Source organism: Mycobacterium sp. NGS11, from assembly GCF_059813315.1.
On record NZ_JCALEJ010000003.1, the window covers coordinates 338,521 to 381,448 of the forward strand.

At 67.8% G+C, this 42,928-nt stretch carries 39 protein-coding genes and 1 riboswitch (1 of these 40 cut by a window edge); of the genes, 14 read left to right on the forward strand and 25 right to left on the reverse strand.

Annotation, left to right across the window (positions count from 1 at the left end; all coding sequences use genetic code 11):
- From AC5Y4T_RS06600 to modA, 4 genes are all read right to left on the reverse strand, one after another.
- Positions 1-69, reverse strand: partial view of an alanine and proline-rich secreted protein Apa gene (locus AC5Y4T_RS06600; RefSeq protein WP_499916572.1) — the start only. The gene continues 1,044 nt to the left of window position 1, outside the view; only the first 69 of its 1,113 coding nucleotides appear in the window; its start codon is at positions 67-69; its stop codon lies beyond the left edge, outside the window.
- A gap of 121 nt (positions 70-190) precedes the next feature.
- Entirely contained in the window at positions 191-1,291 is a 1,101-nt protein-coding gene (locus tag AC5Y4T_RS06605; RefSeq protein WP_499949483.1) for a sulfate/molybdate ABC transporter ATP-binding protein, read from the reverse strand.
- 2 nt (positions 1,292-1,293) lie between these two features.
- The gene (locus AC5Y4T_RS06610) at positions 1,294-2,088 is read right to left on the reverse strand and encodes an ABC transporter permease (RefSeq protein WP_499916576.1); all 795 of its coding nucleotides are present in this window, start codon (positions 2,086-2,088) and stop codon (positions 1,294-1,296) included.
- Positions 2,089-2,096: 8 nt separating this feature from the next.
- Entirely contained in the window at positions 2,097-2,861 is a 765-nt protein-coding gene (gene modA, locus AC5Y4T_RS06615) for a molybdate ABC transporter substrate-binding protein (protein ID WP_499916578.1), read from the reverse strand.
- A gap of 183 nt (positions 2,862-3,044) precedes the next feature.
- On the opposite strand from modA, the gene AC5Y4T_RS06620 reads away from it, so the two are divergent.
- The 4 genes from AC5Y4T_RS06620 to AC5Y4T_RS06635 all read left to right on the forward strand — a co-directional run bounded on the left by AC5Y4T_RS06620 (position 3,045) and on the right by AC5Y4T_RS06635 (position 6,758).
- The gene (locus tag AC5Y4T_RS06620) at positions 3,045-3,716 is read left to right on the forward strand and encodes an SDR family oxidoreductase (RefSeq protein ID WP_499916580.1); all 672 of its coding nucleotides are present in this window, start codon (positions 3,045-3,047) and stop codon (positions 3,714-3,716) included.
- A gap of 52 nt (positions 3,717-3,768) precedes the next feature.
- A complete protein-coding gene (locus tag AC5Y4T_RS06625) occupies positions 3,769-4,686 on the forward strand; it encodes an LLM class F420-dependent oxidoreductase (RefSeq protein ID WP_499916581.1) in 918 nt (305 codons plus the stop codon).
- Positions 4,687-4,799: 113 nt separating this feature from the next.
- On the forward strand, positions 4,800-5,180 hold the full coding sequence (locus tag AC5Y4T_RS06630) for a DUF4189 domain-containing protein (RefSeq protein ID WP_499916583.1): 381 nt from the start codon (positions 4,800-4,802) through the stop codon (positions 5,178-5,180).
- 192 nt (positions 5,181-5,372) lie between these two features.
- Positions 5,373-6,758 carry an NAD(P)/FAD-dependent oxidoreductase gene (locus tag AC5Y4T_RS06635; protein ID WP_499916585.1) on the forward strand — a complete coding sequence of 462 codons (1,386 nt, stop codon included), beginning with the start codon at positions 5,373-5,375 and terminating at the stop codon, positions 6,756-6,758.
- Between the two features lie 71 nt (positions 6,759-6,829).
- Here AC5Y4T_RS06635 and AC5Y4T_RS06640 read toward each other — a convergent pair whose 3' ends face one another.
- A complete protein-coding gene (locus AC5Y4T_RS06640) occupies positions 6,830-7,258 on the reverse strand; it encodes a PaaI family thioesterase (protein WP_499916587.1) in 429 nt (142 codons plus the stop codon).
- Positions 7,259-7,577: 319 nt separating this feature from the next.
- On the opposite strand from AC5Y4T_RS06640, the gene AC5Y4T_RS06645 reads away from it, so the two are divergent.
- The 8 genes from AC5Y4T_RS06645 (at position 7,578) to AC5Y4T_RS06680 (ending at position 19,405) form a co-directional block, all read left to right on the forward strand.
- Entirely contained in the window at positions 7,578-7,997 is a 420-nt protein-coding gene (locus tag AC5Y4T_RS06645) for a BlaI/MecI/CopY family transcriptional regulator (protein ID WP_499916589.1), read from the forward strand.
- Between the two features lie 14 nt (positions 7,998-8,011).
- Positions 8,012-8,962, forward strand: coding sequence for a M56 family metallopeptidase (locus AC5Y4T_RS06650; protein WP_499916591.1), 951 nt, complete (start codon positions 8,012-8,014; stop codon positions 8,960-8,962).
- Positions 8,963-9,063: 101 nt separating this feature from the next.
- Positions 9,064-10,533: an NADP-dependent phosphogluconate dehydrogenase gene (gnd, locus tag AC5Y4T_RS06655; RefSeq protein ID WP_499916592.1), complete on the forward strand. Its 1,470-nt coding sequence runs from the start codon at positions 9,064-9,066 to the stop codon at positions 10,531-10,533.
- 53 nt (positions 10,534-10,586) lie between these two features.
- Complete coding sequence (locus tag AC5Y4T_RS06660) at positions 10,587-12,023, forward strand: GuaB1 family IMP dehydrogenase-related protein (protein ID WP_499916594.1); 1,437 nt, start codon at positions 10,587-10,589, stop codon at positions 12,021-12,023.
- Between the two features lie 260 nt (positions 12,024-12,283).
- Complete coding sequence (locus AC5Y4T_RS06665; protein WP_499949482.1) at positions 12,284-13,654, forward strand: hemolysin family protein; 1,371 nt, start codon at positions 12,284-12,286, stop codon at positions 13,652-13,654.
- Positions 13,651-14,691 carry a hemolysin family protein gene (locus tag AC5Y4T_RS06670; protein WP_499916598.1) on the forward strand — a complete coding sequence of 347 codons (1,041 nt, stop codon included), beginning with the start codon at positions 13,651-13,653 and terminating at the stop codon, positions 14,689-14,691. Before AC5Y4T_RS06665 ends, AC5Y4T_RS06670 begins: the two co-directional genes overlap by 4 nt.
- A gap of 291 nt (positions 14,692-14,982) precedes the next feature.
- A complete protein-coding gene (locus AC5Y4T_RS06675; RefSeq protein WP_499949481.1) occupies positions 14,983-17,187 on the forward strand; it encodes a malate synthase G in 2,205 nt (734 codons plus the stop codon).
- Between the two features lie 100 nt (positions 17,188-17,287).
- Positions 17,288-19,405 (forward strand): substrate-binding domain-containing protein, encoded by a 2,118-nt coding sequence (locus tag AC5Y4T_RS06680; protein WP_499949480.1) that lies wholly within the window; start codon positions 17,288-17,290, stop codon positions 19,403-19,405.
- Between the two features lie 30 nt (positions 19,406-19,435).
- On the opposite strand, the gene gcvP is transcribed toward AC5Y4T_RS06680, so the two are convergent.
- From gcvP to AC5Y4T_RS06740, 12 genes are all read right to left on the reverse strand, one after another.
- Positions 19,436-22,261: an aminomethyl-transferring glycine dehydrogenase gene (gene gcvP, locus AC5Y4T_RS06685; RefSeq protein ID WP_499949478.1), complete on the reverse strand. Its 2,826-nt coding sequence runs from the start codon at positions 22,259-22,261 to the stop codon at positions 19,436-19,438.
- Between the two features lie 174 nt (positions 22,262-22,435).
- A riboswitch (glycine riboswitch) is annotated at positions 22,436-22,533 on the reverse strand.
- Between the two features lie 45 nt (positions 22,534-22,578).
- Complete coding sequence (locus tag AC5Y4T_RS06690; protein WP_499916605.1) at positions 22,579-23,208, reverse strand: MerR family transcriptional regulator; 630 nt, start codon at positions 23,206-23,208, stop codon at positions 22,579-22,581.
- 278 nt (positions 23,209-23,486) lie between these two features.
- Positions 23,487-23,981 carry a bifunctional nuclease family protein gene (locus AC5Y4T_RS06695; RefSeq protein WP_007771374.1) on the reverse strand — a complete coding sequence of 165 codons (495 nt, stop codon included), beginning with the start codon at positions 23,979-23,981 and terminating at the stop codon, positions 23,487-23,489.
- Positions 23,982-24,092: 111 nt separating this feature from the next.
- The gene (gene ftsR, locus AC5Y4T_RS06700; protein ID WP_499916608.1) at positions 24,093-24,845 is read right to left on the reverse strand and encodes a transcriptional regulator FtsR; all 753 of its coding nucleotides are present in this window, start codon (positions 24,843-24,845) and stop codon (positions 24,093-24,095) included.
- On the reverse strand, positions 24,845-25,306 hold the full coding sequence (garA, locus tag AC5Y4T_RS06705; protein ID WP_007771376.1) for a glycogen accumulation regulator GarA: 462 nt from the start codon (positions 25,304-25,306) through the stop codon (positions 24,845-24,847). Before garA ends, ftsR begins: the two co-directional genes overlap by 1 nt.
- Positions 25,307-25,600: 294 nt before the next feature.
- The gene (gene gcvH / locus AC5Y4T_RS06710) at positions 25,601-25,999 is read right to left on the reverse strand and encodes a glycine cleavage system protein GcvH (protein ID WP_499916610.1); all 399 of its coding nucleotides are present in this window, start codon (positions 25,997-25,999) and stop codon (positions 25,601-25,603) included.
- 28 nt (positions 26,000-26,027) lie between these two features.
- Entirely contained in the window at positions 26,028-26,792 is a 765-nt protein-coding gene (locus AC5Y4T_RS06715) for a DUF881 domain-containing protein (RefSeq protein WP_499916793.1), read from the reverse strand.
- Between the two features lie 253 nt (positions 26,793-27,045).
- Positions 27,046-27,378: a small basic family protein gene (locus AC5Y4T_RS06720; RefSeq protein WP_499916612.1), complete on the reverse strand. Its 333-nt coding sequence runs from the start codon at positions 27,376-27,378 to the stop codon at positions 27,046-27,048.
- 55 nt (positions 27,379-27,433) lie between these two features.
- The gene (locus tag AC5Y4T_RS06725; protein WP_499916614.1) at positions 27,434-28,360 is read right to left on the reverse strand and encodes a DUF881 domain-containing protein; all 927 of its coding nucleotides are present in this window, start codon (positions 28,358-28,360) and stop codon (positions 27,434-27,436) included.
- A complete protein-coding gene (locus AC5Y4T_RS06730; protein ID WP_499916616.1) occupies positions 28,353-28,982 on the reverse strand; it encodes a CDP-alcohol phosphatidyltransferase family protein in 630 nt (209 codons plus the stop codon). The genes AC5Y4T_RS06725 and AC5Y4T_RS06730 overlap by 8 nt, the downstream gene beginning before the upstream one ends.
- A gap of 52 nt (positions 28,983-29,034) precedes the next feature.
- Positions 29,035-31,365 carry an accessory Sec system translocase SecA2 gene (gene secA2, locus AC5Y4T_RS06735; protein ID WP_499952479.1) on the reverse strand — a complete coding sequence of 777 codons (2,331 nt, stop codon included), beginning with the start codon at positions 31,363-31,365 and terminating at the stop codon, positions 29,035-29,037.
- Positions 31,366-31,402: 37 nt separating this feature from the next.
- Positions 31,403-33,046: an acetolactate synthase gene (locus AC5Y4T_RS06740; protein ID WP_499916620.1), complete on the reverse strand. Its 1,644-nt coding sequence runs from the start codon at positions 33,044-33,046 to the stop codon at positions 31,403-31,405.
- Between the two features lie 71 nt (positions 33,047-33,117).
- Between AC5Y4T_RS06740 and bacA the strand changes: the two genes are divergently transcribed.
- Positions 33,118-35,037 (forward strand): vitamin B12 ABC transporter pemease/ATP-binding protein BacA, encoded by a 1,920-nt coding sequence (gene bacA, locus AC5Y4T_RS06745; RefSeq protein WP_499949476.1) that lies wholly within the window; start codon positions 33,118-33,120, stop codon positions 35,035-35,037.
- A 117-nt stretch (positions 35,038-35,154) separates the two neighbouring features.
- Here the strand turns inward: bacA and AC5Y4T_RS06750 are convergent, their stop codons facing one another.
- The 3 genes from AC5Y4T_RS06750 to AC5Y4T_RS06760 all read right to left on the reverse strand — a co-directional run bounded on the left by AC5Y4T_RS06750 (position 35,155) and on the right by AC5Y4T_RS06760 (position 38,029).
- On the reverse strand, positions 35,155-36,648 hold the full coding sequence (locus AC5Y4T_RS06750) for an FAD-binding protein (protein ID WP_499916624.1): 1,494 nt from the start codon (positions 36,646-36,648) through the stop codon (positions 35,155-35,157).
- Positions 36,649-36,709: 61 nt separating this feature from the next.
- Positions 36,710-37,210 (reverse strand): VOC family protein, encoded by a 501-nt coding sequence (locus tag AC5Y4T_RS06755; protein WP_499916626.1) that lies wholly within the window; start codon positions 37,208-37,210, stop codon positions 36,710-36,712.
- Between the two features lie 135 nt (positions 37,211-37,345).
- Positions 37,346-38,029, reverse strand: coding sequence for a TetR/AcrR family transcriptional regulator (locus AC5Y4T_RS06760; RefSeq protein ID WP_499916628.1), 684 nt, complete (start codon positions 38,027-38,029; stop codon positions 37,346-37,348).
- A 122-nt stretch (positions 38,030-38,151) separates the two neighbouring features.
- On the opposite strand from AC5Y4T_RS06760, the gene AC5Y4T_RS06765 reads away from it, so the two are divergent.
- Positions 38,152-38,607, forward strand: coding sequence for a nitroreductase/quinone reductase family protein (locus tag AC5Y4T_RS06765; RefSeq protein WP_499916630.1), 456 nt, complete (start codon positions 38,152-38,154; stop codon positions 38,605-38,607).
- Between the two features lie 6 nt (positions 38,608-38,613).
- Here AC5Y4T_RS06765 and AC5Y4T_RS06770 read toward each other — a convergent pair whose 3' ends face one another.
- The 5 genes from AC5Y4T_RS06770 to AC5Y4T_RS06790 form a co-directional block, all read right to left on the reverse strand.
- Positions 38,614-39,291, reverse strand: coding sequence for an Rv1815 family serine proteinase (locus AC5Y4T_RS06770; protein ID WP_499916632.1), 678 nt, complete (start codon positions 39,289-39,291; stop codon positions 38,614-38,616).
- A gap of 97 nt (positions 39,292-39,388) precedes the next feature.
- Entirely contained in the window at positions 39,389-40,333 is a 945-nt protein-coding gene (locus tag AC5Y4T_RS06775) for a sterol desaturase family protein (RefSeq protein ID WP_499916634.1), read from the reverse strand.
- Positions 40,334-40,372: 39 nt separating this feature from the next.
- A complete protein-coding gene (locus AC5Y4T_RS06780) occupies positions 40,373-41,089 on the reverse strand; it encodes an MgtC/SapB family protein (RefSeq protein ID WP_499916636.1) in 717 nt (238 codons plus the stop codon).
- A gap of 121 nt (positions 41,090-41,210) precedes the next feature.
- Positions 41,211-41,528, reverse strand: a complete 318-nt coding sequence (locus tag AC5Y4T_RS06785; protein WP_499952480.1) for a DUF732 domain-containing protein — start codon at positions 41,526-41,528, stop codon at positions 41,211-41,213.
- Positions 41,525-42,907: a PPE family protein gene (locus tag AC5Y4T_RS06790; protein ID WP_499952495.1), complete on the reverse strand. Its 1,383-nt coding sequence runs from the start codon at positions 42,905-42,907 to the stop codon at positions 41,525-41,527. Before AC5Y4T_RS06790 ends, AC5Y4T_RS06785 begins: the two co-directional genes overlap by 4 nt.
- Positions 42,908-42,928: the final 21 nt, after the last annotated feature.

Sequence of the window (42,928 nt, forward strand, 5' to 3'; positions counted from 1 at the left end):
CACCGTGGTGATCGCCAGCGTCGTCCACAGTCCTTTGCGACGGGTCGAGGTCGGGTCCACCTGTTCCATGGCGACGAACCTACCGTGTTACCGCTGTGACGCAAGGGTGATTGCGGACTATTGCTGCGTGGATTTACCGATGTTGCCAGTGAGCAATGTCGAAAGCCCGAGACGCGTTGCGCCCGGCGCCTCAGCGGGCGGAGGGATGCAGCGACACCTCATGCGCCTTGACCGAGAACCACACGCGATCCCCCGGCACAAGTTGGAGCTCTGACGCGGCGTCGACGGTGATCTCCGCGGCGAGGCCCGGAGCGCCGTCGGGTTGCTGCGCGCAACGCACCCACACCGCCGGTCCGCGGACATCCAACTCCGCGACGGTGACCTCAACGGTGTTGCGGGGGCTACCGTGCGGGCGCTCGCGATAGACGGCCACCGCCGTCGGTGGAAAGACCACGATCGCATGCTGCTCCGGCGACAACGCGCCACTCGCCGCAGCGGCCGCGTACCACCGGTCGCCGGAGTCCGCGCGCAGCGAGCCGTCACCGGCAACGGTTCCATTCACCAAGTTGATGCCCGCGATGCGGGCCGCGAAATGGCTGCGCGGTGTGCTGAGAACCTCGGCTACCGGGCCGATTTCGGCGACCTTGCCGGACTCCAGCACCAGGACGCGGTCGGCCAGGGTGAATACGTCCAGCAGGTCGTGGGTGACCAGGATCGCCGCACACCCGATGCGGGTGATGACGTTGCGCAGCACCGCCCGGATCGCGGCGGCCGCGGCGACGTCGAGGCCGGCCAGCGGTTCGTCGAGGAGCAAGACGTCGGGCTCGGCCGCCAGCGCCCGGGCGATCGCGACTCGCTGGGCCTGTCCGCCGGACAGCTGTCGCGGTTTCCGGTCGGCGAAGCGCTCGGCATCCACCTCGCGCAGCCAGCGCAGCGCCGTCGCCGTCTGGGCGGCGCGCGCCGGGCGCAACCTCCCGCGCCGGCTATGCGGTCCGAACGCGACGTTCGCGGCAACACTCATGTGCGGAAACAGCAATGCGTCTTGCAGCAACAGCCCGACCCGACGGTCGTGGGTCGCCACGTCGATGCCGGCCGCAGGGTTGAACAACTCTCGGTTCCCCAGCCGCACCACGCCGTCGTCGGGACGAAGGAGCCCCGCGATGACATGCAGCACGGTCGATTTGCCCGCGCCATTGGGTCCTAGCACGGCGAGCACCTCGCCCGCGGCGACGGAGAACTCCACGTTCACATGTCGGTCCGCGACGACCGCGCGCAGGTGCAGATCGCTCATGGTCACCCGATGCCGGATCCGGTCAGCCGGCGAGCGCCAAGGCCCAATACCACCAGGGCCGCCACCACCACCAGCAAGATCGACAGCGCCACAGCGGCATTGGCGTCGGTGACCCGTTGCAGGTAGATCTCCAACGGCAGCGTGCGGGTCACCCCCTGCCGGGATCCGGCGAACGTCAGCGTCGCGCCGAACTCGCCGAGCGAGCGAGCAAAAGCCAGCACCGCCCCGGACACCACGCCCGGCAACAGCAGTGGCAGGGTGACCCGCCACCAGACGACGCTCGGACGCGCGCCCAGCGTCGCGGCCACCGCCTCGAACTCGGCGCCGGCGGCGCGCGCCGCGCCCTCCAGGGAAATCACCAGGAACGGCAGCGAGACGAAGGTCTGTGCGAGTACCACGGCGGTGGTGCTGAACGCGATGCTGACGCCGGCGGCTTCCAGGTAGCGACCGAGCAATCCGAGTCGGCCGAACGCGTACAGCAGCGCGATTCCGCCCACCACCGGCGGCAGCACCAACGGCAGCAGAATCAGGGGCCGAAGCAACCGGATCGGCCGGGCCCTGCCGCGTGCCAGCACCAGCGCCATCGGCACTCCCAGCGCCACACACAGCACCGTGCTGGCGGCGGCGGTCTTGAGGCTCAGCAACAACGCCGTACCCGACGATGAGCTGGTGATCAGCGACCAGAAGTGCGGCCAATCGACCTTGACTGCGATGGCCACCAACGGCAGCACCACGAAGAGCGTCCCCACCGCCGCGGGAACGTACACCCACCGGGGCAGATCCGTCGGCCGGTGCATCCGCGGTCTCAGGGCTTCGCGAAGCCGGCCTGGGCCAGGATCTGCTCCCCGGCCGGTGACGTCACCAGGTCGACGAACTTCTCCGCCGGCGCGGCCAGCGGCGCCTTCTTCAGCACACCGATGGGATAGACGTTCACCGCGCCGGCGGCCTCCGGGAAGTTCACCGTCGCGACCTTGTTGCCGGCGGACTTGGCGTCGGTGACGTAGACCAGCGCGGCATCGGCCTGACCGCTGGTGACCTTGTTGAGGGCATCGGTGACGCTGAGTTCCTCGCTGACCGGGCGCAGCCGCACCCCGGTGCTGTCTTCGACTCGCTGGGTCGCTGCGCCGCACGGCACCGGTTGCTGGCAGATCACCACGTTGAGTCCGGGCTCGGCCAGATCGGCGAAGGAAGTGATGGCCTTCGGATTGCCCGGGGCGGTGACGATGACCAGGGTGTTCGCCGCGAAGTTCGCCGGGTTGCCGGTCAGCAGGCCGGACCTGCTGACCTTGTCCATCTGGGCGGTGTCGGCCGAGGCGAACACGTCCGCGGTGGCGCCCTGCGTCAACTGAGTGGCCAGGTCGGACGAGCCGGCGAACTCGAACTCGACGCCGATGCCCGGATTCTGGTCCGTGAACCGCTGGCCGATCTGGGTGAACGCCGGCTTGAGCGACGCCGCGGCGAACACCATCACCTTGCCGGCCGGCGGCGAGCCCGCCTTCGACCCGCACCCGATCAGGCCCGCCAGAAGTACGGTCGAAACCGCAGCGGCCAGGATCCCGATCCGACGCATGGATGAACCCTAGCCCGCCGATGATGCGGCCGCTTGGCGGTTGAATCGCCGCAAGAAAGTAGCGGCCAAATAGTTACAGAAACGATCCGCGCGTCGCGCCGGGTGAAGTTTCGCCGACTAGCTACTGTCCAGTAACATGTCTGGGACCGATGCCATAACGCGTGAACACGAGGAGGTCATGGCATGGAGGTGCTGGTTACCGGCGGAGACACGGACCTAGGGCGCACGGTAGCCGAGGGCTTCCGCGATGACGGCCACAAAGTGACCCTCGTGGGCGCACGCAAGAGCGAGCTGGAGATCGCCGCCAAGGAGCTCGAGGTCGACGCGATCGTCTGCGACACCACCGACCCGGCCAGCCTTGAAGAGGCCCGCGCGCTGTTCCCGCATCATCTGGACACCATCGTCAACGTGCCGTCGCCCTCCTGGGACGGCGGCGACCCACGCACCTATTCGATCGCCGATACGGCCAACGCCTGGCGTCACGCCCTTGACGCCACGGTGCTTTCGGCGGTGTTGACCCTGCAGGCCGTGGGCGACCACCTTCGCTCGGGCGGCTCCATCATCAGTGTGGTGCCCGAGAACCCGCCGGCCGGCAGCGCCGACGCCGCCATCAAGGCGACGCTGTCGAACTGGACCGCGGGCCAGGCAAGCATTTTCGGCACCCGCGGCATCACGGTCAACGTCGTCGCGAGTGGACGCAGCGCCGAGCCCGGCTATGACGGACTCTCCCGCACGCCGGCACCCGTGGCCGCCGAGGCCGCGCGGTTGGCGCTGTTCTTGACCACGCCGGCGGCTCGCCACATCACCGGCCAGACCCTGCACGTGAGCCACGGCGCGCTCGCCAGTTTCGCCTGAGGCGTAGCGCGCACCCTTCTCCCGCCAGAGGCCGATCGCTACGGTAAGTGTCGTGGCTATTCGACTCGGTTTGCAGATTCCCAACTTCTCCTACGGCACCGGGGTAGAGCAACTCTTTCCCACCGTCATCGCCCAGGCCCGCGAAGCCGAATCCGCTGGATTCGATTCGGTTTTCGTGATGGACCACTTCTACCAACTGCCGATGTTGGGATCGCCCGATCAGCCGATGCTGGAGGCCTACACGGCCCTGGGAGCCCTGGCCACCGCAACCGAGCGGGTGCAGCTGGGCACCTTGGTGACCGGCAATTCGTACCGAAATCCGAGTCTGCTCGCCAAGACCATCACCACACTGGACGTGGTCAGCCAGGGCCGCGCGATTTTGGGGATCGGTACCGGATGGTTTCAGCTCGAGCACGACCAGCTGGGCTTCGAATTCGGCACCTTCACCGACAGATTCAATCGGCTCGACGAGGCCCTGGAGATCATCCTGCCGATGATCAAGGGCGAACGGGCCACCTTCTCGGGCAAGTGGTACCAAACCAGCGAGGCGTTCGCCAATCCTCGCTTCCGCGACCACATTCCGCTGATGATCGGCGGCAGCGGAGAAAAGAAGACGATCCCGCTCGCGGCAAGGCATTTCGACCACCTCAACGTGATCGCGGGTTTCGACGAGCTGCCGCGCAAGTTGGACGCGGTGCGCCGGTCCTGCGAGGAGGTGGGCCGCGACCCCGTCACCCTGGAAACCAGCACGCTGACCACCGTGATGATCGACGAGAACGCGAGCCTGGACCAGATTCCCGCCGAGATGACGCAGCGGATGGTGGTCGGCACGCCGGATTCGGTCGCCGATCAGATCAAGACCAAGGTGATCGATGCGGGCGTCGACGGCGTGATCATCAATCTGCCCTTCTACACACCCGGCGTCATCGAGGCGGCCGGGAAAGCGCTGCGCCCGCTCGTTGGCCTGTAGACGGTGGCGGCCGTGTGGAGTCGCGAAACGGCCATGGCGCGGTAATACTTCGGTGTAGCAGCGTTCACCTGTGCCACGGCGGCGCAGCGCAGAAGCGAAGGGCCGGAACCGCCATGAAGATTCGAGCCCTGGTGGCGATCGCGGTCGGCGTGGCGTTCGCCCCGATTCCGAATGCGCTCGCCGACAACAATTGGATCGCCATGGCGATATCGGACTCCACCGGCCACATCAACATCGCCGACGGAGCCTCCAGCCAGGGCGCGGCAGAGAAGGCTGTGATGGACACGTGCCGCAAGAGCATCAGCGACTGTCGTCTGCTGGCCAGCGGCCAGGGTGGCTGCATGGCGCTCGTCTTGAACGCGGCGAAGTCCCGATACTTCGGGGGTTGGGGTCCGACGCGCGAAGAGGCGGAAGCTGCGGCGCTGGGGCGCGCCCCCGGCGGGACGATTCAGGACGGCCACGACCACTGTGCGGGAGAAGGCTCCACTGGGTGACGACGGCTTCGGTTGGCTAGGCTGATATCTACGCCACAATCGCGGTCGCTCACCAGGTATTTCACTTCCGCACACCGTTAGTGTTGCAAACAACACATGCGTATCGGCTAGGTCCCGGGGTATCCGCATTACTAGCGTGGTGGCTAAATGCAGTCGCGCGTCCAGGAGCCCCCCGTCAGGAGCAGCGGAAACATGAGCCCCCAGCCAGAAACCCCAGCTGGATCGGAGCGCCGTCATCAGGTCGTCATCATCGGCTCGGGATTCGGTGGACTGAACGCGGCAAAGAAACTGAAGCACGCGAACGTCGACATCAAACTGATCGCCCGTACCACCCATCACCTGTTCCAGCCACTGCTGTACCAAGTGGCGACGGGCATTGTGTCCGAAGGCGATATCGCGCCGCCCACCCGTGTGGTCCTGCGCCGCCAGCGCAATGTTCAGGTGCTGCTCGGCGACGTCACCCACATCGATCTGGAGGGCAAGTTCGTGGTGTCCGACTTGCTCGGGCACACCTATGACACGCCCTACGACAGCTTGATCATCGCCGCCGGCGCCGGCCAATCGTATTTCGGCAACGACCATTTCGCCGAGTTCGCCCCGGGCATGAAGTCGATCGACGACGCGCTCGAGGTGCGGGGCCGGATCCTGAGCGCGTTCGAACAGGCCGAGCGGTCTCGCGACCCGGAGCGACGCGCCAAGTTGCTGACGTTCACCGTGATCGGGGCCGGGCCCACCGGCGTCGAAATGGCCGGGCAGATCGCGGAATTGGCGTCCTACACGCTGAAGGGCTCCTTTCGGCACATCGACTCGACGCGGGCGCGGGTGATCCTGCTCGACGCCGCGCCCGCCGTGCTACCGCCGTTCGGCGACAAGCTGGGTCAGCGCGCGGCGGCCCGGCTGGAGAAGATGGGCGTGGAGATCCAACTGGGCGCGATGGTGACCGACGTCGACCGCAACGGCATCACTGTCAAGGATTCCGACGGTACCGTCCGGCGTATCGAATCGGCCTGCAAGGTCTGGTCCGCCGGGGTGTCAGCCAGCCCGCTGGGCCGCGACCTTGCCGATCAGTCGTCCGTCGAGCTGGACCGGGCCGGCCGGGTCAAGGTGCTGCCGGACCTGTCGGTGCCCGGCCACCCGAACGTGTTCGTCATCGGAGATTTGGCTGCCGTCGAAGGCGTGCCGGGCGTGGCGCAGGGAGCCATCCAGGGTGCCAAGTACGTCGCGAGCACCATCAAGGCCGAGCTCGGGGGCGCCAACCCGGCCGAGCGGGAGCCGTTCCAGTACTTCGACAAGGGCTCGATGGCCACGGTGTCGCGGTTCTCCGCGGTCGCCAAGATCGGGCCTGTCGAGTTCAGCGGCCTGTTCGCTTGGTTCGCGTGGCTGGTGCTACACCTGGTCTACCTGGTCGGTTTCAAGACCAAGATCAGCACGCTGCTGTCCTGGACGGTGACGTTCCTGAGCACCCGGCGCGGCCAGCTCACCATCACCGAGCAGCAGGCGTTCGCCCGCACCCGCCTCGAACAGTTGGCCGTGCTCGCTGCCGAGACCAAACGGCCGGCGGCCAGGCGGGCCAGCTAGCCGCCCGTTGTACCCTCCTCCAAAGAGGTTGCCGGACAGCGCATTTCACTGATCGCAGCCGTCGCTGTTGATCAGCCTTGGCGAATCTCGAGATTCTGCAGTCGCACCTGGCCGCGGGCGACGATCCGGTCGTCGGCGTCGGTGATGGTGACCAACCACAGTTGCTGGCTTCGCCCCCGGTGAATGGGCTCGGCGGTGCCGTACACCATGCCCGAGCCGATGGAGCGCAGGAAGTCGGTGTTGTTGTTGACCCCCACCACATTTCCGCCGCCGCGGGTCGCCAACCAGGTGTAGGCGGCCACACTGGCCATGCTCTCGATGATCGAGCAATAAACGCCGCCGTGAACCAAACCCATCGGCTGCAACAGCTTGGGCGTCACCTCTAGCTGTGCGCGCGCACCGTCGGGGCTGAGTTCGGTGAATTGCAGCCCGATCTCGCGGTCGAAGGGTGCGGCGAAGTCCGGCGGGAGGATCGTTTTCTGCGGCTCTGGCACGTCCATGTGTCTACACCATGGCCGGCGCACGCACGCTCGCGGCGGAATGGCGGCCCCGAAAACGGCTGAGCCCCGGGCCTTTTAGGCACGGGGCTCGCCGATCGAGTAGACCGGGGGTCGCTGCAGCCCTCAGGACGCTCACACGGTCCGTATCGCTCGACCACATCAGCATAGGCAAGGCTGCCCTAACTTGGCAAGCGGTATGGTTCTTCTTGTTCGCGGCTTGGGCCGCGGCGGCCGACACAGCAATTTGTCAGGCTTCCGTACGACCGACGGTAGTAAGCCGGAGTACTCTTGATTCGACGCTCAGGAGATGAACGAAACTATGGCCAAACTGACACGGCTGGGGGATCTAGAACGGGCCGTCATGGACCATCTGTGGTCCACGCCCGAGCCTCAGACCGTTCGCCAGGTCCATGAGGCGTTGTCGGCACAGCGCGACCTGGCCTACACCACGATCATGACCGTGCTGCAGCGGCTAGCCAAGAAGAACCTGGTCTCCCAGATCCGCGACGACCGGGCACACCGCTACGCACCGGTGCACGGCCGGGACGAACTGGTCGCCGGGCTCATGGTGGACGCGTTGGCCCAGGCCGAAGATCCGGGTGGCAGAAAGGCCGCACTGGTGCATTTCGTCGAGCGTGTCGGCGCCGACGAGGCCGAGGCGCTGCGGCGCGCGCTCGCCGAACTGGAAGCCAATCAACGCAAGAACCCGACATCTGCTGGCGCTGGGCCGGAGGGCTGAGGGACACTAGCAGTGTGTCCGCGCTGGCCTTCACCATCATCGCGGTGCTACTGACCGGCCCCGTGCCGGCAATGTTGGCACGCGCGCGCTGGCCGCTGCGCGCTCCCCGCGCCGCAATGGTGCTCTGGCAAGCCGTTGCGCTGGCCGCGGTCCTGTCGGCGTTCAGCGCCGGCATCGCGATCGCCACCCGATTGCTGATGCCCGGCCGCGACGGCCGGCCCACGACCAGCATTGTCGGCGCCGCCGACCGCCTCGGCTGGCCGCTGTGGACGCTCTACGTCAGTGTTTTCGCCCTGACCCTGCTGGTCGGCGCCCGGCTTATGGTCGCGGTCATCCGGGTGGCCATCGCCAACCGGAAGCGTCGGGCCCACCACCGGATGGTGGTCGACCTGGTCGGGGTCGGCCACGGCGCCGCGAAGTCCCAGCCCTGCGCCCGGACGCGCGACCTTCGCGTCCTGGACGTCCCGCAACCGCTCGCCTACTGCCTGCCCGGCGTGCGCAGCCGGGTGGTCGTCAGCGAGGGAACGCTGAGCACGCTCGCGGACCCCGAGGTCGAGGCGATCCTCACCCACGAGCGCGCCCATCTGCGGGCGCGCCACGACCTGGTGCTGGAGGCGTTCACCGCCGTGCACGCGGCCTTCCCGCGGCTGGTCCGCAGCGCCAACGCGCTCGGCGCGGTCCAGCTTCTGGTCGAGCTGCTCGCCGACGACGCGGCGGTCCGCGCCGCGGGGCGCGCTCCCCTGGCCCGGGCGCTGGTCGCATGCGCATCGGGGCGGGCCCCGTCGGGCGCACTCGCGGCCAGCGGCCCCAGCACGGTGCTCAGGGTGCGCCGGCTGGGCGGACGCGGCAACAGCCCGCTGTTGTCGGCGGCGGCATACCTGGCCGCGGCGGCCGTATTCGTGGTGCCCACGATTGCGCTGGCCGTCCCGTGGCTCACCGAGCTGGAACGCCTGCTCAACCTCTGAGGCCGCCGATCACCGATCACCCCGGACGCCCGAGTGTTCGCTGTGCCACAGTGTCACCGAAGGCTTTGGCCGAAAGGTTCTCCTAATCGAGAGGCGAAAACATGAGTTCGTCGGATGCCCACTCCGATTCCACGACCGGCACCGCGCAGATCGGCGTCACGGGCCTGGCCGTGATGGGTTCCAACATCGCCCGTAACTTCGCCCGGCACGGCTACACCGTGGCGCTGCACAACCGGTCGATCGCCAAAACCGATGCGCTGCTCAAGGAGCACGGCGACGAGGGCACGTTCGTGCGTTCGGAGACCATCGCGGAATTCCTGGACGCGCTGGAGAAGCCGCGCCGGGTGCTGATCATGGTCAAGGCCGGCGACCCCACCGACGCCGTCATCGACGAGCTCGCCGACGCCATGGAAGAAGGCGACATCATCATCGACGGCGGCAACGCCCTCTACACCGACACCATCCGTCGGGAGAAGGCGATGCGCGAACGCGGCCTGCACTTCGTCGGCGCCGGCATCTCCGGCGGCGAGGAGGGCGCGCTCAACGGGCCGTCGATCATGCCGGGCGGCCCCGCCGAGTCCTACAAGTCGCTGGGCCCGCTGCTCGAGGAGATCTCTGCCCACGTCGACGGCGTGCCCTGCTGCACCCACATCGGCCCCGACGGCGCCGGGCACTTCGTCAAGATGGTGCACAACGGCATCGAGTACTCCGACATGCAGCTCATCGGCGAGGCCTACCAGTTGCTGCGCGACGGGCTGGGCAAGACCGCCCCCGAGATCGCCGACGTGTTCGCCGAGTGGAACAAAGGCGACCTGGACAGCTTCCTGATCGAGATCACCGCGCAGGTGCTGCGCCAGACCGACGCCAAGACCTCCAAACCGCTGGTCGACCTCATCCTCGACGAGGCCGAGCAGAAGGGCACCGGACGCTGGACGGTGAAGTCGGCGCTCGATCTCGGTGTGCCCGTGACGGGCATCGCCGAGGCGGTGTTCGCCCGTGCGCTGTCCGGCTCGGTCGCCCAGCGCAAGGCCACCACCGGCCTGGCCTCTGGTAAGCTCGGCGAGAAGCCAAGCGACGCAACACAGTTCATCGACGACGTGAGTAAGGCGCTGTACGCGTCGAAGATCATCGCCTACGCCCAGGGCTTCAACCAGATCCAGGCGGGCAGCGCCGAATACGACTGGGACATCACGCCCGGCGACATGGCGACCATCTGGCGCGGAGGCTGCATCATCCGCGCGAAGTTCCTCAACCGGATCAAGGAGGCGTTCGACTCCGACGCCGACCTGCCGACCCTGATCGTCGCGCCCTACTTCCGCAGCGCCATCGAGGAATCCATCGACAGCTGGCGCCGGGTCGTGGTGAAGGCCACCGAACTGGGCATCCCGATCCCCGGTTTCGCCTCGGCGCTGTCCTACTACGACGCGCTGCGCACCGAGCGGCTGCCCGCCGCGCTCACCCAGGGGCTGCGGGACTTCTTCGGCGCACACACCTACGGCCGGATCGACGACGACCCGGACAAGCGCTTCCACACACTGTGGAGCGCAGATCGCACCGAGGTGCCCGCGTAGCGGGGCGACATCACCAGGGCGTGAAGGGGGCTTGAGTTGGCGGGGCTACTGCGATGAGGTTTCTCGACGGGCACAGGCCCGCATACGATTTGACCTACAACGACGTGTTCGTGATGCCGAACCGCTCGGAGGTCGCGTCCCGCTTTGACGTCGACCTGTCCACCGATGACGGCTCGGGCACGACGATCCCGGTCATCGTCGCCAACATGACCGCGGTGGCGGGGCGCCGGATGGCCGAAACGATCGCGCGGCGCGGCGGACTCGTCATCCTGCCGCAGGATCTCCCGATCACCGCGGTGCAGCAGACGGTGGAGTTCGTCAAGAGCCGCGACCCGGTGCTCGACACCCCGGTGGTGCTCGAGCCCGACGACTCGGTGTCCGACGCGACGGCGCTGATCCACAAGCGTGCGCACGGGATCGCCGTGGTCACCTTCGAGGGACGCCCCCTCGGTCTGGTGAGCGAATCGTCGTGCCTGGGCGTGGATCGCTTCACCCGGGTGCGCGACGTCGCGATCACCGACTTCGTCACCGCCCCGGTGGGAACCGAGCCACGCAAGGTGTTCGACCTGCTCGAGCAGTCGGCGATCGGCGTCGCCGTCGTGACCAACGCCGATGGAACGCTGGCGGGTGTGCTGACCCGCACCGGCGCCATCCGCGCCGGCCTGTACACCCCGGCCGTGGATGCGCGGGGCCGCCTGCGGGTGGGCGCGGCCGTCGGAATCAACGGCGACGTCGGCGCCAAGGCGCGGTCGCTGGTCGAGGCGGGCATCGATCTGTTGGTCATCGACACGGCGCACGGGCATCAGGTGAAGACGATCGAGGCGATCCGGACGGTCGCGGCGCTGCAGCTGGGGGTGCCGCTGGCCGCCGGGAACGTGGTCTCGGCGGAGGGCACCCGCGACCTGCTGGGCGCCGGGGCGAACATCGTCAAGGTCGGTGTCGGCCCCGGCGCGATGTGCACCACCCGGATGATGACCGGCGTCGGCCGTCCCCAATTCTCTGCCGTTATCGAATGCGCTTCGGCGGCAAGAGAATTGGGCGGACATGTGTGGGCCGACGGCGGCATCCGGCATCCGCGGGACGTGGCGCTGGCGCTGGCCGCCGGCGCGTCCAACGTGATGATCGGGTCGTGGTTCGCCGGCACCTACGAGTCGCCCGGGGACCTGATGCGCGACCGCGACGACCAGCCGTACAAGGAGAGCTACGGGATGGCCTCCAAACGGGCGGTGGTGGCGCGCAGCGGCGCGGACACCGCCTTCGACCGGGCCCGCAAAGCGCTGTTCGAGGAAGGCATTTCGACGTCCCGAATGGGGCTCGATCCGGCCCGCGGCGGCGTCGAGGATCTGCTCGATCACATCACCTCGGGCGTGCGCAGCACCTGCACCTATGTCGGCGCCGCCAACCTGGCGCAGCTCCATGAACGGGTCGTGATCGGGGTGCAGTCGACGGCGGGCTTCGCCGAGGGGCATCCGCTGCCGCAGGGTTGGTGACGCGGCAGGCGCGACCGGCGTGGCCCGCACTGGGCGCCGCCGCGCGGGCGCGACGCGGGCTAGCATAAGACAGCAAAGACGGAAGCAACCGCGACCGCTCCGCCACCAGGCAGCGAAAGGATCGACGTGCCGCAGGCACCCGTGCCAGCCATCGGCTCGCGGGCGCACGGGCCGTCAGACGAAATGCCCGATGGGGAGCCCCCTCCGGGGCCGTCACCGCTGATCGGGCCTGACCCCTCCGCCGGATGGCGGCGCAGGCCATGAACGTCACCGTCACCGTAGTCAGCGTTGTGGCGATCGCGGTGCTCATCTTCGGCAACGCCGTCTTCGTCGCCGCGGAGTTCTCCCTGACCACCCTGGACCGCAGCGCAGTCGAGGCGAACGCGCGCGGCGGCGGCCGCCGCGACCGATGGATCCGCCGCGCGCACCACCGGCTGTCGTTCCAACTGTCGGGCGCCCAGTTGGGCATCTCGGTCACCACGCTGGCGGCCGGTTACCTGACCGATCCGATGGTGGAAGACCTGCCCCACCCGTGGCTGGATGCGATCGGCATACCCGACAGGGTCGGCGACGCCGTCATGGCGTTTGTGGTGCTGGTGATCGTGACGTCGGTGTCGATGGTGTTCGGCGAGCTGGTGCCCAAATACCTGGCGGTGGCGCGTCCGCTGTCGACGGCCCGCGCCGTCGTGAGCGCCCAGCTGTTGTTCTCGGTGCTGCTCACCCCGGCGATCCGGCTGACCAACGGGGCGGCGAACTGGATCGTGCGCCGGCTCGGCGTCGAACCGGCCGAAGAGCTGCGGTCGGCTCGATCCCCGCAAGAGCTGCTGTCGCTGGTGCGTTCGTCGGCGCGCAGCGGCGCCCTGGACGCCGCCACGGCGGCCCTGGTGCGGCGATCGCTGCAGTTCGGCGCCTTGAGCGCCGAGGAGCTGATGACACCCCGGTCCAAGATCGTGGCGCTGCAGACCGACGATACGGTCGCGGACCTGGTGACCACGGCCGCCGAGTCCGGGTTCTCCCGCTTCCCCATCGTCGACGGCGACCTCGACGAGACGGTCGGCATCGTGCACGTCAAGCAGGTTTTCGCCATCCCGCGGACCCAACGCCGCCGCACGCGGCTGATCACGGTGGCACAACCCGTTCCGAAGGTGCCGTCGACCCTGGACGGCGACGCGGTGATGGCCGAGATCCGGGCCAACAGCCTGCAAACCGCGCTGGTCGTCGACGAATACGGCGGCACTGCCGGCATGGTGACCGTCGAGGACCTGATCGAGGAAATCGTCGGCGACGTCCGCGACGAGCACGACGACGCGACCCCGGACGTGGTGCCAGCCGGCACCGGCTGGCGGGTATCGGGTTTGCTGCGCATCGACGAGGTGGCGGCCGCCATCGGTTTCCGGGCGCCCGAAGGCCCCTACGAGACCATCGGCGGATTGGTGCTGCGCGAGATCGGTCACATTCCGGTGGCCGGCGACACGGTGAAGCTGCCCGCGTTGGACGCGGACGGCTTGCTGGCCCCGGTGACGCGTTGGCAGGCAACGGTTATCCGGATGGACGGACGCCGGATCGACCTGCTCGAACTCGTCGAGCTGAGCAGTCAGGGTGAAGTCCCCGCGGCAGGGGCGCGCCGATGAGCGACGCCCTGGGCCTGTTGCTGGCCTGCCTGCTGATCGGGGTGAACGCGTTTTTCGTCGGCGCGGAGTTCTCGCTGATCTCGGCGCGGCGCGACCGCCTGGAGGCGCTGGCCGAGCAGGGCAGGGCGGCCGCGGTCACGGTGATCCGCGCCGGGGAGCAACTGCCGTCCATGCTGGCCGGCGCACAGTTGGGCATCACGGCCGCGTCGCTGCTACTCGGGCGGATCGGCGAGTCGGCGGTGTCCAATCTGCTGCGGACGGCGTTGGGGCTCACCACGATTCACCCGGCGCTGTTACACACTCTGTCGTTCGCGATCGCGCTGGCAATCGTGGTGACGCTGCACGTCCTGTTGGGCGAGATGGTGCCGAAGAACATCGCACTGGCCGGCCCGGAGCGCACCGCGATGCTGCTCGTTCCGCCGTACCTGGCCTACGTGCGGGCCGCCCGGCCGTTCATCGTGTTCTACAACAAGTGCGCCAACGCGGTGGTGCGCGCGTTCGGCGTCGAACCCAAGGACGAGTTGGAGATCACAGTCTCCCCCGTCGAGCTCAGCGAGATGATCGCCGAATCGGAGTCCGAAGGCTTGCTGGACTCCGAGGAACGCACCCGACTCACCCGGGCGCTGCAAATTCGCCACCGCGTCGTCGGCGACGTCGCCGTCCCGCTCGCCGACGTGCACGCCGTGCCGGTCGCCGCGGCCGGCTCGGGTCCGACGGTCGGGGCCGTCGAGCAAGCCCTGGCCCAGACCGGATACTCCCGATTCCCGGTGGCCAGCGTCGGCGGCGCCTTCCTGGGATATCTGCACATCAAGGACGTGCTGACGCTCGGCGACGATCCGCACGCAGTGATCGACCTGGCGATGGTGCGGCCGCTGCCGCGGCTGTCGCGATCGCTGCCCCTGGCCGACGCCCTGTCGCGGATGCGGCGAAGCAACAGCCATCTGGCCTTGGTGACCGACGAAGGCGGGGGCGTGGTGGCCATGGTGGCGATGGAAGACCTGGTTGAAGACCTGGTCGGCACCATGCGGGACGCGTAGTGACACTGGCCGGCCGGGGCGACTGCGCGCAGCCCGTATGATCTTCACGGCTACCAGTTAAGAAACTGCTGGAGGGCGCAGCGCCGTTCGCGCGCGGAACATGCGTTGCTGGAAACACATCCCGGTGCTCGCCCGCAGCGTCGTTCTTGGGGCTGTCAGCGCGGCCTGACCTGCTGTGGCGGATCGCGCAGATAACGCTCAGCAGGCTGCGCTCGGTAGGCTTATGACATTGCCAATCGGGGCCTGTCCGGCCCACGGACGGTCCGGTGCGGCCCATGATGGAGGAGAATCATGACTGATCGCGTGTCGGCGGGGAACTTGCGCGTCGCCCGAGTGCTCTACGACTTCGTGAACAACGAGGCCTTGCCCGGCACCGACATCGACCCCGACAGTTTCTGGGCGGGCGTCGACAAGGTGGTCACCGACCTCACCCCCAAGAACCAGGACTTGCTGCGCCGGCGTGACGAGCTGCAGGCACAGATCGACAAGTGGCACCGCCAGCGCGTCATCGAGCCGCTCGACATCGAGGCGTACCGCAAGTTCCTCACCGAGATCGGTTATCTGCTGCCCGAACCCGAGGACTTCACCATCACGACGTCCGGCGTCGACGACGAGATCACCACGACCGCGGGCCCGCAGCTGGTGGTTCCGGTGCTCAACGCGCGGTTCGCGCTCAACGCCGCCAACGCCCGCTGGGGCTCGCTCTACGACGCCCTCTACGGCACCGACGTCATCCCCGAGGACGACGGCGCCGAAAAGGGCACGAGCTACAACAAGGTCCGCGGCGACAAGGTGATCGCCTACGCGCGCAAGTTCCTCGACGAGGCCGTGCCGCTGGAATCCGGCTCCTGGGCCGACGCGACGGGTCTGTCCGTCGACGACGCCCAGCTGAAGGTGGCGACCGCCGAGGGCTCCGTCGGCCTGGCGGATCCGAAGCAGTTCGCCGGCTACACCGGCGAGCTCGGCTCCCCCAGCTGGTCGGTGTTGCTGGCCAACCACGGTCTGCACATCGAGATCCTGATCGACCCGGAGTCGCCGATCGGCAAGACCGACGCCGCGGGCATCAAGGACGTGGTCCTGGAATCGGCGATCACCACGATCATGGACTTCGAGGACTCGGTGGCCGCCGTCGACGCCGACGACAAGGTGCTCGGCTACCGCAACTGGCTCGGGCTGAACAAGGGCGACCTGTCCGAAGAGGTCAAGAAGGACGGCAAGGCCTTCACCCGGGTGCTCAACGAGGACCGCACCTACAGCACGCCCGACGGCGAGGGCGAGCTGACGCTGCCGGGCCGCAGCCTGCTGTTCGTCCGCAACGTCGGTCACCTGATGACCAACGACGCGATCGTCAGGAGCGAAGGCGACGAAGAAGAAGAGGTCTTCGAGGGCATCATGGACGCGCTGTTCACCGGCCTGACCGCCATCCACGGCCTCAAAACCGGCGACGCGAACGGGCCGCTGGCCAACAGCCGCACCGGGTCCATCTACATCGTCAAGCCCAAGATGCACGGGCCCGACGAGGTCGCCTACACCTGCGAGCTGTTCAGCCGCGTCGAGGACGTCCTCGGACTGCCCCAGGGCACCCTCAAGGTCGGCATCATGGACGAGGAACGGCGCACCACGGTGAACCTCAAGGCCTGCATCAAGGCCGCGGCCGACCGCGTCGTGTTCATCAACACCGGCTTCCTGGACCGCACCGGCGACGAGATCCACACCTCGATGGAGGCCGGGCCGATGATCCGCAAGGGTGCGATGAAGAGCACCGCGTGGATCAAGGCCTACGAGGACGCCAACGTCGACATCGGCCTGGCGGCCGGCTTCAAGGGCAAGGCGCAGATCGGCAAGGGCATGTGGGCGATGACCGAGCTGATGGCCGACATGGTCGAGCAGAAGATCGGCCAGCCGAAGGCGGGCGCGACCACCGCGTGGGTGCCGTCGCCGACGGCGGCCACCCTGCACGCGATGCACTACCACTACGTCGACGTGGGCGCGGTGCAGGAGGAGCTCGCCGGCAAGAAGCGCACCAAGATCGAAGAGCTGCTGACCATCCCGCTGGCCAAGGAACTGGCCTGGGCTCCCGAGGAGATCCGCGAAGAGGTCGACAACAACTGCCAGTCCATCCTGGGCTACGTGGTGCGCTGGGTCGCCCAGGGCGTCGGCTGCTCGAAGGTGCCCGACATCCACGACGTGGCGCTCATGGAAGACCGTGCCACGCTGCGGATTTCGAGCCAGCTGCTGGCGAACTGGCTGCGGCACGGCGTGATCACCGAGGAGGACGTGCGCGCCAGCCTGGAGCGGATGGCCCCACTGGTCGACGAGCAGAACGCCAAGGACGCGGCGTACCAGCCGATGGCGCCCAACTTCGACGACAGCCTGGCCTTCCTGGCCGCCCAGGATCTGATCCTGACGGGCACGCAGCAACCCAACGGATACACCGAGCCGATCCTGCATCGCCGTCGGCGGGAAGCCAAGGCACACGCCGCGCAGTCGAATTGAGCCTGCGCTCGAATCGGGTGCGAGCGTGTAATAGTGCCGGCGATGACTAAAATCGGCGCCGAGTCAACGATGGATCGAAGGAAAGGCCGCGGGCACTGCTATGGGTAGGCACAGTGCGCCCGACCCTGACGACTTCCTCGACGAACCTTCTCGCGACGACGTCGTCGACGAGCCGTCTCGAGGCGACGAGGCAGGACGACGCCACCGGAATGCCGGTGACGAGGAAGCCGACCTCTACGCGGACGAGGATGACTATTCCGACGAGGGTGATTACTCGGAGGGGGATTACTACCCGGACGAGCGTCGCCATCCCGACGAGGGTTTCGCGGCCGACGACGACGATCTCTATGCCGCCGAGGATTCTTTCGTCGACGGCACCGCCGATGACTATCCGGAGTTTCGGTCCCGGCCGGCGCCGCCGTCGAGCCCGGAGCCGCCGGCCGCACCGCCCTCACTCTTCGGGGGCGGCCATCGCGGACTGGCCGACCGGCTGGGTGGCCATCGCAGTGAGGGAGGCCGTCGCGGCGTCAGCATCGGCGTGATCGTGGCGCTGGTCGCGGTCGTCGTCGTGGTGGGATCGGTGATCCTGTGGAGCTTCTTCGGTGACGCGTTGTCCAAGCGCTCGCACACGGCCGCTGGACGCTGCGCGGGGGGCCAGGAGACGGTGCCGGTCGTCGCCGACCCGTCCATCGCCGATTCCGTTCAGAAATTGGCGGAAAGCTACAACAAATCCGCCGGGCCGGTCGGTGACCACTGCATGGTGGTGAGCGTCAAGCCGGCCAATTCCGACGCCGTGCTCAACGGCTTCATCGGCAAGTGGCCCGCGGAATTGGGCGGCCAGCCGGCGCTGTGGATTCCGGGCAGCTCGATCTCGGCCGCGCGGCTCGCCGGGGCCACGGCGCAAAAGACCGTCACCGAGAGCCATTCGCTGGTCACGTCCCCGGTGGTGCTGGCCATCCGCCCCCAACTCGCGCCCGCCCTGTCCAACCAGAACTGGGCGGCGCTGCCGGGCCTGCAGACCAACCCGAATGCGTTGGCGGGGTTGAACTTACCCGGGTGGGGTTCGCTGCGTTTGGCCCTGCCGATGACCGGCAACGGGGACGCGTCGTTTCTGGCCGGCGAGGCGGTGGCGGCCGCCTCGGTACCGCCCGGCGCCCCGGTGACGCAAGGCACCGGCGCCGTGCGCAGCCTGTTGAGCGCACAACCCAAACTGGCGAACAGCTCGCTGACCGAGGCGATGGACGTGCTGCTCGGACCCCCTGACGCGGCGACCGCACAGGTACACGCGGTCGTCACCACCGAGCAACAGCTGTTCCAACGCGGCCAATCGCTGCCAAACGCCAAGGACACCTTGGGATTCTGGCTTCCACCAGGTTCTGCGGCGGTGGCCGACTACCCCACCGTGCTGCTCAGCGGTTCGTGGCTGAGCCGAGAACAGGCGTCTGCGGCCAGCGAGTTCTCGCGCTTCATGCACAAGCCAGACCAGCTGGCCAAGCTGGCGAAGGCCGGCTTCCGCGTCAACGGCGTGACATCGCCCAGCAGTCCGGTCACCAGCTTCCCGGCGCTGCCCGCCGCGCTGTCGGTGGGAGACGAGCCGATGCGGGCCACCCTCGCCGAGGCGATGGCGAGCCCGTCGAGCGGGCAGGCCACGACCATCATGCTCGACCAGTCGATGCCCGCACAGGAAGGCGGGAAATCCCGGCTGGCCAACGTGGTCGGTGCCCTTCAGGACAAGATCAAAGCGCTGCCCCCCACCGCGGTGGTCGGCCTGTGGACGTTCGACGGACACGAAGGCCGCTCGGAGGTGGCGAGCGGGCCGCTGTCCGACGCCGTGAGCGGCCAGCCGCGTTCGGCGGCGCTGGCCGCCGCCCTGGACAAGCAGTACTCGTCGGGCGGCGGCGCGGTGTCCTTCACCACGCTGCGGATGCTCTACCAGGACATGCAGACGAATTATCATGCGGGCCAAACGAACTCGATCTTGCTGATCACCGCGGGGCCGCACACCGACCAGACGTTGGACGGGCCGGGGCTGCAGGACTTCATCCGTAAGAGCGCTGATCCCGCCAAGCCCATCGCGGTGAACGTCATCGACTTCGGAGCCGACCCGGACCGGGCGACCTGGGAAGCGGTCTCCCAACTCAGTGGCGGTAGCTATCAGAACCTAGCGACGTCGGCGTCCCCGGACCTCGCTTCGGCGGTGAACACCTTTCTGAGCTGAACGCCCTGAGCCGAGGCGGAAAGAGGACCGTCAGGCGAACGCCTCCACCGGCGGGCACGAGCAGACCAGGTTGCGGTCGCCGTAGGCGCCGTCGATGCGACGCACCGGCGGCCACACCTTGGGCCGGAACTCCTTACCCAGCGGATAGGCGGCCTGCTCCCGGGTGTAGGGGTGATCCCAGTCGCCGATCACCAGGCACTCGGCCGTATGCGGCGCGCCCCGCAACGGGTTGTCGTCGGCCGGCCACTCCCCCGCGCCCACCCGGTCGATCTCGCCGCGAATGGCGATCATGGCGTCGCAGAACGCGTCGACTTCGGTCAGCGTCTCGCTCTCGGTGGGCTCCACCATCAGCGTGCCGGCCACCGGGAAACTCATGGTGGGGGCGTGAAAACCGTAGTCCGCCAACCGCTTTGCCACGTCGTCGACGGTAACGCCGGTGGACTTCGTGATCCCCCGAAGGTCCAGAATGCATTCGTGGGCGACCATCCCGTTCTCGCCGGTGTAGAGCACCGGGAAGTACTCGTCGAGGCGCCGGGCGATGTAGTTGGCCGAGGCGATCGCGGTCAGCGACGCCGCGCGCAATCCCTCGGCGCCCATCATCCTGATGTAGGCCCAGCTGATCGGCAGGATCGAGGCCGACCCGTAGGGCGCCGCCGACACCGGATGTCCGTGGGGCAACTCGGGTGCGTGCGGGTGCCCCGGCAAAAACGGCGCCAGGTGCGAGCGCACCGCCACCGGCCCGACGCCGGGTCCGCCGCCACCGTGCGGAATGCAGAACGTCTTGTGCAGGTTCAGGTGGCTGACATCGCCGCCGAACCTGCCCGGCCGCGCCAGTCCCACCAGGGCGTTGAGGTTGGCGCCGTCGACGTAGACCTGCCCCCCGGCGTCGTGCACGGCCGCACAGATCTCGGCGATGTCGTGCTCGTAGACGCCGTGCGTGGACGGGTAGGTGATCATCAGCGTCGACAGCCGGTCGCGGTGCTCACTGACTTTGGCGCGCAGGTCGTCGAGGTCCACGTCGCCATTGGTGTGGCAGGCCACCACGACGACCCGCATTCCGGCCAGCGCCGCCGACGCCGCGTTGGTGCCGTGCGCACTGGACGGGATGAGGCAGATGTCGCGGTGCGGTTCCCCACGGCTGGCGTGGTATTCGTGAATCGCCAGCAGCCCGGCGTACTCGCCCTGCGAGCCGGCGTTGGGCTGCAGCGAGACGGCGTCGTAACCGGTGATCTGCACCAGCCAGGTCTCCAGGTCGGCGATCAGACGCCGCAGGCCGGCGGTGTCCGACGCCGGCGCGAATGGGTGCTGACGGGCGAATTCCGGCCAGGTGATCGGCTCCATCTCCGCGGCGGCGTTCAGCTTCATGGTGCAGGACCCGAGCGGAATCATGCTGCGGTCCAAGGCGATATCTTTGTCGGCCAGCGTGCGCAGGTAGCGCATCATCGCCGTCTCGGTGCGGTACTGCGTGAACGCCGGATGGGTGAGGAATTCCGATGTGCGGGTGACGATGCCGGCGCACCTCGGCTGGGCGGCCTGGACGCCGAACGCCTCGAGCACGGCGGCGACATGCTTCTCGGTGGTGACCTCGTCGCAGGCCACCGATACGTGGTCGTCGTCGACTTGCCACAGGTTGATGCCGTTGGCCTTGGCCGCGGCGGTCACCTCGGCGGCGCGTCCGGGCACCCGCGCCAGCACGGTGTCGAAGTACTTGTCGTGCACCAACGCATCGCCGAGGGCGGCGGCGATCGCCTCGGCGTGACCGTGTACGCGGCGCGCCAGCGCGGTCAGCCCCTCGGCGCCGTGGTAGCTGGCGTACATCGCGGCCATCACGGCCAGCAGCACCTGCGCGGTACAGATGTTGCTGGTCGCCTTGTCGCGGCGGATGTGCTGCTCGCGGGTCTGCAACGCGAGCCGGTAGGCCGGCGACCCGTCGGCATCCAGCGACACACCGACCAGCCGGCCCGGCAGCTGGCGGGCGTGACGGGCGTGCACCGCCAGGTAGCCGGCGTGTGGCCCACCGAATCCCATTGGCACGCCGAATCTTTGGGTGGTCCCGAAGGCGACGTCGGCGCCGATCTCGCCGGGCGGCGTGATGAGCGTCATGGCGAGCAGGTCGGCGCCGATGGCGATCAGTGCTCCCCGGTCGTGCGCCTGCTCCACCAGGCCCGACCAGTCGGTGACCCGGCCGCTGGCCCCGGGTAGCTGGGCGATGACGCCGAAGAAGTCCCCGTCGGGAAGACCGTTGCGCAGGTCGGCGGTGACGATCTCGATGCCCAGCGGCCTGGCCCGGGTCGCCAGAATGGCCGCGGTCTGGGCGAAGACGTCGGCGTCGACCGCCAGGCGGTTGGCTTTACCGCGCGCCGCGCGCTGCATCAACGTCATGGCCTCGGCCGCCGCCGTGCCCTCGTCGAGCATCGAGGCGTTGGCGACCTCGAGGCCGGTGAGGTCGGCGACCATCGTCTGGAAGTTCAGGAGCGCCTCGAGCCGGCCCTGGCTGATCTCCGGCTGGTACGGCGTGTAGGCGGTGTACCAGGCGGGGTTCTCCAAGATGTTGCGCAGCAACACCGGAGGCGTGAGCGTGTCGTAGTAGCCCTGCCCGATCATGGACACGGCCACGGTGTTGGCCTCGGCCAACGACCGCAGCTCGGCGAGCGCCCCGGCCTCGCTGGCGGGGGGTGGCAGCCGGTCGAGGCCGGGCGCGGTGCCACCGTCGGTCAACCGGTCCAGGATGCCGTCCGGAACCGCCTTGGCGGCGAGCTCGTCCAGTGAGTCCACGCCGATGACGGCGAGCATGGCGGCGACGGCCTGGCTGTCAGGGCCGATGTGCCGAGCAGCGAAAGTGAATTGGTCGGACACTGGAACTCCTGAGTAAGCGGACGAAGACATATCACGGCAGAGGACTAACGGCCCTCTCCCTCTGTCTTCACCCGTTCACCGGGCGCCTGAGAGATTCGGCGCCGATGCTGCCTGCGCGCCTTTCCCCATCGGCGGGTGCGGACCGCAGGCCCACGCCGCTTTCCAGAGGCATCGAGATTTCGTGCGGTCCGGGTGCCTGAGAGGTTGACGGAGAGGTGTTGCTCCTTCGGCGTCCGTGGCTGGCAGCCACGAAACTCTCCCGCTCGAATGCGATGCGCAGCCCAGTTTACCCGGCCGCTCAAGTCACGGGCGCGCCGTCAGCCGATCTTGCGGTCGCGGTGCTTGCGCCGGGACGCCAGTTCGTCCTCGGGCTCGGCGATCGACTCGCCCCCGTCGGCCCGCTCGCCGGGAAAGTCCGCGATGACGCCGGTGAGCTCGCGCATGGCGCCCGACACGGCGATGCCGAAGACGCCCTGCCCGCCCTGCAGCAAGTCGACGACCTCTTCGGCCGACGTGCACTCGTAAACGGTGGTGCCGTCGGAGAACAGGGTGATGTTGGCCAGATCCTGGACACCACGCTGACGCAGATGGTCGACCGCGACGCGGATGTTGTGCAACGAAATCCCGGTATCGAGCAGCCGCTTGACGATCTTGAGGACCAGGATGTCCTTGAAGGAATAGAGGCGCTGGCTGCCGGAGCCCGCCGCGCTGCGGATCGACGGGACCACAAGCGAGGTGCGCGCCCAGTAGTCCAGCTGTCGATACGTGATGCCGGCGATCTGGCAGGCACTCGGACCGCGGTAGCCGACCAGCTCGTCGGGCACGGAGTCGTCCGGGAAGAGTCCGGGCTGCACGGGTGCGCTGGCTACGGTGACGCTGCGGTCACTGGTCGCCGGGCTGCCGCTCTCAGCTAGGTTGAGCTGCTCTTGGCGTGGCTGCTCGCTCACGGTGGTTCCTTCCCGCGATCGCGCTCTCGTCGTTAGCTGCGTCCCTGGCTGCAGCGCAGCCACGTTTGCTCAGGCCCGAGTGCTAGTAGAGCTTACGCTTTCCGATAGCCACCGCGCCTGTAGTCGCGAACAAAGTATGGCCGCCGCGAGGCCAAGTGGGCGGGCTATCCACCAGCGTGTCGACATCTCGGTGTGGTTCGAGACGGATCCGTGATGTCGCATTCCAGGCTAAACCAGCCGCCCCGCCGTTCCCAAGTGCTGGTGGTAGCAGGTTTGCGCTAGGTGGCTTTGAAATCGTCCGGAGATACGCTATCGAGAAATTCTTTGAACTTCTCCACCTCGTCCTCCCGGACGGCGGTGCCGCCTTCCTCGTCGCTCTCGTCGGGGATCAGCAGCCCGGCCTGGGCGAGCACGCCTTCTTCGACGTAGATCGGAACGCCGACCCGCAGCGCGATCGCCACCGAGTCGGACGGACGGGCCGACACGGTGATGTTGCGGTCGAACACCAGGTCGGCGTAGAAGGTGCCCTCTTGCAGATCGACGATCCGGACCTCTTTCAGCGAATGCCCAAGCGCGGCAATGACATCCCTGATCAGATCGTGCGTCAACGGGCGTGGCGGCTCAACGCCTTGCTGCTCGAGCGCGATGGCGGCGGCCTCCGACTGACCGATCCAGATCGGAAGGTAGCGGTCACCGTTCGTTTCGCGCAGTAACAGCACCGGCTGATTTTGCGGCTGCTCGACGCGAATGCCGACAACACGAACTTCACCCATTTGTGTCTGCCCTCCGCATAGTGGCGCCGGTTGGATTGGTGATCGCCAGCGACGGCGAGGTCAAAGTCCGCCCTACTGCCGAAAACCAAGCTGTCGACCGAAGTCTAGTCCTCAGCGATCCAGAACGTCGCGAACGGCGGCTTTGATCAACGAGGTGTGCAACGTGATGGCGAGCGCCGCGACTTCGCGCGCCAAATCGTCGGCGCGATCGCGCGCGCCGGCCTTGCCGGCTTTGACTACCGGACCGGCAATCTGCGCGATCAGGTCCGACTGCCGATCGGCGGCCGAGCGGAACGCGCGCAAATGTCGTGGCTCGACACCGTAATCCGACAGCGCCTGCGCGCACTGCAGGATGACCACCGCGTGCTCGTCGAAGAAGCCGGCGGGTCCGGTGGTGATGACTCCGGCTTTGAGTAGCGCGGTGAGGAGGTCGTCTCCTACGCCCGCGCGGTTCAGCAGTTCTTCGCGGCTCAGCCGGACATGGGTGGGGGCCACCGCCGAGGTGTCGGAGCCCGAGTCCGCCCCGGCGGCCTCCCCGGTTCCGGCCACGGACACCAGGCGCGGGGCGGAATAAGTCGTTCGTTCGGGCGGCAGCTCGCCGTCGGGTTGGGCGTCCAGTTGCGCCCTGATGACCTTCAGCGGCAGATAGTGATCACGTTGCGCGGTAAGGATGAACCGCAACCGCGCGCAGTCGTACGCGGTGAACCTTCGATACCCCGACGCGGCCCGCTGCGGTGTCACCAGACCCTCGGCCTCCAGGAAGCGGATCTTGGAGATGGTGACATCGGGGAAGTCCGGCCTCAGCAGTTCCAGGACCGCCCCAATCGACATCCCGGCGAGTGCCGAGCTATCGGGCGCGCTCACTAGCCTGAAGATCCTCCATCCTCACCCTGCTTGGGTCCGGTCAGAAACACCAAGCGGAACTTGCCGATCTGCACTTCGTCTCCGTTGGCGAGCACCGCGGAGTCCACGGGCTCACGGTTGACGTAAGTGCCGTTGAGACTACCAACGTCGACCACGCTGAATTCGTTGTTTTCCAACCTGAATTCGGCGTGCCGACGACTGACGGTTACGTCGTCGAGAAAAATGTCGCTGTCGGGGTGCCGACCGGCGGACGTGGTGGGCTGGTCCAGCAAAAAGCGAGAACCGGCGTTCGGTCCCCGCTTGACGACCAGCAACGCCGAGCCCGCGGGGAGTCCCTCGACTCCGGATACCGCACTCTCGGTGCCCGCTTGTGCGGGAGCGTCCAGCTCGTTGAGGAAGTCGGCACGGAAGACGGAAGTCGTCTCTACCGTGACTTCGTCCGAATTCTGGTCGTTGTCCATGTCCGTCACGCGCTGCTCCTCACTGGCTGCTGTGGCGTTGTCTGTCCGGGCCGCTCGGCCGGCTTTCGCACCAGGTTTGGTTGCCCGGTATGCCGATTACTGCCGTCTTCTACTTGCAAGTGTCTTTCACGTGTCTCTCAGCGATCTCCGAAGGTCTTCAAAGGTCGATGTGTCGACGGTACCGCGCACCCGCCTGCAATGCGCCCACCACCTGACGATCCGAAACTTCGACTCCCCCGTACCCCGGCTGCACCGCACGCTCGCTGTGCGGGGCTGCAGGGACATTAGCAATCGTCATTCGGTCAGCGTTCCGCGGTAGGCCTCAGCGTCCAGCAGCGAAGAAATGGCCGACTCCAATGCGCCGACTTCGGGAACCTGCACATCCAGCAACCAGCCGGCTCCGTACGGGTCGGAGTTCACCAGTTGCGGACTGCCGTCCAGATCGGTGTTGACCGCCGACACTTTGCCCGACACCGGGGCGTACAAGTCCGACACCGATTTCGTCGACTCGACCTCGCCGAAGGATTCGCCCGCGGTGACTTCGGTGCCCACGTCGGGCAACTGAACGAAAACGACATCGCCCAACGCCGATTGCGCAAAATCGGTGACGCCCACTCGCACGGTGTCATCCCCGCTTCGGCGAACCCATTCATGTTCGGCGGTGTAGCGCAGGTCGGGCGGAATATCGCTCACGGGTGATCCTGTTCTGTTCGGGCGGCGCTCACTTGACGGGCTGAGCGTATTGGTGCGGTTTTGGTTGCCGCAAGGTGGTCACGTCCACGCGGTCGGCCTGCTGGACCGACATTCGCGCACCGACGCGCTTCACCGTGTCCTGCGCGCCGCCGGGAATGTTCATGGCGGCGGCGAGGGTAGGTGGATCGCCAATCGCCAGAATCGAATACGACGGAGACAGCGTTTTGGAGTCGATGATCAGCGACCCCGGCGTACCCACCACCCACGTGTCGACACCCACTCGCACCGATTGGTGGGCGTCGTTGACTTCGATCGCCTCGGCGCCGGCGGCCCGCAACTCATTGATCACGTCGAGCATCGCCTCGGGCGACACCCCGGGTGCGGGGTCGTCGATGGTGACGGTGACGCCGGGCCCGGTGGCCCCGACCGCCCCGACCAGAATGGACAGCGCCGCCAGCCTGGACTGTGCGGACTGGATGGCCGCCTGGTCGTTGTTTCCGGACGCCTGCAAGGCATTCAGCGTGTTCTGAAGCTCGTTCACCTCGGTGTTGAGTGTGCCTTCGCGCTGTCGCAACGAATCGAGCAGCACCAGAAGGTCTGCGGGACGGGCCGTCTCGAGCGAGTCGCCGGACTCGGTCTGGCGGACCTGGGTGACGATGGCCAGGCCCAGGAGCAGGCACAGCATGGCGGCCAACGTCCCGAAGACCATCCGGGACCGACCGCCGCGCACCAGGCCGGACAGCCCGGTGTCGTGCACCGGGCCGATCTCGGGCCGCGGGCTTTTCGCGGCCAGTTCGTGGCGGCCGCGCGACGCACCCGGCTCTGCCGTCGCATCGGCGCCGGAGCCACCGGGCTTGGTTGGCCCGTCACCACTTTGGCCGCCGGCGGCGCGTTGGCCGGCGGCGTGGTCTGGCGGATCCTGGCTCACGTTGACCTCAACTGCGTTATTGCGCCGCTTCTCGCCCCCGCAGGCGGGTGGGGGTACCTCCCACTCGTGGGGGCGTGCCCCCACATCGCTTTTCTGCTCTGCATCGTCGCCGGCGCGGTTACGCCCCGAACAGCCTACGGCGCAGGGCGGCGGCATTGCCGAAGATGCGGATACCCAGCACGACGATGATGGCGGTGGACAACTGCGTGCCCACGCCCAATTGATCGCCGACATAGACGATCAGCGCGGCCACGAAGACGTTGAACACGAACGAAACCACGAAGACCTTCGGGTCGAAAATCCGTTCCAGGTAAGCACGTAACCCGCCGAACACCGCATCCATCGCCGCGACCACCGCGATCGGCAGGTAGGGCTGGACGACCTCGGGTACCGCGGGATGAAAAACCAGCCCGAGCACGATGCCGATTGCCAGCGCTGCGATACCGATCATGCTTGGTTTCCCGTCCGCGTCTCACCCAGGCGAACGTGTCTGATGGGGGCGTTTCTCACTGTGGCCCAATCTGCTTGGCGAACTTGACATCCCGGATCGACCCGGCAGGAAGCGTGAGACCGTCTGCGGAGTCCACCGTAACCACGACGCCGTAGGAGATCTGCAACAGCCTCAGTCGCTGCATGCCGGCACTGTTGTCGAAGACGTCGCGCATCGCCCGCGGCGGCCCGATGGCCAGGATCGTGTACGGACTGGTGGTCGGGTTGTTGTCGACCAGGATCGCGCCGCCGGCTTGCCGGATCGTCACATTCGGCCCGATCCGCACACCGCCGACCGAAATGGCCTCGGCGCCGCTCGCCCACAGCGAGTTGACCAGCAGCTGCAGATCGCGGTCCAGGATGATCTGCCTGCTGCCGCTGACCCGCTGCTTGGACACGTCGGAAAGGTTCGGGCCGGCACCGGGATCGGTGACGGTCACCTTCAGGCCCGGTCCGATGATCGCCGTGCTCGCGGCCGCCAGGCTGAGGGCGTCAAGCCGTTTCAGCAGCCGCTGCCCCTCGGCGTTCTCGGCCAGGGCGTGGCGCTGCACATCGTCGACGCGCGTCGCCAGCTCGCTGCGGCGCTGGTTCAGCTTGGCCGCGGAGCCTTCCGTCGACCTCACGTTGCCCAACAGCAGCTGCTGGGCCGAACGCACCCCGGGCGCCACCGAGCGGGCCTGCGCGACCGCGGCGGCGAAGACGGTCGCGATCAGCAGCGCCGCGGCGGCCTGCCAGAGCCAACCGAACACGCGCTGGCGCCGGCTGCGGGGTGCGTCGGCGGTGCCGCGTTTGGCCGCCGCCGCGGCGTAGCCCGGATCGAGGTGCTCGGACAGCAGCGCGCGCAGCAGCGACGGCACCGGGATCAGCTTGGGCCGCGATGCCACGTGCGCGCCGCGACCGGCATTGGGGTCGTAACCGCCGAGCAGACGGTCCGCGTCAGCCATGGTCAGCCACCCTTGCCGCGGCCGACGGGCGAGAGTCGCGGTCGACCTTGGGCATCCGGCGCAGCACGAGAATCATCTGCACCGCATACTGCACGAACGCCCACAGGTACGCATACAAGCCCCAGATCAAAAAAGCCCAGCCGCAGGCCCCGATCACGCGGCTCCACAGCGCATCCCAGGTGCCCAGCAACACCAATGGAAAGCCGGACATCAGTGCGAACGTCGCGGCCTTGCCGATGTAGGTCACCGGCAAGGCCGACAGGCCCCGACTCCACAGCGCCGGCAGCGTCGTCGCCAACAGACCGTCGCGCGCGAGCAGGACGATGACGAACCACCACGGCACGATGCCGCCGACGGCGAGCACGATGGGCACCGCAACCATGTAGAGCCTGTCGACCGCCGGGTCGAGCAGGACACCCAGGCGCGAGGACTGATTGAGCAGCCGGGCGATCTTGCCGTCCGCCCAGTCCGAGGCGCCGCTGAACATCAGAATCGCGACCGCCCATCCGTTGGCGTGCGCGACCACCAGGGCGTAGACGAACACCGGGATCAGCGCCAGGCGGACAGCGCTGAGCACGTTGGGCACCGTCAGCACCCGATTGGGCGGAAGCACCGGCTCCATGAGCCGTGACCTTAGCCCAACGGCGAGCGCGCGGCTGGGCGCGCACCAGGCGTCAGCGGAAGACCCCGGGCAGGCTCAGGGTGGACAGCGTGTCGTCCGACAGCGGGTTGTCGTTGACCATGTAGGTCCAGGTCGACGTCGGCCGCGCCAGCTTGGACAGGTCCAGTCCGGGCTCTTCGTCTAGCACGTTCGCGGTTTCGAACGTCTGCTGGGCCGCCTCGATCGCGTCCGCGGCCAGCGACGCGAACGCGTCGACCGCCAGCCGGTGGAACTCGTCCAACGGGTTCTGCCGGCCCAGCGCCCGCAGGTGGATGCTCTCCCGGATGTCGGCCAGGTACGCCAGATGGTCGGCCCAGCCGCGGTCGAGGTGATAGAGCATGATCTGCCGGCAGATCGTCTCCAGGCGCTGTTCGGAGATTCCGTCGGTCTCGGCCAGCTCCTTGTAGCGCTTGGGCGCCAGCTCGGCGAGTTCCTCACGCGCGGTTGGGGTGCGCAGCAACGTATTACGCCGATCGACGATGATGGCGCGCTGCTGGGCGATCAACTGGTTGTAGCGCCAGGTGTTCGCGTGCACATCCAGCATCCGGCCCTCCGCCACCCGCTGTGCGTGGTCGAGCAGGCCCGCCGCCTTGGGGCTGACGATCTTGCCGTCCTCGTCGGTGTCCGTCGGCAGCTTGTTGTGGTCGAGGTTGGCGGCCACCACGTCGTCTTCCCAACTCGAGAAGAACACCGACGACCCCGGATCGCCCTGCCGCCCGGCGCGCCCACGCAGCTGGTTGTCCAGACGCTGGGTGTGGTGCCGCTCGGTCCCGACGACGTGCAGCCCGCCCAGCTCGGCGACCCGGTCGTGGTCGGCTTCGTCGGAGCCGCCGAGGCGGATGTCGGTACCGCGCCCGGCCATCTGCGTCGAGACGGTGACGACGCCGAACTTGCCGGCCTCGGCGATCACCTGGGCTTCTTCGGCGTCGTTTTTGGCGTTCAGCACCACCGCGGGTACCCCGCGGCGCAGCAGCCGCTCGTGCAGCTCCTCGGATTCGGCCACGTCGCGGGTGCCCACCAGCACCGGCTGACCGGTCTCGTTCACCTCGGCGATGTGTGCGACGATCGCGTCGTTCTTGGCCGCGGCGGTGATGTAGACGCGGTCGGACTCGTCTTCACGAATGTTGGGCTCATTCGGCGGAATTGGGGACACCCCGAGCTTGTAGAACTGGCGCAGCTGCTCACCGGCGGCCAGCGCCGTGCCCGTCATGCCGCACACCGTCGTGTAGCGGTTGATCAGCGCCTGCACGGTGATGGTGTCCAGCACCTCGCCCGTTTCGGTGGTCTCGATGCCCTCCTTGGCCTCGACGGCGGCCTGCAGACCGTCGGGCCAGCGCTGCAGTTGCGCGATGCGCCCGCGCGCGGCATTGATCAGGTGCACCGCGTCGTCGCGGACGATGTAGTGCACGTCGCGCTGCAGCAGCACGTGCGCGTGCAGCGCGACGTTGATCTCGGTCAGGGTGGTGACGACGTGTTCCTCGGAGTACAGGTCGATCCCGCCGAGCGCCTTTTCGACCTTGCGGGCGCCGACCTCGGTCAGGTGGACATTGCGGCTGTCGGCGTCGGTGTCGTAGTCGGTGCCCGCCTCCAACTGGCCGGCCAGCTCGATGATCTCCAGCCGCGGCGTCTCCCGGTGAGTGGTCCCGGCCAGCACGAGCGGCACCAGCGCCTCGTCGACCAGCACCGAGTCGGCCTCATCGATCAGGGCCACGTCGGGGTTGGGCGACACCAGATCGGCGACGTCGGTGACCAGCTGATCGCGCAGCACGTCGAAGCCGATCTCGTTGACCGAGGCGTAGGTGACGTCGCAGCCGTAGGCGGCCCGGCGTTCGTCGCTGGTCGACTCGGCGGTGATCCAGCCGACCGTCAGACCCATCGCCTCGATGACGGGGCCCATCCATTCCGCGTCACGACGGGCCAGGTAGTCGTTGATGGTCACGACGTGTACGTGCCGCCCGGCCAGCGCGTACCCGGCCGCGGCGATCGCGCCCGCCAGCGTCTTGCCCTCGCCGGTGGCCATCTCGATGACGTCGCCCGCCAGCATGCGCAACGCGCCCAACAGCTGAACGTCGAACGGCCGCAACCCGCTCGCCCGCTCGCCCGCCTCGCGGGCGATGGCAAGGAACTGCGGGATGTCGTCGGAATTCGCCAGGTCATCGAGGTTGAGCAGCCCAGCCGCTTTGCGTAGCTGCTCGTCGCTCAGCCCGGCGGCCTCGTCGTCATACTCCGACGAGTCGTTGACCTGGGTGAGAGAGCGGCTGCGGTCCTTTTCGGTGCTGGCGCCGAGCAGCTTCCAAAAGCGGCTGCTCAGCCGGCCGGGTTGAGCGCGGGTCGTCTTAGGCACAGGTCAACGGTACGCGGTGGCCCACCGCGCGGATTCATCACGCGAGGTTGGAGCGGCGTGGATAGGCGACGTCGGGATCGGTGAGCACATTGACGACGGCGGGCAGCCCGCTGCCGAAAGCGCGTTCCAGCGCCGGCCGCAGCTCGCCGGGCGCGGCGACCAGTTCGCCGTGGCCGCCCAGAGCCCGCGCCACCTCGTCGTAACGCGTCCCCGGGCGCAGCTCCGCCACCACCGAATAGCCGTACAAAGCCTCCATGGGGTGCTTTTCCAGACCCCAGATGCCGTTGTTGCCGACCACGGACACCACCGGCACGTTGTGCCGAACCAGGGTGTCCCATTCCATGCCGCTGAAACCGAATGCGCCGTCGCCCTGCAGCAACACCACCTGGCGGTCGGGGCAGGCCAGCTTGGCGGCCAGTGCGTAGCCGGGGCCCGAACCCAGGCACCCGAAGGGCCCGCTGTCCAGCCAGCAACCCGGTCGATAGCTGTCGATCACCCGCCCGGCGTACGACCCGAAATCACCGGCGTCGATGACGACGATCGCGTCCCGATCCAGCATGGGTGCCAGTTCCGCATACACCCGCATCGGGTGTAGCGGACTGCGGTCGTCGGCCAGCTCGGCCTGCTCCTTGGCGCGCGCCGCGGTCTCGGCGGTTCGCAGTTCGCCGATCCAGTCCTGATGGTCGGTCCCCGTGGCCGGGGCCAGCGCCGCGAGAATCGTCAACAGGTCGCCGTAGAGCTCGGCCTCCACCGGGCGCGGATGGCGCCGTTCGGGTTCGGCCCGGTCCGCGACGATGAGCTTTGTCTGCGCGCCGAACACCGCGCCGAATCCGAGCCGGAAATCCATGGGAACGCCGACGATCAACGCAACGTCGGCCTCCCCCAACGCTTTTCCGCGAACACGGGAGAACGCCAACGGGTGATCGGCGGGAACCGCGCCGCGGGCCATGCCGTTCATCAGCACCGGGATCTGGAGTTCTTCGGCGAGGCGCAGCAGGGCCGCTTCGCCGCGCCCCCACCAGACGTTGGTGCCCGCCATGATTACCGGCCGCTTCGCCCCGGACAGCAAGGCGGCCGCCCGGCTAAGCGAGTCACCGTCGGGTGCGGGCCCCGGTGGCAGGTCGACGAGGACGCCAGGCCGGCCGTCATCGTCGGACATGGAAAACGCGTGGTCCATCGGGAAATCCACGAAAGCCACGCCCGACGGCGCACCGACCGCCGCGCGCAGCGCGTCGTCGACGAGCCGCCCCGCCTCGTCGGCCGACTGTGCGGTGGCGGCGAAGCGGGCCAGCGGCGCCACGAACGGCACGTGGTCGATCTCCTGTAGCGAGCCCATGCCCCAGCGCTGCGCCGGGGCCCGGCCGCCCAGCACCACCAGCGGCGAGGCGTTCTGCTGCGCCGCCGCCATCGCGCTCATCCCGTTGGTGACGCCCGGCCCCGCGGTCAGCGCGGCCACGCCCGGCGATCTCGTCACTTTCGACCAGCCCTCGGCGGCGAACGTCGCGGTCTGCTCATGGCGCGTGTCGATCAGCCGGATGCCCTCGTCGCGGCATCCGTCGTAGACGGAGAACAGGTGACCGCCCGATAGCGTGAAGACGGTGTCGACGCCGCTGGCTTTGAGCCGGCGCGCGATGAGTCGGCCGGCATGTACGGTCTGGCTGGACGGAGCGTCGATGCTCATCTGCGCAGCCTATTCGACAACCGCTCGGGTAGCTTGCGGGGAAGTGCCGACCGCAGAAGGAGACGCCGAAATTGGACTCGAAGCTGTTCAAACCGTCCATCGATTGGTCGTCGGCATTTCAGGATTCCCTGCGGTGGCTCGCCATCGCGTGGGTCATCGGTGCCGTCTGTCTGCTGGCCGCGCTGGTCGCCGCCAGGTATCTGACCCCGTGGGGCCGCCAATTCTGGCGGATCACGCGCGGCTACTTCGTCGGGCCGACCAGCGTCAAGGCGTGGCTGGGGCTCGGTGTGCTGCTGCTGCTCGTGCTCTTCTCGGTCCGGCTCAACGTGCTGTTCAGCTATCAGAGCAACGACATGTACACGGCGTTGCAGGTGGCGTTGAAAGGGCTCGCTACGGGGAACAACGAGGTCAAACAGTCCGGGATCCACAATTTTTGGGTCTCGCTCGGGATTTTCATCCTGCTGGCGGCCATCTTCATCGCCCGGGTGATCCTCGACATCTACCTGACGCAGCGGTTCATCATCGCCTGGCGCATGTGGCTGACCGGCCATCTCACCGACGACTGGCTCGCGGGCCGGGCCTACTACCGGGATCTGTTCATCGACAACACCATTGACAACCCCGACCAGCGCATCCAACAGGATGTCGACATCTTCACCGCGGGAGTGGGCGGCACCCCGAACATCCCCTCCAACGGGACGACCAACACCCTGCTGTTCGGTGCCGTCAACGCGGTGGCATCGGTGATCTCGTTCGCCGCGATCCTGTGGAATTTGTCCGGGGACTTCGATCTTTTCGGAGTGACCGTGCCGCGTGCGATGTTCTGGACCGTCCTGATCTATGTGTTGATCGTGACGGTGGTCGCGATTTGGCTTGGGCGCCCGTTGATTTGGCTGAGCTTCAACAACGAGAAACTCAACGCCGCGTTCCGCTACGCCCTGGTGCGGTTGCGCGACGCCGCGGAGGCGGTGGGCTTCTACCGCGGTGAGCGCGTCGAACGTACCCAATTGTGGCGGCGGTTCACGCCGGTCATCGACAACTACCGCAGGTTCGTCCGCCGGACCATCATCTTCAACGGATGGAACTGGTCGGCGACGCAGACGATCATTCCGCTGCCGTTGGCGATTCAGGCGCCCCGCCTGTTCGCCGGGGAGATCGCGTTCGGCGATGTCACCCAGACCGCTCAGGCTTTCGGCAACATCAACGACTCACTGTCGTTCTTTCGCAACAACTATGACGCGTTCGCGGCCTTCCGGGCGGCGATCATCCGTCTGCACGGCCTCGTCGACGCCAACAGCAAGGGCCGCGCGTTGCCGGCAATTCTCGTCAAGCCCAGTGAAGAGGCGGCCGTCGAACTTCGGGGTATCGAGGTGCGCACGCCGGAGGGCGATCAGTTGGTCGACTCCCTGGACATCCAACTCGACCAGGGCGACACCCTGGTGATCACCGGCCGCTCGGGGGCGGGCAAGACGACGCTGCTGCGCAGCCTGGCCGAACTGTGGCCGTACGCCTCGGGAACTCTGTGCCGCCCGGATGGTGACAACGAGACGATGTTCTTGTCGCAGTTGCCGTATGTGCCGCTCGGTACGTTGCGCACCGTGGTGGCCTATCCGAACTCACCGGACGGCATGTCCGACGAGCAGCTGCACGACGTGCTCACCAAGGTTGCCCTGGCACCGCTGATCAACCGGCTGGACGAGGAGCACGATTGGGCCAAGGTGCTTTCCCCCGGCGAGCAGCAACGGGTCGCCTTCGCGCGCATCTTGCTCACCAAACCGAAGGCCGTCTTCCTCGACGAGGCCACCTCCGCGCTGGATGAGGGCCTGGAATTCGCGCTGTATCAATTGGTTCGGGGCGAGCTGCCGGAGTGCGTCATGGTCAGCGTGAGCCACCGGCCCACCGTCGAGCAGCACCACTCCCAGCAGCTGCACCTGCTCGGCGGCGGCCCATGGCAGCTGGGCCCCGTCGACAAAGAACCCGCGCAGGTCTAGCGCGCCTGCGCTCCCCCGGCCCGTGCGGCCGCGTGCGCTCCGGCGCTGTGCCGTTGCGCGCCTACGCTCCCCCGGCCCGTGCGGCCGCGTGCGCTCCGGCGCTGTGCCGTTGCGCGCCTACGCTCCCCCGGCCCGTGCGGCCGCGTGCGCTCCGGCGCGGCGCCCGAAGAACGACCCTTCGCCCAGCTGCGTTCCGCTCGCGTAGCCCTTGCCGTCCTGGGCGAGGTTGGATGCGCAGGCGCCCGCGGCATACAAACCGGGCACCACGGTGCCGTCGGCGCGCTGCACCTCGCCATCGAGCGTCACCGCCAGGCCGCCGATGGTGAATCCCGAATACATCGCCCGTCCGAGCGACAGATCGAACACGGCCCAGGGCCCGTTGTCCTGTGGCGCAAGGAATTCCGGCTGCTTGTGGAAGTCCGGGTCCTCACCGGCAGCGGCGTGCTTGTTGTAGCGATCCAGCGTGGCCGCGAGGTTGCCCGCCGGAATGCCAAGCGCGGCTTCCATTTCCGCGACCGTCTCGTAGCCGTCGAGGAAGCGGATCAGCGGCATGGCCGGCATCTCGGTGTGCGCCTCGTCGACGATCAGGTATGCCGTCTGGTCGGGCTGTTCCAGCACGAAGGCAGAAGTGCGCGAATGATAGGAGTCCTCGGTGACAAAACGCCGGCCCTCCTTGTTGACGATCACACCGGTCAGCAAGACCTCGGGCGGATAGGCCGCGGCGGTGATGAACAGCTCGTCCATGTTCTTGGTCGCGCCGCCCGCCGAGACGCCCATCCGGATGCCCAAACCGTCGTCGTTGGGGTTGCCCAGGATGTAGGGCGCCACCACGCCGTGATGCTTGGTGCGTCGCTCCTGACCCAGCGCTGGCGTGTGCTCGGCAACCATCTCCGGGTTCATCGCGAATCCGCCCGCCGCGATGATGACCGACTTGGCCCGGATCGCACCGGTGTCGGTGAAGTGCTTCCACGCGACGCCGACCACCGCCCCGTCGTCGTTCAGGACCAGGTTGGTGGCCCCGGTTTCGTAGCGGATCTGCACGCCCAGCGCGTCGGCGCGTTTGAGCAGCAGGTCGACAACCATGCTGGCGCCGCCCAATTCGCCGGGCACCGGCACCGAGTGACCGCGCGGCGCCGGCTTGGCCCGCTCGCAGAAGGGCCAGACCTTTTCATTGCCGGTGTAGCTGAGCCCCTCGGTGCCCGGCGGGACGACGACCTTGCCCGGGTAGTAGCTGCGCTCGAACTGAAAACCCAAGTCTTCCAGCCAATTGAAGTGCTCGACGCTGCCCTCGCAGTAGGCGCGGATCTTGTCGAGCTCGGGTTCGCGCGACACCTCGACCAGATACTTGTACATCTCCTCGACCGAGTCCTCTTGACCCGTCGCCTGCTGGACCGCGGTCCCGCCACCGAGGTAAAAGTGGCCCCCCGCAAGCGAAGTGGTGCCGCCGGCGGCGGCGGCGCGTTCGAGCACCAGCACCCGCGCGCCGGCGGCTGCGGCGCTGACCGCAGCGCAACCGCCCGCGATGCCAAACCCGATCACCAGGACGTCGACGTCATCCGACCACGTGGTCACCTCGCCCGCACTGACTGTTGCCGGTATCTCCGTGCTCACTGGCGCCACTCCTCCTCGTCGCAAACCTGGGGTGCCCCCGCTGCCTCATCGCTGACGGGACTCACCGCTGCTCCTGTTTGATGTAGTCGTAAAACGCCCTCATCTCGGGCGAAACGTATGCGAGCTCGAGATACGGCACGCCCGCCTGCGGCGCTGAGAGGTAGACGAATTGGATGCCGCCGGGCATCACGCCTCGCTGAACGACCGTGGCGCCCTGCTCGGCGCCCTCGGTCACCGCCGTTTCGAGGTGCTCGGGGCTTTCGACCTCCGTGCAGATGTGGTGCAGACCCGGGCCACCATCGGCCAAAAAGTCACTATAGATGTTCTCGCCGCGAAGCGGTTCGATCAGTTCCAATTGCATGTCGCCGAGGTAGCTCAGCGAGATGCTGGCAAAGAAGTCGGCGGGCCGGCCATGGTAGCTACACGCGTCCGGAGCAAAGTGCACATCGGGTATGCGAATCCACTTCCGCACGCCTAACAGGCCGGTGAGGGCCGTTTCGGTGGCATCGAGGTCGGGGGTGACCCAGGCGATCTGCGTCGGTGATTGAACGGGAAGCGTCATCGTCTCGCAGGATAGTCCAGTCACGGCCCCCGCCAGAAAGGGCCTATCCGACTTTGCCGTGGCGAGCCCGTACGGCCGGGATGTCGGCGGGTGAACACGTTCTAATTCTGGGTTGCCCGTGACCATCGCAAGCCGTCAATGCCGGCTCAGGACGTCGACCAGCAGCCGCAGCTGGGCCTCGAAGACGGATTCCGGATCGGTCAGGGTGTCGGCGCCGTATTGGCCGAACACCTCGAGGCTGATGGCGCCCAGCACGCCCGCCCACAGCAGGAAGCACTTGGCCAGGACCTGGTCATCACCGGGAAACCCGAATTCGTGGCGGATCCGTTCGAAGTCGGACGACATCGGTTGGGGGGCAGGATCATTCGTCAGCCGGATATCGCCTGTGGCGATTCCGGCCGCCACCGCGTCGAACAGCACCGCAACAACCCGGGTGCCCACCGCGACCGTTCGTTCTGGGGGTGCGTGATATCCGGGAACGGGGCTGCCATACAACAGGGCCCAGCCGGCCGGGTTCGCGATGGCCCATCCCCGGGCCGCCCGCGCGATGGCGACGACATCGTCGCTCCACAGGTCCCCGACTGTCTCGCGGGCACGATCCACGGTGTCGGCGAGGTCGGAATAGGCGTCGACCAGCAGCAAGGTCAGCAGTTCATCGCGGCTGGACACGTAGCGGTATACCGCCGACGACACCATGCCCAGGTCGCGGGCGATGGCCCGTACCGACAGTCCGGCCGCGCCGCGCTCGACCAGCTGGCGGCGACCGAGTTCGATGATGCGCGCCTCGATCTGCTCACGCGATTCCTGGCGTTTGCCCACGCCGTCAGTCTGGCACAACCGAGAACACCGCTCTTGCCCTCCGTGGCGGGTTGTGGCAGCGTGTTCACAAAGGAGAGCACCGCTCTCAAATGCTCGACCAGGATTCGCTGAGGGGCCGCGTCATGTCCACCCGATACGACAAACCGAACCGGGCCGCCCGCGCGGCGAACGGGGTCATCCGCTGGCTCGCCGAGGCGGGGATCAGCATCGCCGGAACCCGGGCGCTGCGCGTCCGCGGCCGCAAAACGGGAAAGCAACGCGCGGTGGTGGTCAACCTACTGACCGTCGACGGCGTCGACTACCTGGTATCCCCGCGCGGCAACACCCAGTGGGCGCGCAATGTCCGGGCCGCGTCCGTCGTGGAGGTGGGTCCGCGCTGGCGGCGGCGGCGCATGCGGGCGGGCGTGCTCGACGACGCGGCTAAGCCCGAGTTGCTCCAGCGCTATCTGGCCAGGTGGTATTGGCAGGTCAAGGGTCATGTCGCCGGGTTGACCCCGGACAGCACCATCGAGCAATTCCGCGCCGCCGCGCCGTCGATTCCGGTGTTCGTGCTGACCCCGGCGGGCCCCGCGGGCTGACCGCCCCTAATGCGCGTTGTCGCGCGCTCCCAAGTCCTCGCGAGCCTCCTGGGTCGTGGCCCCCCACGACACTGCGGCCGGAAAATCGCCCCACACGCTGTTGAAGATTCCGACGAGCTGTCCGGGGCCTCCGCTGGGCGCCAGGTAGACCGGTCCACCCGAATCGCCGTTGTGGCTCTGCACGCCGTGCGACATGGTGAACCAGCCGTTGTTCACGCTCTCCACCGTCCCGCAGGTTTCCCCGGTGATCACGCCGAAATGGCAGACGGGCTGACCCGGCGCGAGCGCGAGACCCGGGTCCGAGAGCAGCGGACGACCGCCCGGCAGGATGTTGTTCGCCATGACGCTGTTGTCCAGCACGATCGCTTCGTAATCGCTGATCGTCTGGCTCGTGGACACGGTAGTTCCGGACGGGGTGTTGTCCCGGAAGGCCGCCATCTGGCCGATGACCGCGCCGCCGCGGTCGGTCACCACTCCGCTGCCGCCCCGGCAGTGTCCCGCGGTGAAGGCGACCTTCAGGGCGGGATCGACATATCCCAGCGTGCACACGCGGTTGCCCTGGCGTATCTCCATGCCCGGGTACACGACGACGTCGGCATGCGCCGGCACACCTGGCAGCAAGGAGGCCAGCGCTGCGACAGCTGTCGACGCCGCGAATGCGCGCCTTGCCAGACGACGATGCACCCTGAACTCCGATCCATCGGGCCGATACCGACGGGAGGCCGAGATTACGGCGTAGCCGTCCTCCCCGCTCAGCTTTTCGCGACGGCCTGCGCGAATGTTACAGCGAGGTCACGACCGGGCTGGTGGCAGCGGTTTGGCGGGCCGCCCGCGGCAGCCAGCCGGGCGGGCCGAGCACGTAACCCAACCGGTCACGCAGGCGCCGTGCGGATCGCCAGTCGCGGGCGATCGCGACGTATTCCCGGGTCTGCAACGTCCAGATGTTGAACGTATCCACGCGTTTGGTGAGGCCATAATGCGGCCGGAACAGCTCGGCCTGGAAGGTTCCGAATAGCCGGTCCCAGACGATGAAGATGCCGCCGTAGTTCTTGTCGAGATACTCCTTGTCCATTCCGTGGTGCACCCGGTGATGCGACGGCGTATTGAACAGGAACTCGAATGGCCGCGGCAGCTTGTCGATCCGCTCGGTGTGGATCCAGAACTGGTAGATCAAGTTCAGGGAGAAGCTGAAGAACACCATCCACGGTGGAATTCCCAACAGCGGCAACGGGATCCACATCAGAATCTCGCCGCTGTTGTTCCACTTCTGGCGCAGCGCCGTGGCGAAGTTGTAGTACTCACTGGAGTGGTGGGCTTGGTGCGTCGCCCAGATCAATCGGACCCGGTGCGCGATCCGGTGATACGCGTAATACAGCAGGTCCACACCGAGAATCGCGATCACCCAGGTGTACCAATGCGTCGCCGATAGGTGCCAGGGCGCCAGGTACGCGTAGATCGCGGCGTAGCCCAGCAGCGCCAGGGTCTTCCAGCCGGCGGTGGTCGCGACCGACACCAGTCCCATCGAAATGCTGGCCACCGAGTCGCGGGCGAAGTGCGCCCCCGACGGCGGTCGCGCCGGGTCGGCGGCCTCGGCCGCCAGGTGTTCCAGCTTTCGGGCCGCGGTCCATTCGAGGGTCAACAGCAGCAGGAAGAACGGGATGGCGAACAGCACGGGATCGCGCATCTGCGGCGGCAGCGCGGACAGGAAGCCGGACATGGCACTCACACCGGTAAGACTACGACGCGCCCGGGGGCCTTTTCGCCCTCAGCGCCGATCGTCGGACTGCGCTTCGTCTCCGGCATACCACTGCACGGCGCGGACGCCCGGGAGCAGCGACAGCTCGGCCACCAACCGCTCCAGACGGGCCGGGGCGTCGCCGTTCATCAGCAGGTGAGCGGTCAGGGTGACCTCGTCGCCGGCCGGGGTGCCGGTATGGATTCCGCGAAGCGTGATGTCGTTGCTGCCGGCGTGCTGGACGATCTGGGCCCGCGCATACTTCTCGTGTTTGGCGCGGCAGACGACCTGCACGAGGTAGGGCAACAGGCTTTCGTCTTCTTCGGCACTGTTGTCGCGGTCGATCAGCCGGCCCAGCGGGCGCCCCAGCAGATGGATGCCGATGACGGTGCCGGTGCCGATGAGCGCGAACACCAGGTGACCGGACGCCGCGAGCACGCCGATCGCCGCGGAGCACCACAGGGTGGCGGCGGTGTTGAGGCCCCGGACGTTGACGCCCTCTCGCAGGATCACCCCGCCGCCGAGGAACCCGATGCCGGACACGACGTAGGACGCGACCCGGGTGGGGCTGGTGTCGGAGGTGGCCGCCGCGTAGAGGACGAACAGCGTCGCCCCGCCGGCGACCAGCGCGTTGGTGCGCAGGCCGGCCCGCCGGGCGCGCCATTGCCGTTCCAGGCCGATCAGCGCGCCGCAGCCCACGCCGACCCCCAGCCGGAGCACGAAATCGAGGGCGCTCAGCGTCTCCAAAGGCTCGCTCCTTCCCGGGTGCAGACGGCGAAGGGAGCTAACCAAATGTGGGTTAACGGCAGGTGGAGCCCGACCGAACCGCCGGCGTCGGGGGCATCCCCGGCGCACGGCGAGTACCTGGCTAACCGGTTTTGGGCGTCAGGTGGTGGGGGCAGTAGGCGCTCGATGCGAGCGCCGCGAATTGGGCCGCGCCGTCCATCGTCATGCCGGGGTTTTGCTCCTTGATGTCACTGACAACCTGCAAACCCGTTTCGCCCCTGCCCATTAACCCGCACACGGCTTTGGCTGAAGCGATGACTTGGCTGGGGCTGCTGTAGGTGATGCCGGAATTGCTGAGGTTGGCCAGGAACGCCGCGTCGTCGCCGTCTGGCTCGGCGTGCGCGAGCGCCGCGCAACCGCTCACGCCGAAAGCGCCGAGCAGCGCAACTAGGCGCTTCATACCGGCCCCGCCTTTCCATGCTGGGCGTCGGGCAGGGTCACCGAGGGCTTGTCTCGGCTGGACACGTGCACCGCATGGATGCCGGGCTTTTTCGACAGTCGGTCGAGTAGAGCGTCGAGTCCGGCCTTGTCGACATTCCAGTGCTGCACGGCTTCGGGCTGCTTTTGCAGCTTCGCGATCACGTCGTCGAGTTTGACGGGCGCCGCGGCCTTTACGGCACCGCCGGCGCGGACGCGGGCACCTCTGCCGCCCAGGACTTCCGGCGTGACGGCGCCGACGGCGCCTCCGGTCAGGCTTCCCAGCGCCATCTGACCGAGCAGGCTTCCCGGGATCGCCGCCGAGGGGGCCGCGGCCAGACTGGCGGTCGGCAGGCTACTGGCCAGCCGGATTGCCGGCGTCGCCGACGCCCACGTCGGCGGCACCGAGAACTTGCCCACCACGTTCGCCTCGCCCACGCCCGCCGATACCGCGCTGGTCAAGCCCGCGCCGGCGGAACGCACGCCGAGCCCGGCACCCAGCGCGGATTTCGGGATGTCCAACCCCTCGACCGGGAGCTTGTAGAACATCTTGAACTCGGTCATGGCGAGGTTGATCGGGCTCATGCTGTCGTTCGCGACCGTGCTGAACCGGCCGATGTCGGCGAGGATCCCGAAGGTGTTCTGCCACGTCGCCCCGGCCAACGGCGAACCGGTGATGCTGTTGAGCACCCCGTCCCAGAACTCCATGTAACCGCGGGAAGCGTTGCCCAGGGCCTCGAGCAGCTCGCTGATGCCTGACGTCGGAGCCGCGGCCGCGGCGCCGCCGGTACCGCTGGCCTGGCCCAGCGCCGCCGACTGGGCGGCGATTCCGGTTGCATTGGTGGTCTGGGGCGGCTCGGCGAAGGGGGCCAGTCGCGTCGCGGCCGCAGACGCACCGGCGTAACCGAACATCGCGGCGGCGTCCTGCGCCCACATTTCGCCGTACTCGGCCTCGGTGGCGGCGATCGCGGCGGCGTTCTGCCCGAAAGCATTGGTGGTCAACAGCATTTCCAGCCGTATGCGGTTCGTCGCGATCGCGGCCGGCGGCACCACCGCCGCGAAGGCGCTCTCGTATGCATTGGCGGCCGCGGCGGCTTGGGCACCCGCGTTCTTGGCCTGCGCCGAGGTCGCCGACAGCCATGCCACGTAGGGCGCGGCCGCGGCGGCCATGGCGAGCGCCGACGGGCCGGCCCACGCCTCGTTGGCCAGGTCCTCGACGATCGTGTGGTAGGACGCCGCCGCGGACTGCAATTCGGCGGCCAGCGCGTCCCACGCGGCGGCGGCCGTCAACATCGGTCCCGCCCCCGGGCCCAGGTACATCCGGCCCGAGATCATTTCGGGCGGCTGCAGTGCGAAGTTCATCGTCATGCCCTCCCCGCGCCG

Coding starts and splice junctions, on each gene's coding strand:
- AC5Y4T_RS06605 (WP_499949483.1), bottom strand. CDS start 1,291: ATGAGCGATCTGCACCTGCGCGCGGTCGTCGCGGACCGACATGTGAAC.
- AC5Y4T_RS06610 (WP_499916576.1), bottom strand. CDS start 2,088: ATGCACCGGCCGACGGATCTGCCCCGGTGGGTGTACGTTCCCGCGGCG.
- modA (WP_499916578.1), bottom strand. CDS start 2,861: ATGCGTCGGATCGGGATCCTGGCCGCTGCGGTTTCGACCGTACTTCTG.
- AC5Y4T_RS06620 (WP_499916580.1), top strand. CDS start 3,045: ATGGAGGTGCTGGTTACCGGCGGAGACACGGACCTAGGGCGCACGGTA.
- AC5Y4T_RS06630 (WP_499916583.1), top strand. CDS start 4,800: ATGAAGATTCGAGCCCTGGTGGCGATCGCGGTCGGCGTGGCGTTCGCC.
- AC5Y4T_RS06635 (WP_499916585.1), top strand. CDS start 5,373: ATGAGCCCCCAGCCAGAAACCCCAGCTGGATCGGAGCGCCGTCATCAG.
- AC5Y4T_RS06640 (WP_499916587.1), bottom strand. CDS start 7,258: ATGGACGTGCCAGAGCCGCAGAAAACGATCCTCCCGCCGGACTTCGCC.
- AC5Y4T_RS06645 (WP_499916589.1), top strand. CDS start 7,578: ATGGCCAAACTGACACGGCTGGGGGATCTAGAACGGGCCGTCATGGAC.
- gnd (WP_499916592.1), top strand. CDS start 9,064: ATGAGTTCGTCGGATGCCCACTCCGATTCCACGACCGGCACCGCGCAG.
- AC5Y4T_RS06660 (WP_499916594.1), top strand. CDS start 10,587: ATGAGGTTTCTCGACGGGCACAGGCCCGCATACGATTTGACCTACAAC.
- AC5Y4T_RS06665 (WP_499949482.1), top strand. CDS start 12,284: ATGAACGTCACCGTCACCGTAGTCAGCGTTGTGGCGATCGCGGTGCTC.
- AC5Y4T_RS06670 (WP_499916598.1), top strand. CDS start 13,651: ATGAGCGACGCCCTGGGCCTGTTGCTGGCCTGCCTGCTGATCGGGGTG.
- AC5Y4T_RS06675 (WP_499949481.1), top strand. CDS start 14,983: ATGACTGATCGCGTGTCGGCGGGGAACTTGCGCGTCGCCCGAGTGCTC.
- AC5Y4T_RS06680 (WP_499949480.1), top strand. CDS start 17,288: ATGGGTAGGCACAGTGCGCCCGACCCTGACGACTTCCTCGACGAACCT.
- AC5Y4T_RS06695 (WP_007771374.1), bottom strand. CDS start 23,981: ATGGGTGAAGTTCGTGTTGTCGGCATTCGCGTCGAGCAGCCGCAAAAT.
- garA (WP_007771376.1), bottom strand. CDS start 25,306: ATGGACAACGACCAGAATTCGGACGAAGTCACGGTAGAGACGACTTCC.
- AC5Y4T_RS06720 (WP_499916612.1), bottom strand. CDS start 27,378: ATGATCGGTATCGCAGCGCTGGCAATCGGCATCGTGCTCGGGCTGGTT.
- AC5Y4T_RS06725 (WP_499916614.1), bottom strand. CDS start 28,360: ATGGCTGACGCGGACCGTCTGCTCGGCGGTTACGACCCCAATGCCGGT.
- AC5Y4T_RS06730 (WP_499916616.1), bottom strand. CDS start 28,982: ATGGAGCCGGTGCTTCCGCCCAATCGGGTGCTGACGGTGCCCAACGTG.
- AC5Y4T_RS06740 (WP_499916620.1), bottom strand. CDS start 33,046: ATGAGCATCGACGCTCCGTCCAGCCAGACCGTACATGCCGGCCGACTC.
- AC5Y4T_RS06755 (WP_499916626.1), bottom strand. CDS start 37,210: ATGACGCTTCCCGTTCAATCACCGACGCAGATCGCCTGGGTCACCCCC.
- AC5Y4T_RS06765 (WP_499916630.1), top strand. CDS start 38,152: ATGTCCACCCGATACGACAAACCGAACCGGGCCGCCCGCGCGGCGAAC.
- AC5Y4T_RS06785 (WP_499952480.1), bottom strand. CDS start 41,528: ATGAAGCGCCTAGTTGCGCTGCTCGGCGCTTTCGGCGTGAGCGGTTGC.
- AC5Y4T_RS06790 (WP_499952495.1), bottom strand. CDS start 42,907: ATGAACTTCGCACTGCAGCCGCCCGAAATGATCTCGGGCCGGATGTAC.